This window comes from Pseudomonas gebzensis, from assembly GCF_034427815.1.
In the GTDB taxonomy this organism is placed as follows: Bacteria; Pseudomonadota; Gammaproteobacteria; order Pseudomonadales; family Pseudomonadaceae; genus Aquipseudomonas.
The window spans coordinates 1-57671 of record NZ_JAXQNS010000002.1 but is presented as its reverse complement, the minus strand read 5'-3'; the positions used below and the strand labels follow the sequence as shown (position 1 = coordinate 57671).

Here is a 57671-nt window from a genome sequence, read left to right as displayed (position 1 = left end):
GCGCAGGCCCAGGACAGCGAACGACCCGCGTTGGAACTGGACAACATCGTGGTGCAGAGCGACAAGCTCGAACAGACCCGCGATCAGCTCCCGGCGAGCCTTTCGGTGATCGATGCCAGAACGCTGCAAAGTGCGCCGCTGGACTCGCTCGAGCAACTGGTGCGACGCACCCCCGGTTTCACCTTCCAGCCCTTCGGCCAGTCCGGTACGCAGTTGCCGGTGGTGCGCGGTCTGACCTCCAACGCGACGGCGTTTTCCAACTCGCTGCTGATGCTGGTAGACGGCGTGCCGGTGCTGCGCGGACAAGGCTTCGACACCGATCTGGTCGGCGTCGACCAGGTGGAGATCCTGCGCGGGCCGCAGTCGGCGCTCTACGGGCGCAATGCCGAAGCCGGGGTGCTCAGCGTCTCCACGCGCCAGCCGGGCGCCGCCGATTACGCCCGCCTGGAAACGGGCCTGGCCAGCCGCAACCAGCAGGCCTACAGCGCCGACCTCAGCACGGCCTTGGTCGAGGACACGCTGTACGCAGGCTTCGCCGGACAGTTCACGCGTCAGGACGGCTACCTGGACGACAATTTCGCCGGTGGCACGGCCGATGATCGCGAGCGCCAGAGCGGTCGCCTGAGCCTGCACTGGACGCCCGACGAACTCACCGACGCGACCCTGCGCTACAGCCGGATGAAATACCGCGACGAGGCCTCGCAATGGGGCAGCCGCACAGGCCCCGACCGGGCAGTCAACTCAGGCCTGGCCGGGCGCAACCATTCCAGTGGGGAGACCTGGTCGCTGGACGTACGCCGCAGCCTGGAGGGGGATCTGCAACTGCGCTCGATCACCGCACGCAGCGTGTTCGACGATCGCCTGCGCCAGGACACCGATTTCCAGCCGCTCGACCTCATGCACCTGGCCCGCGACTACCACTTCGAGACCCTCAGCCAGGAACTGCGCCTGAGCGGCAGCCATGAGCAGAGCCGCTGGCTACTGGGCCTGTATGCCGACCGCGAGGACCACGACCTCGGCTACGAACAGAAACTGCCCTTGGGCCTGAGCCGCACCCAGACAGGCCTGGGCGGCAACACCGCGGCGGTGTTCGGGCAGTGGCTACAACCTCTCTCCGAGGCCTGGTCGCTGACCGTGGGCGGGCGCTATGAAAATGCCCGCGCCTGGATCGACCCGGCCAGCACCGCCAGCCAGTCCGACAGCTGGACGCATTTCACGCCCAAGGTGGCGCTGCAATACGCCTTGACCGACGACGCCCACACCTACCTCAGTTATACCCAGGGCATGCGCGCGGGCGGCTTCAATGCCTTTGCCAGTGGCGCCGGCAACCCGGCCTACGACCCGGAAAAGGTCAGCAGCTACGAGTTCGGCGTCAAAGGCCTGGGTGCCGACCAGCGCCTGCGCTATTCGGCGGCGCTGTATCGCATGCAGGTGCGCGACATGCAGGTCCAGCAGTTGATCCAGCAAGGGCTGGTGTACATCACCAACGCGGCGTCGGCGACCTCCACCGGCCTCGACCTTGACCTGGAATACCTGCTGGACGAGCGCTGGACCCTCAGCGCCGCCGTGGGCCTGAACCGCACCCGTTTCGAGCGCTTGCGCGAAGGCGCCAACGATTACCAAGGTCAGCGCAATCCGTTCGCGCCGGATCTCACCGGGCATCTGGGCCTGCGTTACGACGCCGATGCCGGCTGGTACGCGCAAGGGGCGGTCAGCGCGGTGGGCAAGGTCTACCTGGACGCCGCCAACACCTACCGCCGCCCCGGTTACGGGCTGGTGGACCTGAGCAGTGGCTACCGGTTCGGCCATTACACCGTCAGCACGTACGTGAACAATCTGCTGGACCAGCGCTACGACGCCGCCGGCCTGCTCTACGGTGCGGTGACCGTCTACAGCCCGCCGCGTGAGGTCGGCGTGCGCCTGAGCTTCGAGCTGTGACGGGGTGGAGGGATAAGGCGAAGTCAATGAACGCGTGGCTGGCGGGTAGCAAAAGCCTCGCTAGGCGCTCAGCCAGCGTTGCCAGCAGGTGAGGCCGCCACGCTCGATGCAGATGTCGATCGAAAGACCGCGCCGCAGTACCCGACGCGCTCGTCCCGTACCGCTACGCGCTCAGGCTGCATTGACAATGCGCGGGGCCGAGCGCGCTCGATGCAGTTGCCCGTCGCAGGCCGACGCCCTACGCTGCAGCACCCGATGCGCGCTCGTCCCGTGCCGCGTCAAGGCCTGGAACAGACCCACATGCAGATCGACGAAGAGCTGACGCTGAAGAAGCTCGAAATATTTCTCGCCTTCATGCACAGCGGCAACTTGGCCCGCGCCGCCAGCGCGCTGGACACCAGCAGTGTGAGCGTGCACCGGGCCATCCACTCCCTGGAAAACGCGTTGCGCTGCCCGCTGTTCAAGCACGAGGGGCGCACGCTGACGCCGTTGGAAAGCGCCTATGTACTGGAAGAAAAAGCACGCAAGCTGATTCAGGACACCAGCGAGATGATTCGCGCCACCCGTGAAGCGGCTGGCTTTTCCGCTGAACGCTTCAAGCTTGGCACGCTGTACTCACTGACCGTCAAGACCGTGCCGCAGCTGATCATGGGCCTGAAGCTGCGCCGCAGCGAGCTCAATATCGACCTGACCCTGGGCTCGAACGTCGACCTGATGTACCGGCTCAAGAACCTTGAACTCGACGCCATCCTGATCTCGCTCGACGAGAACACCTGCGACCCGGCCTGCGAGCAGTTGCCGCTGTTCTCGGATGACATCTTTCTCGCGGTGCCCAACGAATCGCCTTTTGCCCAGCAGCGCGAAGTGGACCTGGCCGACCTCGCCCACTCCACGTTCATCACCCTCACCCAAGGCTTTGCCACCCACCGCGATGGCGAGCGCGTGTTCCAGCAGGCTGGGTTCGAGCCGAACGTGGCCATGCAGGTGAACGACATCTTCACGCTGCTCAGCATGGTCAGCTCAGGCGTGGGTTATGCGCTGCTGCCCGGGCGCATTTCGGCGGTGTACGAAAATCGCATCCGGCTGATTCCGCTGCAGCGGCGCTACCGCCTGCAGCAGCACATCGGCGTGCTGTTCCTCAAAACCCGCGAACGCGACCCGAACCTGCTGGCGCTCGTGGCTGAATGTCGGATGTACAGCCGCCAGCACGCCCAGTGAACCAGCCCCCGGCAGGCGCAGCGCCGCGCTCTGCGGGAGCCGGCTGTCTGGCATCCAACCCCGGTCGGCGGGTAGCCGGTAGCCGGTAGCCGGTAATGGGCTTACCGTCAGCGACAGACTGGACGGGCCGCCCATCGCCCATCCTGCGGCGGCACAAGGCCAGGCGCCAGCCTCAACCCACCAGCCCACGAACGCAGAAGTACAGGATCGACGGCCCCAGCAGGCAGCCCAGCCCGGTGTGGAACGTGGCCGTCAGCGCGCCGTAGGGCACCAGCCGCCGATCCGTCGCGGCCAACCCCGCCGTCACACCGCTGACCGTGCCCGCCAGGCCGCCGAAGACCATCGCCGAGCGCGGGTTGTCCAGCGCCAGCAAGCGCGCCGAGACCGGCGTGAACACCATCACCAGAATCGCCTTGATCAACCCGGTGGCAATCGACAGCGCCATCACATCGGAACTCGCGCCCAGCGCCGCACCGGTGACCGGGCCGACGATGTAGGTCACGGCGCCAGCGCCGATGGTGGTAAGGCTCACCGCGTCGCGGTAGCCGAAGCTCCAGGCCACCGCCACGCCGACCACGAACGGCAGCACCGTGCCCAGCAGCAGCGCGACGACGCCGATCATGCCGGCCTTGCGTGCTTCGGTGGCCTGTACCTCGAACGCCGTGGCGACGATGGCGAAGTCGCGCAGCATCGCCCCGCCCATCAGGCCGATACCGGAAAACAGGGTGAGGTCTGCAAGGCCTTTCTGCCCGCCGGTGAGCGTGCCACCGACCCAGGCCAGGACCAGGCCGATGACGATGGCGATCGCCGAGCCATGCACTCGGCCGAAGGTCAGCCGCTTGGACAACAGCACCGACAGCCACATCACTGCGCCGACCACCGCGAACGCCATGATCAGGCCATTGTGTTCCAACGCGTTGAGAATCACGTCCATCTCAGCGACCCCCTGCAGGCACGGCGGCGGCATCGACTTCAGGCATTTCCTTCTCCAGCGGCTCACCCCGGTGCATGCGGCTGATCACGGCAATGGTCACACCACACACCAGCACCGCACCGACCGCGGCGAGCAGTGCCACGGGCCCGCCATGCAACGCCGTCACGACGTTCTGCTGCGCAGCCATGGCCACCACGATGGGGATGTACAGGGCGCCCCAGAAGCCGACACCGAACTCGCATTCCTTGCTCATGCCGCCATTGCGCTGCATGTACAAGCGGGCGCAGATCAGCAGGATCATGGCGATGCCGACGCCACCGACATTGGATTTGACGCCGAGCAGAACGCCCAGGAAGTCGCCGAGAATGACCCCGGCAAGGGTGCAGATGGCCAGCAAGGCCACACCGTAGATAATCATCGTTGTTGTCCTCAGGTTCAGTCGAAGTGGCTTGTTGTTGTGTTGTTCTTCGAGACGCGAGCAGATCAATCGGTGGCGTTCACCTCCCGCCGCAACAGGGCATCCAGGGTGTCGCGGCGGGTGCCTTGGCAGGCGACCACGGTGCCGGTGCCGAACACCCGCCGTGCCAGGCCGCTGAGCACCACACCGGGCGGCATTTCGACGAACAGTCGCACACCGCGCTCGTGGGCATTGCGCAGCGTGGCGTACCAGTCGACGGTGCGGCACAGGTTGAAGGCCAGGTCGTCGCGCAGTGCTTCGGGGGTATGCAACGCGCGGGCGCAGGTGCTGCTGAGGTAGCCCAGCGCGGGGCGCTTGAGCGTGACCTGGGCGAACGCTGTGTGCAGGGCGCGAGCGGGCTGATCGAGCAGCGCACAGTGCGATGGCACGCTCATGTTCAGGCGCCTGGCCGCGCTTGCGCCCAAGGCCCGTGCGCGATGAGCCAGCGCGGCCATGGCTGGGTCACTGCCGGCAACCACGTGTTGGTTGTCGGCGTTGATGTTGGCAAGAAACACCGGGGCGTGCGAAGTGCTGATCAGCTGTTCGATGGCCGTGCGGTCCAGGCCGAGAATGGCGGTCATGCCATACCCCTCGGGATACGCCTGCTGCATCAGCTCGCCGCGCTTGGCCACCAGGCGCACTGCATCGGCAAAGGACAGGACGCCGGCGATCACTGCCGCCGGATAGGCGCCGATCGACAGCCCCGTCACGTAATCCGGTGCGCGGTGGTCTTCCAGCAGCCATCGCGCCTGGGCCACGCCGGCAACCAGCAGACATAGCTGCACCGCGCGGGTGCAGGCCAGCGCCTGGGCGCTGTCGAGCGCCAGCATCGACTCGCCGAGCACATCGCTCGCCTCCTCCAGGCACGCCTGCACCACACCAGCCTGCGGTAGCTCATGGAGCATGCCGGCACGCTGGGCGCCTTGGCCGGGAAACGCGAACAGCGTACTCATGCCGGCGCCCTTTCGAACGACCACGGATCTTCGACCAGGCACGCGCCGTCGTCACGCTTGAGCAGGACCCGTTTCGAGTGGCCGGCCCAGTCGCCCAACGCCACCGCGCCTGCGGGGGTCTCCAGTTGCAGGTCGATGCGACACGCCAGTGTCGACAGGCTCTGGTAAAAGGCCCGCGCTTGAGGCCGTGTCCAGGCCGTGGGGGTGCGCAGCACCAGGTCCAGATCGCTGTCGGCATGCAACACCGCAGCGCCGCTCGCCAGCTGATAACCCGCGCCGCCGGTAGGGCCCCAGCTCAGGCCGGTGGCGTCCATCGCCGCCGTGACGGCGCGCAGTGCCAGCAGCGCCGGCGCCTCGACGCTGCCATGCACACGCAACTGCTCGGGGCAGCATCGGCGCTCGATGCACGCCAGCGGCAGCTCGGCGGCCAATCGTTGCGCCCGGCCCCTGCCGCGCACCCCGACCGCGACCCGCTCGGCAGCTGTCACAGCACGCCGCACCACCACGGGCTGGCCTGCCAGCAGCACCTGCCGCGCCCAGTCAGGGGCATCGGCAGGCAGATGCTCGGGGCGCATGCCCCACAGCAGGTCATGGGCGTTCATGGGCTCACCACTGCGCACGCAGGCGTCGGCTCAAGACCGCACGGTTCGACGCGCCGCCGCACCGGCGGCCGGGGGTAGGAGCGCATACCCGGGCACGCGTCGTGAGTGTTCATCAGCTCACCATTGCGCGCGCAGGCGCTCACGCACCTGGGTCGATGCTGCGCGATTGGCCGCGCCGAGGCGTGAACGCAGGTCGGTGCTGCTGCCGATGTCGTCAACGGCACGCACCAGCACCTCGCGCACCTTGGCCGCGTCGGCCGGCGTGGGCTGCTCGACGGCGTCGACCTCGACCCGTTCCCAGAGCAGACCCAGGGAGGCGTAGCTGGCAATGTCATAGGCCATGGGCGGCACCTTGGCCGCCAGCGCTTCGAGCTCCTCGACACTGCGCAGGGTGATGCGTGCAGCCGCCGCCTTGCCCATCGCATGCACCATCACCCCCGGATCTTCCAGGGCGATCAGCCGCTGCGCCTGATAGCCATGGGCGAGAAACGCGCCAGACATGGCTTTGCCCACCAGCAACCCAATGAGCGGATGCCCCGCCAAGCGCGCCCGGGCATAGGCCTCCACGGCGCCGGCCAGTGCCTGGTGAATGCCCAAGGCCTCTTCGCGGCGGCCGTAGGCCTGGCTCGGCACGTCGACCACTGCGACCAGCACCCGGGCCAACCCACCGGCATCGGCCTCGATGGCCTGGTCGACCGCCTGGGCCAGCCCCCAACCCTCGAGCAGACCGACTTCGCCCTGGCGCGCGCGCGGGAACGGATTCTGTGCATCCGGCACCACTGCGATGAAGCGCGCGGGACGGTTGCCCAGCTCACCGTCGACCACCTTGATCGAGGCGGGCAAGCCGGGCAGTTCATTGCCCTGGGCCAGCGCCCGCAACCATTGGTATCCTCGGCTCATTGCTGTAGCTCCTGGTAGAGGGCGCGCACCTGGGTGGCGTCCAGTTGTTCGGATTGGCTGCCGAGCTGGGCCAGCAGGGCCAGAAAATCGGCATGACGGCGGCTGCGGGGCTGCGCCGGTTCGCCCTGTGCCAACCGCTCGCTCAGCACGTGGCGCACCTGGGCGACGTCATCGGCCACGAAAGCATCGGCCAGGCCGCAGGCAAAGCGCTGCTCGCCGCCGGTCAGGCTCCAGATGAATGGCCGGTCGCGCGCGTCGTATTCCTCGATACCGGCCTCCTGCTCGATCACCTGCGGCCCGTTCAGGCCCAGGCGCGCTTCACGGGTGACGATCAGCTGGCTGCACAAGCCGGCGGCAATCGACATGCCGCCAAAACAGCCGACCGACCCCGCGATCAGGCCGATCACCGGCTGAAACTGGCGCAACGCCACAATCGCCGCATGAATCTCGGCAATCGCGGCCAGGCCCAAGTTGGCTTCCTGCAGGCGCACACCCCCGGTTTCCAGCAGCAGCACTGCCGCTGTCGGAATACCGTTGCGGTTGTCTTCGACCGCCAGTTCCAGTGCACCGGCGATCTTCGCCCCGCCCACTTCGCCCATGCTGCCGCCCTGGAACACGCCCTCGATGGCCGCGACCAGCAGCGGTTGGCCGTGAAAGGTGCCCTTGGCGATCACCACGCCATCATCGGCCTGCGCCACGATGCCCTGGGCTTGCAGCCACGGCGACATCAGGCGGTCAAACGGGCCGAGCAATTCACGCAGGCTGCCGGCATCGAGCAAGGCCCGGGCCCGCTCCCGGGCGCTGAGCTCGACGAAACTGCGGCTCTGGAGCAAGTGCGCAACGTCAGTCATGGGAAATCTCCTCCAGGCCCTGTTCCAGCCGCAGCCGGACCACGCCGGGCGTCGCGCCGAAGTCATGGATATCGATGCTCAGCGCCGGCCAGGCGTGCGCGCTGAACAGCCGCTGGAACAGTTGCTGCCAGCGTGGGCCACTGCCATTGACCGAGGTCACCACGTTGACCGCCAGCACACCGTGCTCGCCGGGTTCGAGCAACACTTCGAGGTCACCGGAGCCGACACAGCCCACCACCGCGCGACGGCGCGCCGGGGCAGTGGCGGGAAAAGTGAAAGACAAGGTTTCCATGCTCAATGGCTCCCAAGGTGGTCGAGGAACAGGCAGGCGGCCAGCAAGTCGGCGGCGCCGCCCGGTGAGGCGTTGAGGGCGTGCAGGCGGCGGTCCAGCTCACGCAGGGCGCGGCGCCCGCCGAGGGTCGCGCTGCCGCCGGCGGCCAACACGCTGCGGGCGCCGTGGTGCATGGCCTGCAGCCCTTCGGGGCCGGCCCGCCAGAGCACGCAGGTGTCGTCGAGCTGAGCCATGATTGCCAGCAGCGCGTCGAGCCGGGCGTTCTGCTCACCGCTGCCGGCGCTGCGGCTGTGGCGAAGTTGCGGCAGGCCATGGCGCACCACGCTGGGAAAGCCCAGCTGGGCTTCTTCGCGAGCGCCGCGCGCCCCGTAGCGGCGCTGCACCTGCAAACCGTGGCTGCCGGGCTGGGCGGGTGCGAAGCGGTCCTCGACCAGCGCGATCCGCCCGGCCCGTGCCGCGATCGCGCCGGCGTCAGGGTCGCCCGGTGCCAGCGCATGCGCCGCCACCAGCAGGCCCAGCGCCCAGATCGCACCGCGATGGGTATTGACCCCGCCGGTGATGGCCAGCATTGCCGCCTCTCCGTCCCGGCCGATGCGCCCCAAAGCCTCGCGCAGGGGTTGGCCAAGCGCGCCACAGGTCAGCGCGGCCTGCGCCATGTCCCTGAAGCATGGCCACAGGGCGAACGCCGAGGCGTGCATCAGGCCCAGGTGCAGGTCGCTGTGCGCGCCGCTGCCGCGACGGTCGACCAGCGCCGGCTTGGGCGACAGGTCGGCTTCATCGATCAGTGCCTCCACCGCCAGGTCGGCGAGGTGGTCAGGCAGCGCTACGGCTGCCGCAACATGCATGGATGCAGTCATCACCAGCTCCTGAACCGTGCAGGTGGCTCGTACAGGCCGCCGGACCACTCGACCAGTTCGGCGATGCTCTTGGCGGCGAGCAAGGTACGCGAGGCCTGGGTGCGCTGGATGCCGAGGTCTTCGGGCAGCGCGATCAAGCCTTCGCGGCGCATGCGGGCGGTGTCTTTGGGGTCGTGGCGCAGGCCGATGGCGGTAACGCCGGCCACGGCGGCGATCATTGCCTGCCGCTCCTGGAGGGTGCGCGCCTTGTACAGGTAGGCGATGCCTTCTTCGGTCAGCAGGTGGGTGACGTCATCGCCGTAGATCATCACGGGGGCCAGCGGCATGCCGGCCTTCTTCGCCACATCGATGGCATCGAGGCGGTCGACGAAGGTGGGTTTGCCACCCTCCTGAAAGGTTTCCACCATCTGCACCACCAGCTTGCGACCGCGCTCGAGCATCGTCACCGGCTCGGTCATGTCGAGCCAGGCCGGGGTGGCGTGGCGCCGCCCACGCGGGTCATGCCCCATGTTGGGCGCACCGCCGAAGCCGGCCAGGCGGCCGCGGGTAACGGTCGAGGAGTGGCCGTCGCCATCGACCTGCAAGGTGGCGCCGATGAACAGGTCGACGGCGTACTGCCCCGCAAGCTGGCACATCATGCGGTTGGAGCGCATCGAGCCGTCGCGGCCGGTGAAGAACACATCCGGGCGCTGGGCAATGTAGTTTTCCATGCCCAGTTCGGTGCCGAAGCAGTGCACGCTCTGCACCCAGCCGGTCTCGATGGCCGGGATCAGCGTGGGGTGCGGGTTGAGGGTCCAGTTGCGGCAGATCTTGCCTTTGAGCCCGAGCGATTCGCCGTAGGTCGGCAGAATCAGCTCGATGGCGGCGGTGTTGAAGCCGATGCCGTGGTTGAGCGATTGCACGTTGTGTTTTTCGTAGATGCCACGGATGGCCATCATCGCCATCAGCACGTGCACCGGCTTGATGTGGCGCGGGTCGCGGGTGAACAGCGGCTCGATGTAGAACGGCTTGTCGGCGACCACCACGAAATCGACCCACGACGCCGGGATGTCGACCCGCGGCAGGTCGCGCACATCGTCCACCAGCTGATTCACCTGGACGATGACGATGCCGTCGCTGAAGGCGGTCGGCTCGACCAGCGCCGGGGTGTCTTCGGTGCTGGCGCCGGTGTAGATGTTGCCGTCGCGGTCAGCCATGAACCCGGCCACCAGCGCCACGTTGGGAATCAGGTCGACCAGCAGGCGCGAATACAGCTCGATGTAGGTGTGGATGGCGCCGATTTCCAGCAGGCCGTCTTCGAGCAGTTGGCCGATGCGCAGGCTCTGCGGGCCGGCGAAGGAAAAGTCGAGTTTGCGCGCGATGCCGCGCTCGAACAGGTCCAGGTGCTCGGCGCGGCTGACGCTGGGCATGATCATGTGCAGGTCGTGCAGCTGGCCCGGGTCGGCCTTGGCGAGCGAGCGCGAGAGGAAATCCGCCTGCTTCTGGTTGTTGCCTTCGAGCACCACGCGATCACCGGGGGCGATAAGCCGCTCAAGGGCCTCGACGATGCGCTCGCTCGGCAGCACCACGCCGTCGGCCAAAGGGCGTACCTGTTCAAGCCGCCGCTGTTTTTCGCTGCGCCGGCGCGACCACTTCGCTGGGGGGGAAGGTCTTGTCGTCATGGGGGGCTCCACGGGGCCGCTGTCATGGCGCTCATTTAAGGCGGGCCGGTGGGCAGCATCAATCAACGCAAGGGGTCGATCGTTACGCTCAGGGTAATGGTCACCAGAGCATTCGGGGGCTATGGCGAAACGGCTGGCGGCAGTGCGCCGGTGGCAGGCAGCGCCGTCCTGCCCGCCTCGCTATCGCGCGCCGCCCTCGCCTACACCGCCTGCAGCAGGCGCAGGAACTCCACCCCAGGCGGTGTCATGACGTGCTCCACCCGCGTGATCACCCCGATCTGGCGCACCACCTCCGGGTGCTCGACCCTGACCTTGCTCAGGTCGCCGCGTCCTTCGTCCGCCGACTCCGGCAGCAGCGCCACACCCTGACCCTGGCGCACCAGCGCCAGCACTGTGGACATGTAATTGGCCTCCAATCCGGCGCACAGCGGCAATTGCGCGTCGGCGAACAGCCGCTCGACCAGATTGCGCACGCTGCTGTCGCGCCCGGTCAGGACCATTGGGCAGTCGGCGACCTCGGCCAGCGTCACCGACGCCCGCCCGGCCAAGAGGTGGTGAGGCGGCACGTAAAGGCACACGCGGTCCTCCAGGACCGACGTGAACGCCAGGCCCTGTGTGGGCCGGGTCTGCACGCCCAGGCCGAAGTCCACCTCGCGTTCCAGCACCAGCGTCTCGATGCGCTGCGCCACTACGTCGCGCAGCCGCACCTCGACCCCGGGAAAGCGCTGGCGAAACCGCTGCAGCACATTGGCCAACACCCCAGCGCACAGCGACGGCAGGGCCGCGATGGTCAGTACGCCCCGGCGTGACGCTGCCAGGTCGTGGGCGGAACTGACGATGTTGTCGAGGTCCAGCAGCAGCTTTTCCATCGGTAGCAGCGCCTGCTGCCCGGCAGCGGTCAGGCACAGGTGACGTGGGCTGCGTTCGAGCAAAGTGACACCGAGCCATTCTTCGAGCTGCTGGATCTGCACGGTAAGCGCCGAGGGCGAGAGGTTCAGGCGAGTCGCCGCCTTGGCGAAGTTGCCGGTCTGCACCACGGCGAGGAAGGCGCGGATGTACTGAAGTCCATTCTTCATTCTGATTTTCCGAACGTGAGCCGCTGAATATTTCAATTCACAGAGCCTAGCGCCGTTGTTATTACTCTTGCAAAACAACAACAGGGCCTTGGCTCGCAACCCGCGAATGCACAGGCCGAAGAGGAAACCTTCATGCTCGCCACCCTCGGTGTCGTCACCATCCTGTGCATGCTCGTCAGCATCATGAGCAAGCGCATCTCGCCCCTGGTCGCGCTGATCGCCCTGCCCATCATTGCCGCGTTGCTCGGCGGTTTCGGCCTGCAGACCAGCGGCTTCATCATCACCGGTATCAAGAACGTCGCCCCGGTGGTGGGCATGTTCGTGTTCGCCATCCTGTTCTTCGGGATCATGACCGACGCCGGCATGCTCGACCCGATCATCGACCGCATCCTCAAGCGCGTCGGCACGCGGCCCACGCGGATCGTGATGGGCACAGCACTGCTGGCACTGCTGGTGCACCTGGACGGCTCGGGTGCGGTGACCTTTCTGGTGACCATCCCGGCGATGCTGCCGTTGTACACCCGGCTGGGCATGGACAAGCGCATCCTGGCCTGCGTCACGGCGATGGCGGCCGGGGTCAACTTCCTGCCTTGGACCGGCCCGGTGCTGCGCTCCTCGGCCGCGTTGCATGTGCCGGTGGCCGAGCTGTTCCAGCCGCTGATTCCGGTGCAGATCGTCGGGCTGATCTTCGTCTTCACCTGCGCCTACTGTCTCGGTCGCCGTGAAGAGCGCCGCCTGGGCCTGGGCCCGAACAACCTCGATGTGCAACCGCACCAACGGGTGCTGACCGAGGCCGAGCGCGAGCTGCGAAAACCCCGGTTGTTCTGGCTCAACCTGTTACTGACGCTGCTGGTGATGGGCGTGATGATCGCCGGCATCGTAGACCCGGTGGTGATGTTCATGCTCGGCACCGTGCTCGCGCTGTGCCTGAACTACCCCAACGTGGAGGCGCAACGCCAACGCATCGACGCCCACGCCAAGACCGCGCTGACCATGGCCAGCATCCTTCTGGCCGCCGGTGTATTCACCGGCATCATGCAAGGCACCGGCATGCTCAAGGCCATGGCCGAAGTGGCCGTGGGGCAGATTCCGGCCGGGCATGGGCAACTGATCCCGGCGGTGGTGGGCTTCATCTCCATGCCCTTGAGCCTGCTGTTCGATCCGGATTCGTTCTATTTCGGCATCATGCCGGTGGTCGCCGAAGTGGGCAAAGCCCTGGGCGTGGACCCCATGCAGGTGGCGCAGGCGTCGCTGTTGGGCGTACACACCACCGGCTTCCCGGTCAGCCCGCTGACCCCCGCCACCTTCCTTCTGGTCGGCCTGTGCAAGATCGAGCTGGCCGACCACCAGCGCTTCACCATTCCCTTCCTGTTCGCGGCCTCGGTCCTGATGACCCTGACCGCCCTGGCCATTGGAGTTTTCTGAATGAAAACCATACGAATCGGCTCCGGCGCCGGCTATTCGGGCGACCGCATCGAGCCGGCCGTCGAACTTGCGCACCATGGCGAGCTGGATTACCTGGTCTTCGAATGCCTGGCCGAGCGCACCATTGCCCTGGCCCAGCAGGCACGGCTGCTCGACCCGGAGGCCGGCTACGATCCGTTGCTGGGCGAGCGCATGCGCCGGGTGCTGCCCTGTGTAGGTCAAGGCGCCGGGGGTAATCGTCGGCGTCTGCGCATCATCACCAACATGGGCGCCGCCAACCCGCTGGGCGCCGCCCGCGAAATCCGCCGCATCGCCGCCGAGCTGGGCATGGCGCATCTCAAGGTGGCCGCGCTGACCGGCGACGATGTGCTCGCCACCCTGCTGCAACAGCCGCAGCAGCGCCTGGACAACGGCCTCGCGCTGGGGGCGCTGGGCGAGCGTTTGGTCTCGGCCAACGCCTACCTCGGCGCCGACGGCATCGTGCAGGCGCTGCGGGCCGACGCCGATGTCATCGTGACCGGGCGCGTTGCCGATCCGTCGCTGTTCCTGGCGCCGCAGCTGTTCGAGTTCGGCTGGCGCGAAGAGGATTGGACGCTGCTGGGTAAAGGCACGCTGGTCGGTCATCTGCTCGAATGCGCCGGGCAGATCAGCGGCGGCTACTTCGCCGACCCTGGCGTCAAGGACGTGCCCGACCTCGCCCGCCTCGGCTTCCCGCTGGCCGAAATCGATGCCATGGGCAATGCCGTGATCAGCAAGGTGGCCGGCTCCGGCGGGCGCATCGACACCGCTACCTGCACCGAGCAGTTGCTGTACGAGGTGCATGACCCAGCCGCCTACCTCACACCCGACGTGAGCGCCGACTTCACCCAGGTGACGTTCCAGGCCACCGCCCCGGACCACGTCCGGCTACAGGGCGCGGACGGCCACGCACGCCCTGAGGCGTTGAAAGTGTCGGTTGGCTTTCTCGACGGTTGGATCGGCGAAGGGCAGATGTCCTATGGCGGCCCGGGCGCGGTCGCCCGCGCACGCCTGGCCGAAGAGATCGTGCGCACGCGTCTGCAACTGACGGGCGTGGCCTGCGACGACATCCGCACCGAACTGATCGGCGTCAGCGCCCTGCACGGGAACGATCTGGGCCAGCGCGCCGCAGGCGAACCCTGGGAGGTACGCCTGCGGGTCGCAGCGCGCTGCGCCAGCAAAAGCGATGCGGTGCGCATCGGCAACGAGGTGGAAACCCTTTACACCAACGGCCCCTACGGCGGTGGCGGCGCGAGCAAGTCGGTGCGTCAGGTTGTGGCGGTGGCGTCGCTGTTGCTGCCCCGAGACGCCGTCACGCTGCAAGTGCACCTGGAGGACATGGCATGAACACGGCAATCAAACTGCGCGAACTGGCCCACAGCCGCACTGGCGACAAGGGCGACACGTCGAACATCTCGGTGATCGCTTTCGACCGGCAGGATTACCCGCGCCTTGCCCAATGGCTGACGGTAGAGCGCGTCACGGCGCACTTTGCCGAACTGCTGGACCCGGCAGGGCCGCCCGTTCGGCGCTATGAGTTGCCGCAGCTGGAGGCGCTCAATTTTGTCCTGCCGGGCATCCTGCGCGGCGGGGTGACGCGCTCGCTGGCACTGGATGCGCATGGCAAGGCGTTGGGGGCGGCACTGCTCGATCTGGCGATCTAGATCTGGACGCACTACCGCTCAAGCGTCGAGGCCTCAATTGCGCACGAACGCCAGCCTCATCCCCAACCCCACGAACACACCCCCCACCACGCGATCCAGCCAGCGCTGCAACCTCCGATTGCTCGACAACCCACCCGCCGCACTGCCTGCCAGCAGTGCGAAGGTGACGTCGGTGGCAAAGGCCACCAGCGCGTAGGCCAGCCCCAGCACCAGGAACGAGGCGGTGTGGTGTTCGCCCCCCGGCACCACGAACTGGGGGAAGAAGGAGATGAAGAACAGCAGCACTTTCGGGTTCATCAGGGTGGTGATGAAGCCTTTGCTCAGCAAGTCGCCCAGGCGGGCGCCTCTTTTGATGCCCGCAGCGCGATCGACGTCGCCCTGCGCCTTGCCGAACGTGCCGAGAATCAGTTTCGCCCCCAGGTAGGTCAGGTACAGCACACCGACGTACTTGACGATCGAGAACATCAACGGCGACGCGGCGATCAGCGCCGTGAGCCCTACCACGCTGGCCAAGGCATGGGTGCAACTGCCCAGCGCCACGCCGGCGGCCGAAATCACGCCGGCGCGTCGCCCATTGGCCACGCTTTGCCCGATGACATAGGCCATGTCGGGGCCGGGCGTGATGGACAACAGCAGTACGGACAGCATGAACAGCGGGAGATTGTGGATATCGAGCATGATCGATCCTGAGGCGTAACCAAGGTTGCAGACGGGCCAGGCAGCTTATCACTCAGTGCGCCCATTGCAGCCCAGGGCTTCGCGTCGATCTTCTGCCCGTTGCCGCTGACAAAAAATCACCCGCTCCAGGTCTTCCCGAGCGGGTGATCGTTCAGCGAGGGCGCCGTTGCGGCTCAGCCCTCAATGCCGGTGCAGCGTCTGCCGAACCGACTTGACCTGATCGGCCGTCACCGCGCCGGCCTCATTCGACCAGCCACCGCGCAGGAAGGTGGCGAGCTCCGCCACTTCCGAATCGCTGAGCCGCTCGGCGAAGCCCGGCATCGGCAGCACCGACGGCGCACGCTCGGTCGACGGCGTTTGCGCACCGGCCAGAATCACGTTGATCAACGCGCCGGGGTGGTCGGCATTCACTACCGAAGCGCCGTTCAGACGCGGGAACACATGGGGCGCGCCTTCGCCGTTGACGAAGTGGCAGGCGTTGCAGTTGTCGACGTACAGGCGCTCGCCCAAGGTCAGGTCCTTGGCCGCGGTCAGCTTGGCCGTGGTGGCCTGGTCGCGGTCGGGCTTGGCTTGGGTCAGCTGGCGCTCCTTGCCTTCGAGCGACTTGAGGTAGACCGCCATGGCGGTCAGGTCGGCGTCGCTCATGTGCGAGGTGCTGTTGGCGACCACATCCTTCATCTCGCCGGCTACCGAAGCCGTGCTGTTACGCCCGGTGCCGAGGTAGTCGACGATCTGCTGCTGCGTCCAGTGCGGCATGCCGCGCAGCGAGGGCACGGCCCAGCCATTGAGCTCAGCGCCGGTCAGGTAACCCTTGGCCGATTCGTCCAGCCCGGTTTCCTGCAAGGTCAGCGCGCGTGGCGTGTGGCACGAACCACAGTGGCCCAGGCCCTGCACCAGGTAGGCGCCGCGCTGTTCCTGCGCGGTGGCGCCTTCGACGGCAACCAGGGGTTTGGCCTGGTCGTCGGGCAATGGCGAGAACAACGTGCGCCAGTACGCCAGCGGCCAGCGGATCGACAGCGGCCAGGGAATGTCGTTGGCCTTGTTCGGCTGCTCCACGGGCGCCACGCCTTTCATGAAGTAGGCGTAGAGCGCTTGCAGGTCCTCGTTGGAGATCTTCGCGTACGAGGGGTACGGCATGGCCGGGTACAGCGCATCGCCGTTGTGGTTGATGCCGCGGCGCATGGCCCGCTCGAAGTCGCCATAGCTCCAGTTGCCGATCCCGCGCTTGGCATCCGGGGTGATGTTGGTCGAGTAGATGGTGCCGATCGGCGAGCCGATGCCCAGGCCACCGGCGAACGGCTTGCCACCGGGCGCCGTGTGGCAGGCCACGCAGTCGCCCACGCGGGCCAGGTAAGCGCCTTTCTCCACCAGTGGCGGAGTGATGGGTTGTTCGAGCTTGGCGGTGGGGTCGCCGGAACGGTTGAGCAGGAAACTCACGCCCCAGGCGAGCAAGGCGACGACCAGGGCGATCACCAGCAAGGTGAGCAGCACGGAACGGGATTTGTTTTTCATCGTCGCGTTCCTCACGCCTGCACCAACGGGCCGGGGTTTTTCAGGTACTGCTCCTTGATGGCCTGGGCCGCGAACAGTGTGATCGCGCCGATCAGCGCGGTGGGGTTGGCCTGGAAGTTCTGTGGGAAGGCATTGCCGCCGGGCACGAAGACGTTATGCACGTCCCAGCTCTGCAGGTAGCGGTTCAGCGCACTGGTCTCGGGCGACTCGCCCATGATCGCGCCGCCCACGTTGTGGGTGGAGACATACTTGGTGATGTCCCAGTGCGAATCCATCCCTAAGTAGCTTTCGCTGTAGCTGTCGGGGGCAAGCTCTTTGGTGATGCCCTGCACGATGCCGCGCAGGTGCTGTTGCAGGCGCAGTTCGTTGGGTTTCCAGTCAAAGGTGATGCGCAGCAGCGGCTGGCCCCACGGGTCTTTGTAGGTGGGGTCGAGGTCGACGTAGTGCTCGCGGTACGACATGCAGCCGGTGGAGATACTGACCTTCATCGAATGGCCGTACCAGTCCTGCATGCCCTCCTTCCAGCCTTGGCCCCATTCCGGCGTACCGGCGGGCAATGCGGTGCCGATCGGCGTGCCGGTGGCCTGCGAGCTGTGGATCTTCGCGCCGCCGATGATGCCAAGGCCCGGGCCGTCGAAGTTGCCCGGCGAGATGTCGTTGAACATCTGCCCGGTGGCGCCGGCCGTGGCGAACGGATTGAACTGCTGATCCTTGAAGAACAGCGTGGTGCCGCCGACGCTGAGGTAGGCGTAGTTACGCCCTACCGTGCCCGTCTGCGACACCGGGTCGTACGGCTTGCCGATGCCCGAGAGGAGCATCAGGCGCACGTTGACGAACTGGAAGCCGGCCAGGATGACGATCTTGGCTGGCTGGAACACGGTGTTGCCGTCGGCATCGGCGTAGGTCACACCCTTGGCGGTCTTGCCATCGGGGTGCAGTTCGACTTTCAACACGTTGGCGTTGACCCGGTAGTCGAAGTTGTCCAGGCGCTTGAGCGCGTCCATCACCGCCGTTTGCGGCGAGGCTTTGGAGAAGTTCAGGCACGGGTACTTGCTGCAATAGCCGCAGTAGTTGCACGGCGCGATCTGGTTGCCGTAGGGGTTCTTCCAGGCCCGCGACACGTTCGCTGAGGGGTTGGGAAACGGGTGGTAGCCCAGCTTGCGCGCCGCATTGGCGAACAGCGTGTTGTTCAGCGTGTCTTCCAGTGCGGGCAGCGGGCAGGGGTTGGAGCGCGGGCCTTCAAAGGGGTCGCCGCCGTGGATGATCTGCCCGCGCAGGTTGCCGGTCTTGGCCGACAAACCGCAGATCTTGTCGAACTTGTCGAGGTACGGCTCGATCTCGTCCCAGGTGAACGGGAAGTCTTCGATCTGCATGTTGCTCGGCAGCACGCCGGGGCCATAAGCCTCTTGCGCGTAGGTCTTGAGCTTGAGGTCGGTGGGCGTGGGGCGGATCAGCACGCCGGTCCAGTGCAGGCCCGAGCCGCCCACGCCGGTGCCGGGCACGAACGCGCCCCACTGGCGGGTCGGCAGCGCAGTGCCGGTGAGGCTGTGGCGCACGGTCAGGGCCGCGTCCTTGGGCGTGGCCATGACCTTGTTGCGCAGGCCATAGGCGTACTGGTCAGCAGGCTTTGGGTAGGCAAAATCGGCGTTGCTGCGGTCTTCACCGCGCTCGAGCGCACGCACTTTCAAGCCCGCCTGGGCCAGTTCGATGCTCATCAGCGAACCGGTCCAACCGAGACCGACTACGACGACATCGACTTCATCATTGGTGATGTTTGACATGAGAAACCTTGAATGCTGGATCGCTGGGCGAAGGGTTCAACCGCGCTGGCCGGTCAGGCTGACGGGCCCGAGGGGATACGGGACGTTGTGCTGCGCGACCCATTCCAGGTAGCTGGCGCGGGCACCGGGAAAGCCGATGGCGATCCACGCCTTCATGCCCTTGTTGCCGCCGTAGATGGGGTCGGCGAGCCAGCCCTGGCGCGTGTGGTTGAGCAGTTCGCTGAAGAACAGCGTGCCTTTGAGCATGGTTTCGCCTGTGGCGGTGAAGTCGACTTCACCGCCCTGCAGCTTTTTCAGGGCCTCGTCGCGCTTACCCAGCTCGAGCAACGCGAAGTGCTCGCCGTAGGTCTTCTGGCACCAGGCGTCGAAGCCGGCAATGCCCTTCTGGTAGATCTGCTGCACGGTGTACGGCAGTTGATAACCCAAGGTGGGCGGCGCGTTCACATCGAACGGGCCCTGCAGGTACACCTCGTTACCCAGGTCACTGGCCAATTGCTGGTCGATGAAGATCGGCACGTTGGTTTCCAGCGCGCCGGGGCCGCGGCCATCGGCGGGAATCAGCCGGTCGCAGGCGGCGAGGATCAGCGTCCATTCGGCGGGGGTGAAGAAGGTCGGCTTGTAGCCTTCCAGGCTCGGCGCGGCGAGCTCGGCGGCGGCGGCGGCCGACAGGCCTTTGACCGCAATGCCCATGGCAGGCAGGGCGATCAGGGAGGACAGCAGGAACTTCCTCCGTGATGTTTGTGTGGCTGAGAGCATGCATGGCACCTATGGCTAATCACAACGAACCCAATAGCCACCCTGCCCTGTCGGGGGAGGCGCTTGCTGCCTGATCCTGGCCTGCGTCCTTCGAGACGTCTGTGGCGGCTTTGGTAGGTTTTTCTGGATTGATCAGGAAGAAACGACCTCGGCCATGCACGGGTCTTGGCCAGTGTCATGGGGGGCGGCTAGGCTCACGGAGGCGAAATGATAGCAGCCTAATTAATTTCTCATAACCCCAAATACTCTATATAGGTCAACAGACTATTTGTCGCAGGAGATTTCTGGCTGCTTGACCAGTGCTTGCATTGACACGCTCAAGCACTACGGCTCCAAGCGTATGGCCGCTTCGTTCCACCTTCAGGATCAGAGCAGCGGCGAGAAGAAATCGTTTCAAGAAATTACGCAATTTACGCTATCGGCCAGCTGATGCCGACTTCTGGCCTGTTGAAGGTAGCGGCACGCTGCCCAAAGGCGCTTTCTGCAAATCCCTATCTCAATCACTCGGCGTAGCAGTCGTCTCAACGGTACGAGCACGGGCTCAGTGTTCCACCGCGTTCAGCGCATTCATGAACGCCTCGCTCAGTGAATTCGCCTGATGAACCGCCATGAAGTCATTAGCTTGCTCGAACCGCTGAAAGGTCCTGTTGTGCAGCAGGTAGAAGCCATCGCAGTGCTCGGCGACTTCAGTGATCTGATGAGAGGAAAACACCACAGTTGCGCCCAAGGCGCAGGCATGCCGCACGGCCTGCCAAAGGTAGTACTGAAACTCAGGGTCTACGCCTGCGGTGGGCTCATCGAGAATGAACAGGTCACTCCCGGAGGTCAGCAGTGACAACGCGAGGAAACTTCTGATTTCGCCATAGCTGCATACACCTGCGGGTTTGGCCCAGATGTCCATATAGCGGATCGCTAGCCGTGGGGAAATTTGCTCCAGCATCGCCGAAATCTCATCCCGGCTCCGTACACGGTCGGCGTTCAGGCAGGCCACAAAGCGATAGGCCTCGTGCATGCGCATCGACGCTGGCAGGGTGATGATTTGCGAGAGGTAGCTGACGGAACGGGCTCGATTGTCGAAGACCTCACTGACCGTAGCGCGAAGGCCGCACAGGATGTCGAAGAAGGTAGTCTTGCGCCGATAATGCCAGTGATCGAACCTGCAGGAATCTCAAGACCGGCCTGATGGAATATCACCCGTTTCCTGTATGAAAAGTTCAGGCCCTGGATGTGCACGATGTTCATCAGTAACGCCCCCAGACCGGATGGACTCGAAAAAAACGACCGACTATTAACACTGACCCGATGAATAGTGCGGCGATGCCCAGCGCAGTCCACACATTTGTAACTCCATCAAAGAATACTGCGCACAGCGCTAAAGGGCTGTAGGACATAAGGCCTACCAAACCAGAGTCCCCATACAGAGCGCCGACGAAAGTTGAGGTGAGCATGAAAAATGAAATGATGGAGAATAACGTATTGGCGCTGGAATACTTGATCGGCAATAAGGCGATCAGTAATCCGACACTGGCGAATACCCAGTAACTGAGCAAGTAGCCGATGATGACCTGCACATACTCAGCGACGCTGAGCATACCCAGCATTGAACGTGTAACACCATAGAAAATACTGGCGTATACCAAAGCCACTCCGATATGCGTCATGACATGCGCGATCAGGAAAATCTTTATCGCCTCGGGCCGATATATGAATGATCTGACGAATCCGCTTTCCCGCCGCCCGATCAGGTACAGGCTCAGGCCAAAGAACGCATTGGTGGCGGCTAGGTAAGTGTAGAACCAGGCCGAGGTGGCAAGGTAGTCGGTTGCGGCTAGGGCGGAATCGGTTTTGGTGCGTTGCAGCATGACGTACAGCACGCAGGGGTAAATGATGGTCCATAGCACTGCCATGGGTTCGCGGGTCTGTTCTTTGATGAGCACGCAGATGACACCATGAATGCGTGTCACACTGCTGAACTCGAAAGGAGTGGTCGGCATCTCATTCTCTCTTTACTGTTCCCTGTACAACGCGCAATCAACGTGAGCCGAGAATAAATACAGGGATGGAGTAGGCGTTGTTGGTAGCGCCTCAGCGCGTAGAGAGAATCAAACCCACATAGCAACACACTCGCCAGGCATAGAAGATCGCTAATAGTCCTTGCAACAACCGGTGTCGTCAATAAAAAAATTACTATCAAGTGGCATGCTGAGAATTCACTATTTGAAACATCTCCAGTCCTAGGAAAAATCCTAGAAATCTTCCTACACAGCATTACCTTTAGTCCGCACGAAATGGACTAAGACACTCTTGCATATAACGTCCAACTCTCCCCCAAGGGTCATATATCTCACAAACTCCCAGTCTTGAAGCGAACTTGTAGGGCGTATTGAGATTTTAAAAATAACTCAGAACAGTGTAAGTGCTCGCCAGCCCCGTCGCTTGGCTGAGGACCGCTTCGCCGCCCTTTACGACTGACCGGAGCGCGGGACCGCTCGCTCCTGTACCCCCTTCTAAATCAACAGCTATGCATAGTTGTATGACAGCGAGCATGCCCGCGAATGTTGTTAACGCTAACGCAAATATTCTGATCGAACGCACTGCCTGGGCGTTCTTTCGCGAACAAGAACCGGGCGTCCACCTCGCTCCACAGGACTGGATTCTGCTCAATTGTCAGGCACAGCGCTCACCCCATCTTTTTCCTCACCAACCCCCACAAAAATCCTCATTTCGCTCCCCCCATATTCCCGGGACTATGACCCCATCCCCCGCCGCCCACCGCCGCAGCGGGCTGCACCTGGCCGGGCGCTGACTCGCCCGTTCCCTGACCCGTTCGAAGGACACCCCCATGCCCGCACAGACAACAACCCTCGACACCCTGGTGATCGGCGCCGGCCAGGCCGGGATCGCGGCCAGTGAACATTTGAGCAGCCTCGGCGTGCCGCACCTGGTGCTGGAGCGCAAGCGCATCGCCGAGGCGTGGCGCAGTGGGCGCTGGGATTCGCTGGTGGCCAACGGGCCGGTGTGGCATGACCGTTTTCCGGGGCTGGACTTCGATGAGCTCGACCCCGATGCGTTCGCCGGCAAAGACCGCGTGGCCGACTACTTCGAGGCCTATGTGGAGAAATTCAACGTGCCGGTGCGCACTGGCGTGGAGGTGAAACGCGTTACACGCAATGTCGGTAAGCCCGGCTTTCGGGTGGAAACCAGTGAAGGCGTGATCGAGGCGCAGCGCGTGGTGGTGGCCACCGGCCCCTTCCAGACTCCGGTGATTCCGCCCATCGCACCGCAGGAGGCCGGGCTGTATCAGATTCACTCAGCCGACTACTTCAACCCGCAGCAATTGCCAGACGGCGCAGTGCTGGTGGTCGGTGCCGGCTCCTCCGGCACGCAGATCGCCGATGAACTGCAACGCGCCGGCAAGCAGGTGTACCTCTCGGTGGGCGCCCACGACCGCCCGCCACGGCGCTACCGCAACCGGGACTTCTGCTGGTGGCTGGGCGTGCTCGGCGAGTGGGATGCCGAGACCCCGCGCCAGGGCCGCGAGCACGTGACCATCGCGGTGAGCGGTGCGCGCGGCGGCAATACCGTCGACTTCCGGGCGCTGGCCCATGAAGGCATGACCCTGGTCGGGCTGACGAAGTCATTCGACAACGGCGTGGTGACCTTCCAGCCGGACCTGGCCGCCAACCTGGCTGCCGGCGATGCCAACTACCTGGCTGTGCTGGACGCTGCCGACGCCTACATCGAACGCCACGGCCTGGACCTGCCCGAAGAGCCCCAAGCGCGCCACCGCTACCCGGACCCAGCCTGTGTCAGCGAGCCGATTCTCAGCTTGAATCTGCGTGAGGCCGGTATCACCAGCGTGATCTGGGCCACGGGCTATTCGGTCGACTACAGCTGGTTGCAGGTCGATGCGTTCCAGGACAACGGCAAGCCCAAGCATCAACGCGGCGTGTCCAGCGAGCCGGGTGTGTATTTCCTCGGCCTGCCGTGGCTGTCGCGGCGCGGGTCGAGCTTCATCTGGGGGGTGTGGCACGACGCCAAGCATGTCGCCGGGCACATCGCCACGCAGCGCAGCTACAGCGCCTACCGCGATGCCGGGCAGCGTCAGGCCGAGTTCCAGACGCATGCCGCCCCCCAATCTCCTCCGCCCGCCCAGGCGTTCGAGCGAAATTCACGGTAGGCGGCCGGTCCGGCGCTCCGGTCAGCCGCAATGGGCCGCAAGGCGGCCCAACCCACATGCCTCGCGACCTCAAGAGCACCGGCCCGCGCGCCTGCTCGCAACGGCCATCGACAGCCCGTCAGCGCGCAGACAGACCTACCCAGCCAAGGCTCAGTCAACCCAGCGAATTCACTTCACCAGGAACGCTTTCATGCCAACCCATACCCGCATCCGCATGTTCAACACCAAGACCACCTACCCCAACCAGTCGCTGGACAATGACCTGTGCCAGGCCGTGCGTGCCGGCAATACCGTGTACGTGCGCGGCCAGGTCGGCACCGACTTCGACGGCAACCTGGTGGGCCTGGGCGATGCTGCGGCGCAGGCCGAGCAGGCCATGAAGAACGTCAAGCAACTGCTGGAAGAAGCCGGCAGCGACCTGTCGCATATCGTCAAGACCACCACCTACCTGATCGATCCGCGCTACCGCGAGCCGGTGTACCAGGTGGTAGGCAAGTGGCTGCGCGGGGTGTTTCCGATTTCCACCGGGCTGGTGGTCTCGGCCCTCGGGCAGCCGCAGTGGCTGATGGAAATCGACGTGATCGCGGTGATTCCCGAAGCAAAGGAGTCGCGCCCATGACCTTCTCGATCATCGGCCGCTGCGCTGAAACCGGCCAACTGGGCATCGCCATCAGCTCGTCGAGCATCGCCGTCGGTGCACGCTGCCCTTGGGTGCGCGCGGGGGTCGGCGCGGTGTCGACGCAGAACGTGACCTTGCCCGCGCTCGGCCCGGAAATCCTCGACCTGCTCGAACACCAGTCGCTCAGCCCGCAACAGGCGCTGGACCACGCCTTGAACACCAACGGCTGGAGCCAGTACCGACAGGTGACGGTGATCGACGACCAAGGCCGGGTGGCGCTGTTCAGCGGGCAGCAGGCGCTGGGTCTCTTCAACGCCGTACCGGGCGAGCAATGCGCTGCGGCAGGCAACCTGCTGGCCGCGCCCGAGGTGATCCAGGCCATGGTCGATGCCTTCGAGCAGGCGCCCGGTGCATTGGCCGACCGGTTGCTGGCGGCCATGCACGCGGCGATGGCGGCCGGTGGCGAAGCGGGCCCGGTGCACTCGGCGGCGCTCAAGGTGGCGGGCGACCTGGTCTGGCCGATCATCGACCTGCGGGTGGACTGGGCCGAGCACGACCCCATCGGCCAGCTCGACGGCCTGTGGCAGGCTTACCAGCCGCAGATGCAGGACTACCTCACCCGCGCCCTCGACCCCACCGCCGCCCCGACCTACGGAGTGCCGGGTGATGAATGAACCTTGCAGCCGCGACGTGCTGGCGCAGCTGATCGGCTTCGCCACGGTGAGCCGCGACTCGAACCTGGCATTGATCGAGTTCATCGCCGAGTACCTCGCGGGGTACGGCATACAGGCCGAACGGCTGTTCAACGAAGCAGGCAACAAGGCCAACCTGTTCGCCACCCTCGGCCCGGACATCGCCGGCGGCATCGTCCTGTCGGGGCACACCGATGTGGTGCCGGTGGACGGCCAGGCCTGGACAGTGCCGCCGTTCGAGATGAGCGAGGCCAATGGGCGTTTGTACGGGCGCGGGACAGCGGACATGAAGGGCTTCATCGCCTGCGTGCTGGCCGCCGTGCCGCGCCTGCTGGCCAAGCCGCTGCGCAGTCCGGTGCACCTGGCGTTTTCCTACGATGAAGAGGTCGGTTGCCTTGGGGTGCGGCCAATGCTCGAGGCGCTCAACCAGCGCCCGCACACACCGCGGCTGTGCCTGATCGGCGAACCTACCGAACTGCAACCGGTGCTGGGCCACAAGGGCAAGCTGGCGATGCGCTGCGAGGTGCATGGGCTGGCCTGCCATTCGGCCTATGCGCCGTCGGGTGTCAATGCCATCGAATACGCCGCGAAGCTGATTGGTCGGTTGGGCACGATTGGCGAAGCGCTGGCGGCGCCCGAGCATCACGATGCGCGCTTCGACCCGCCCTACTCCACTGTGCAGACAGGCCTCATCCAGGGCGGCCGTGCGTTGAACATCGTGCCGGCCGAGTGCACCTTCGATTTCGAGGTGCGCACCCTGCCCGGCTTCGACGCGCAGCAGGTGGTGGATGATCTGCGAGCCTATGCTGATGGCGATTTATTGCCGCGCATGCAGGCGGTGAGTGTCGATACCGATATCCGTCTGCGGCCGCTCAGTGCTTACCCTGGACTGGCGACGGCGGCTGACAGCGAGGCGGCTTTGCTGCTGGCGCAGCTGTGCGGGTCGGACGCATTCTCTACGGTGGCCTTCGGCACCGAGGGCGGGCTGTTCGATGAGGCCGGGATTCCCACGGTGGTGTGCGGACCGGGGAGCATGGATCAGGGGCACAAGCCGGATGAGTTCATCACTCTGGTGCAACTTGAGGGCTGCGACGCGATGCTGGGGCGGCTGGCCGAGTACCTCCAGGACTGATCGAGCAGGTCACAAGGCTCGCAAGGCGCCCCATGACTGCCCGACAGCACGGCGCCACGTCCTCTAGCCGCCTTGACTCAACGCCGTCAACCGCTCGCGGCAGTAATCCACAAATGCCTGCGCCGGCTTGGTCAACTGCCCCTTGCGCAAGCGCGCGCTGACCAGCCCGGACGGCGTGACCGGCTCGGCGATCTCCAGCGTCACCAGGCTTTGGCCATCATAGGTGTGGCTGGAAAACGGTCGCGTCACCAGTAACGAGAATCCGAAGCCTTGCCCGACCATGCCGCGCACCATTTCGATCGATGGCGAGCCAAAGACGATGTTCGGCGTCAGCCCCAGCTCGTGGAACAGGCTGACGAAGTAGGTGCGGCTGGGCAGCACGTCAAGGAGGATCATCGGCTCGCGCACCAGGTCGCGTAGCGACACTTCGCGCTGGCCGGCATAGCGGTGGTTGGCCGGCAGCAGCACGTAGGGCTTCTGCGCCGGCATCAGCGGCTCGGTCTCGATGGTGTTGTCCAGCTCGTGTTCATAGAGGAAGACCACATCGAAGCTGCCGGCGGTGAGGCCCTGCACCAGTTCCTGCTGGTCGCCGTCGCGCAGACGGATGTCGACGCCGGGGTAGAGCTGTTTGAAACCTGCAATCAGTTGCGGCAGGTACAGCGGCGCGACGGTCTCGAAGCAGCCGATGTCGATCTGCCCGCTCATCACTTCGTTGTCGGCCAGGGCGTTCTGCTCGAACTCATGGGCAAGGCGCAGCAGCTCGCGGGCCTTGTGATAGAACCGTTTGCCGCTGGGGGTCAGCGACACGCCCTGGGCGTGATGGCGGATGAACAGCTGCACATTGAAGCTGCCTTCCAGGTTCTTGATCGCCGTGGAGATCGACGGCTGGGCGATGTACAGCTGGCGCGAGGCTTCGGCCACGCTGCCGGCTTCGACCGTGGTCACGAAATACTTCAGTTGGCGCAGGGAATAGGCAGCCACGGGCACCTCGTAGGCGGCGGCGGGCCGGGCACAGTGGCCGCGCGCGCAGGGAAATCCGACCTGCACAGTAGCGCAACCGGCACCTGGCCGGGCAATGCCTTGGCGAGCTTTTTCATAAGGCCGAAGAACATTTTTAATCGTTTTCCTGCGGCCGGGACTGGCGCACCATCGACTCACCAACCTACAAGAACAGCGCCGGGCGCCCTCTGCGACCCGCCGCCAGTTGCACCCCTTACTGCCTCTACACCATCACAATCACAAGTAATGAGGGAGTCTCCATGCGTACTCGTCACGCGTCGCTCGGCCTTGCGCTGCTCACCGCCGTCAGCCTGCCCGCCTTTGCCCAAACCCCTAGCCTGACCGTTATCTCCTTTGGTGGCGCCACCAAGGCTGCCCAGCAAGCGGCCTACTTCCAGCCGTTTGAAAAGAGCGGCGCGGGCAAGATTGTTGCCGGGGAGTACAACGGCGAACTGTCGAAGATCAAGGCCATGGTCGACGTCGGCCATGTGTCCTGGGATGTGGTCGAAGTCGAGAGCCCAGAGTTGGTGCGCGGCTGCGAATCGGGGCTGTTCGAGAAGCTCGATGCGAACATCATTGGTCAGGCCTCGACCTTCCTGCCCGGCACGGTCAGCGAGTGCGGCGTGGCCAGCTACGTGTGGTCGATGGTGCTGGCTTACAATCCGCAGAAACTCAAGCAAGGCCCGGCCTCGTGGGCCGACTTCTGGGACACCCAGCGCTTCCCCGGCAAGCGCGGTATGCGTAAGGGCGCCAAGTACACGTTGGAAGCGGCGCTGCTGGCCGACGGGGTTTCGCGTGAAGACCTGTACAAGGTGCTGGCCACCCCTGAGGGGGTGACCCGCGCGTTCAAGAAGCTCGACCAGATCAAGCCCAACATCCAATGGTGGGAAGCCGGCGCGCAACCCGCACAGTGGTTGGTGGCGGGCGACGTGGTGATGTCGGCGGCCTACAACGGGCGTATCGCCACGGCGCAGAAGGAAGGCTCGGACCTTAGCATCGTCTGGGCCGGCAGCCTGTATGACCCGGACCACTGGGCCATCGTGCGCGGCAGCAAGAACAAGGCCCTGGCCGAGAACTTCATCCGCTTTGCCAGCCAGACTGACACGCAGAAAACCTTCTCCACCCAGATCCCTTACGGGCCGATCCGCCAGGACGCTCTGGCGCAACTGCCGGCCGACGTGCAGCGGCAACTGCCCACCGCACCGGAGAACCTGGCGCAGGCGCAGTTGGTCGATGCCGAGTTCTGGGTTGACCATGGGGAAGAACTGGAAGAGCGCTTCAATGCCTGGGCGGCGCGGTAGGGTGGCAACCCACTGTTGAGTCGAACGCCGACGGCTGGCCCCACGGGCGGGTCAGCCGGAGTCGGCCTCGAAGGGCGCGGTACTGGCCTGGATAGCCCGTCCCCCCTGAGGTGCCCGCGCTGCGAGTTCCTCTTGATACCTCAAGGTCCCCTCTACGGCCGGCAGCATTTCCCGGATGCGTCCACGGGGCTCGTCCACTCGGCAAAGCCGACCGATACCGGAGCGCAGCATGTATCGGTTCGCCCATTCCAGAAACAGGGCTTTGGTACCGTCCCACGTCAGGATGTCTTTGAGCTGCTCGCCTTTGCTACCAGGGATGTGCGCACTCAGTAGCTGTTGAGCCTGCGCAGAACGGATTCCAACCCGCCCGAGGGGTGGGTTCCCGCCTGCCAACGCGAGCAGGAGCATTGGATCGATCTTGACCACGATGGCTAGCCGATACGTTGGCTGCTCAGCAGGTAACCTTCTGGAAAAATCATTTGGAAAAGGGGGGGCGGCGCTCTGCGCCGGTACTCATCTCGCCGCACTGGCATGGTCAAGCTGATCGGACAAACGTCTCTCGCAGAGCCATAGCGCAACATCTAGTCGCCGTCAGCAGCACGGTACATCAAACCGGACACTGAACAGCGGATGCAGATGCTCGGCAAGCTCCAGTTGGTCGGGCGCGAATACGTTTTCTGCCGCGGGAAAAGGCGACATACCTTGGGGTACCTGCGTGTACTCGCCAGGGGAATCTTGGGTCATCGCCTACACTCCTGTTTTAGATCATGGCCTCGAGTGCGGCTTCGAGCGCGTGCAGTTCGACCGCGATGCCGTCCCCGTAGTAGGCCACGCGCTGGGAGCAATCTACGCTGACGCTCACACCACTTCCAGTCAGTTGCCCGGGGTATTTGCGCAGCAGCAGGCTCAGGCAGTTGGGTAGCGGCCAAGTGGCCTGATCGACCGACCAGCAGGGGTCGGTGAACTGCAGCACACAGGCGCCCGTGGCGGTGTCGATCACCTCGGGCGAATGAACCCAGTGTGATGGGCCCGCCTCCCAAGGGCTGACCCGCACCTGATAACGGCCATCAGCAGAGGTCGCCAGCAGCTCGGTGGTCACCGCACGCCCCCAGAACGAGCGACCGCCGCCCCTTGCCCCAACCGACTCAACCACACCGATCCCAGAATCACCCCGCCGCCCACCAGCAACCGCCCGAGCGGCGCGCCCTGGTTCCAGATCAGCAGGTTCAGCACCAACCCCACCGGCACGTGCAGGTTGTTCATCACTGCGAGCGTTGCGCCGGGCACCAGGCATGCGCCCTTGTTCCACCAGTACAGCCCCAGTGCAGTCGGCACCAGGCCGAGGAAGGCCAGCACCTGCCACTGCACCGCGGTGCTGGGCAGGTGTGCGGCGTTGCCAAACAACAGAAAGCCCGGCAAGGCCACCAGCAGCGCGCCGATGTAGAAATAGCCAAAGCGCCGATAGTGCGGCAAGTCGCTGGGGTGGCGGGCGATGAGGTGGCGGTACAGCACCTGGCCGGCGGCGTAGGTGAAGTTGGCCAGTTGCAGGAGCAGGAAACCGATGAAGAAGTCGCCGCTGATGCTGTCGAAACGGATCACCGCCGCGCCCGCGACCGCCACGGCTGCGGCCAGCAGCGCCCATGGGTTGAAGCGTCGGTTCAGGGCATCTTCGATGAGGGTCACGTGCAGCGGGGTGAGGATGGTGAACAGCAGCACTTCCGGCACGCTCAGCACGCGGAAACTCAAATAGAGGCACACATAGGTGATGCCGTACTGCAACGCGCCGATCAGCAGCAGCGAGCGCATGAAGCGCGGCTCGACCTGGCGCCAGCGGGTCAGCGGCAGGAACACCAGGGCCGCCAGCACGACGCGGGCCAGCACGGCGAAATAACTGTCGACCTGCCCGGCCAGGTATTCGCCGATCAGGTTGAAGGAAAACGCCTGGATCAGCGCGACGATAATCAGGTAGCCCATGGTGGCCTCTCGGAATGCAAGGCGGCGACCTTAGCGGCTGGGGGGCGGGGGTTCAACTGTCGCAGGAAAAGAACGCGGTGCCTGGGCGTTTTTCGCGAACACGCTCGTTCCAGGGGAACGCGGTGACTGTAGGCGACTTTAGTCGCGATGAACCGCCCAGCCGTCCTAGGTCTGGACCACGCGTATCGCCAGGCAAAGCGCAATTGCAGCTGGCCCGAAACGACCGACCTGGCCCTCCCGGGCAACAGCCTCGGGCCCTTCTGCCGACCTAAAAAAAACCCGGCCAGGTTGGCCGGGTCACTACACCCAAAGGAGCAAAAGGGTGTCAGGTCGGGAATTCGCGGTATCAGGCCACAGCGGCAAGACGCGCCTTGGCCTGGTTCATGCCTTTCTCGTAGAAGTCGCCACTCATGTTCAGGCCTTCGGCATGAATGAACTCGACGTCGTGGATGCCGATGAACGCCATCACCTGGCGCAGGTAGGGTTCCTGGTGATCGCTGGCGCCGCCGGCGTGGATGCCGCCACGGGCAGTCAGCACGATGGCGCGCTTGCCGGTCAGCAGGCCTTGCGGGCCGGTCGGGGTGTACTTGAAGGTGATGCCGGCACGCAGCACGTGGTCGAGCCAGGCCTTCAACGTGCTGGGGATGGTGAAGTTGTACATCGGCGCTGCGAGCACCAGTACGTCGGCGGCGAGCAGCTCATCGGTGAGGATGTTGGAGCGGGTCAGCGCTTCGATTTCGGCGCCGGAACGCTCGGCCTCAGGCTTCGTCCAGCCGCCGAGCAGGTCGACGTCCAGGTGTGGCACGGGCTTGGCGGCGACGTCACGCAGGGTGATCACGTCATCGGGATGCGCGTTTTGCCACTGGTTGACGAACTCGCGGGTCAGCTGGCGAGAGGTCGAATCCTGTTGGCGGGCGCTGCTTTCAATGATCAGTACGTGGACCATGCGGGCCTCCATCGGCAAATAAGGTGATGCGATGGAGGTGAGATTATCGATTGACCGATCGATAAAACAGCGTAAAAAGTGGGTACTAACTATCGAATATCCTGTTTATTTGTCGGCACACGCCATGGTGACGCGCAGCCGCAGCACTTCCCGGTTGAAGCGTGCGGTCACGTTTGCCTGCTGTCCGGCATCGACGCTGACCCGCCGTACCCTCGGCGCTTCCGGGCCATTGCGCAGGGTTACCTTGCAGGCGGCTGCGGTTTGCCCGTAGTTGTTCAGGGTGACCGCAGCCATGTCAGGGGCGGTGTCGAAAGCAGTGAAATCGACCTTCACCCCGTCGAGTCGTTTTTCCACATCGATCGGATAGGCTGCGGCCGCCAGCGGCAGGCACAGCAGCAGTGACAGGCAGTATCTATTCATGGGCGCGCTCCTTGAAGCGCGCAGCTTAGGCCATCAGGAGAGCAAGATGAAAGCGCCCCGTGTCACCCTGGATCAGTGGCGAACCCTGCAGGCGGTGGTCGATCATGGTGGCTTCGCCCAGGCCGCCGACGCCCTGCACCGCTCGCAATCGTCGGTGAGCTATACCGTCGCCCGCATGCAGGAACAGCTCGGCGTGCCGCTGCTGCGCATCGATGGCCGCAAGGCCGTGCTCACCGAAGCTGGGGACGTGCTGCTGCGGCGCTCGCGCCACCTGGTCAAGCAGGCCAGCCAGCTCGAAGACCTGGCCCACCACATGGAGCAAGGCTGGGAAGCCGAGGTGCGCGTGGTGGTCGATGCCGCCTACCCCAGCGCGCGCCTGGTGCGCGCGCTCAGTGCCTTCATGCCGCAGAGCCGCGGCTGCCGGGTACGCCTGCGTGAAGAGGTGCTGTCGGGGGTGGAAGAGGTGCTGCACGAAGGCATCGCGGACCTTGCCATCAGCAGCTACAGCATCGGTGGTTACCTGGGCAGCGAGCTGAGCGCGGTGGAGTTCGTGGCCGTGGCCCACCCCGAACACAGCCTGCACCGCAGCGGTCGCGAGCTGACCTTCCAGGACCTGGAAAGCCAATTGCAGGTGGTGATTCGCGATTCGGGCCGGGCGCAGCCGCGCGATGTGGGCTGGCTGGGCGCCGAGCAGCGCTGGACCGTTGGCAGCCTGGGCACCGCCACCACCTTCGTCAGCAGTGGCCTGGGCTTTGCCTGGCTGCCGCGGCACATGATCGAGCGCGAGTTGCGCGATGGCGTGCTCAAGCCCCTGCCGCTGGACCAGGGCGGCAGCCGCCACCCCCTGTTCTACCTGTATTCGAGCAAGGAAAAGAGCCTGGGGCCGGCCACGCAGATTCTCATCGAGCTGCTGCGCAATTTCGACACCGCGGCGCTGGATGTGCCCTTTGCAGCGCCGGCGCAGGCGTGAAAGGCGGCGTCTTTATCAAGCGCCGGCTCGAAGGGCGCCTGCCGGGGGCAGAATCCAGAGCCCGCCGCTTGCCCGGCGCCTGGGCGACCCTGTGCAGCCCAGCCCGCCGCACTTAAAGGCCACTTCGCCCCCGCTCATGAGCATCCTGCAGCAGGCGCCCCCATGAGTGGCCCGGGCGGAACATGGCGGCAACCTCCACTGTCCGAGACGTATGACCGCGATCAACCACGCTGACACTGGCTGACCGCCACAAAGGCCAGCGGCACCAGGGAAATCGGCCGCTGATCGCTCGCGGACCTGCATGCACGGTGTCGGAAACGCCGCAGCCCACCGCGCAATAGCCTGTAGAAAGCACAGGTCGCATCACCCCGAGAGAGGATCATTTGCGTCTGCCGGGCTGGCAGTTCGTGTCGAATCCCGGCAGGCTATGCCGCCAGATCGACCCTCTTGCGCTGGGCTGCCTGACAGCGACATTTATCTCACAAGGACTTCGCGCCCATGCTGAAAAAACTACTGCTCGCCACCTGCTCCCTGGCCCTGGCCACCAGCGTCATGGCCTCCGACAAGACTCCGCACGTGCTGCTCGACACCAGCTTTGGCCCGGTGGAAATCGAGCTCAACGCCGAAAAGGCGCCGATCAGCACCAAGAACTTCCTCGGCTATGTGGACAGCGGTTTCTACAACAACACCATTTTCCACCGCGTGATCCCGGGCTTCATGGTTCAGGGCGGCGGGTTCACCGAGCAGATGCAGCAGAAAGACACCAAAGACCCCATCCGCAACGAGGCTAGCAATGGCCTGAAGAACGCTCGCGGCACCCTGTCCATGGCGCGCACGTCCAACCCGAACTCGGCCACCAGCCAGTTCTTCATCAACGTGGCCGACAACGAGTTCCTCAACCCGGGCCGTGACGCCGGCTACGCGGTGTTCGGCAAAGTGACCAAGGGCATGGAGGTGGTCGACCAGATCGTCCGCTCGCCGACCACCACCAAGAAAGGCATGGGCGACGTTCCATCCGATCCGGTGTTCATCAAGTCGGCCAAACGCATCGACTGACCGCTGGTTGCACACGGACGTGCACCCGCCTTGCGGCCGCAATGACCAGGAGTGCTGTGACCCATGCTGTACCGCCGTTTCGAGCAACTGATCGACATCTTCCGCGAGGCCCCCACCGAGGCCCCGCCGAGCAAGGTGCTGCCGTTCTACCTCTATTACATGCGCCAGGTCTGGCCGAGCTTTCTCGCCCTGCTGGTGATCGGCCTGATCGCCTCGCTGATCGAAGTGGCCATGTTCAGCTTCCTCAGTCGCATCATCGACCTGACCCAAGGCACGCCCAACGTCAACTTCTTCAGCGAGCACAGCGGCGAGCTGATCTGGATGCTGGTCGTGGTGCTGGTGGCGCGGCCGATCTTCTTCGGCCTGCATGACCTGCTGGTGCACCAGACCATCAACCCCGGCATGACCAGCCTGATCCGCTGGCAGAACCACACCTATGTGCTGCGCCAGAGCCTGAATTTCTTCCAGAACGACTTCGCCGGGCGCATCGCCCAACGCATCATGCAGACCGGTAACTCGCTGCGCGACTCGGCGGTGCAGGCGGTGGATGCGCTGTGGCATGTGCTGATCTATGCGATCACCTCGCTGGTACTGTTCGCCGAGGCCGACTGGCGGCTGATGCTGCCACTGCTGGTGTGGGTCGTCGGTTACATTGCCGCGCTGTGCTACTTCGTGCCGCGGGTCAAGGCGCGCTCGGTGGTCTCGTCGGAGGCCCGCTCCAAGCTGATGGGGCGCATCGTCGACGGCTACACCAACATCACCACGCTCAAACTGTTCGCCCACACCGACCACGAGCAGCAGTACGCCCGCGAAGCGATCCGCGAACAGACCGAGAAGACCCAGCTCGCCTCGCGGGTAGTGACCAGCATGGACGTGGCCATCACCAGCCTCAACGGGCTTTTGGTCGTCACGACCACGGGTCTGGCGCTGTGGCTCTGGTCGCACTCGCTGATCAGCGTCGGCGCCATCGCCCTGGCCACAGGCCTGGTGATTCGCATCGTCAACATGTCAGGCTGGATCATGTGGGTGGTCAACGGCATCTTCGAGAACATCGGCATGGTCCAGGACGGCCTGCAGACCATCGCTCAGCCGGTCACCGTCAGCGATCAACCCAATGCCCCCGCGTTGCAGGTCAGCCGCGGCGCGGTGCACTTCAAGCAGGTAGACTTCCATTACGGCAAGGCCAGCAACGTGATTCAGGGGCTGGAGCTGAACATTCGTCCCGGCGAGAAGATCGGCCTGATCGGGCCATCGGGGGCTGGCAAGTCGACGTTGGTCAATCTGCTGCTGCGCTTGTACGACATCCACGGTGGGCAGATTCTCATCGATGACCAGAACATCGCCGAGGTCAATCAGGCCAGCCTGCGCGCGCAGATCGGCATGATCACCCAGGACACTTCGCTGCTGCACCGTTCGATCCGCGAAAACCTGCTGTATGGCCGGCCCGAGGCCAGCGAGACCGAGATGCTCGAAGCGGTGCACCAAGCGCGGGCCGATGAGTTCATTCCAGTGTTGTCCGACGCCGAAGGCCGCATGGGCCTGGACGCCCATGTCGGCGAACGCGGGGTGAAACTGTCCGGCGGCCAGCGCCAGCGCATCGCCATTGCCCGGGTGCTGCTCAAGAACGCGCCGATCCTGATCATGGACGAGGCCACCTCGGCGCTCGACTCCGAGGTCGAAGCGGCTATTCAGGAGAGCCTGGAAACGCTGATGCAGGGCAAGACCGTGATCGCCATCGCCCACCGTCTCTCGACCATCGCGCGCATGGACCGGCTGGTGGTACTGGAAAAAGGCCGGATCGTGGAGATGGGTAGCCATGCCGAACTGCTGGCGCACAAAGGCTTGTACGCGCGGCTGTGGCAGCACCAGACGGGTGGTTTTGTAGGGGTGGATTGAACCTCGCGGGAACGGCCGACCGGCCGTTCCTACCCCGGTTTGCGGTAGGGCAATAGTGTTCGCGCTTGTTCGGCATACCCCAGCACCCCTTCCCGCTCTTCCTTTAGAAAGTTCTCCACGGCGTTGTGCAAGCCGGGATGCAACAGGTAATGCCACGACCGCGTGATCACCGGCTCGAAGCCGCGGATCAGCTTGTGCTCACCCTGAGCACCGGCGTCGAAGCGGTGGATGCCCTTCTCGATGGCGAACTCCATGCCCTGGTAGAAACAGGTCTCGAAATGCAGCCGGTCGAACTCGTCCAGGCAGCCCCAGTAACGACCGTAAAGCGTTTCATCACCCAGCAGGCTCAGGGCCATGGCCACATCGCGGCTGCCCTGGCGAGCGATGGTCACGTGAATGGCCTCGGGCATGCGCTCGGCGATCAGGCTGAAGAATTCACGGGTCAGATAAGGGGCGCGGCCGCGCACGGTGTACGTGTTGGCGTAGCAGTGGTAGATGAAGTCCCATTGCACCTGCGTCAGCTCGGAGCCTGTGAAGCGCTCGAAGGCGATGCCCTGCCCCGCCACCTGCTCGCGCTCCTTGCGCATCTGCTTGCGCTTGCGTGAGCTCAGGGTGTCGAGGAAATCCTGAAAATCCCGGTAGCCACGGTTGCGCCAGTGGAACTGGCAGCCCAGCCGCTCCAGCCAGCGGGATTGCGCGCCCATGAGCCGATCCAGGGCCGGCTCGGTGAAGTTGAGGTGGGCACTCGATAGCTGGCCTTTGTTCAGGTACTCCGGCAAAGCCTGTAGCAGCAGCTGGCCGTCCTCGGGGGTTCGGCTCATCAGCCGCGGCCCGGTCACCGGGCTGAACGGCACGGCGCCGAGCAGCTTGGGGTAATAGGCGATGCCGGCACGCTCGCAGGCCTCGGCCCAGCCGTGGTCGAACACGTATTCGCCGAACGAATGCCACTTGCGATACGCCGGCAGCAGCGCGCAGACCTCGCCGTCACGCTCCAGCACCAGGTGCTCGGCGGCCCAGCCGGTCTGCCGGCAAACGCTGGCGCTGTCTTCCAGGGCGCTGAGAAAGGCATGCCGCAGAAAGGGTTGGTCAGGCGGCACCCATGCATCCCAGGTACTCGCGGGCAGGTCGTGCAAGTGGGCAAGGCTGTGCAGGCTGATCACGGCGACTACTCATGTGGGAAATGCATGTAGGAAGTTTCAGCAGTATCACGGAACAACCCACCCTGACTCAAACCTTCAATCGCTCTCTTAACCGCAGCGCCATCATTCAGACACGATTCTGTAATACCCCCCCGCAATACTTGCGCCTGTTTTCCGGAACTCGAGAAACCTGTCTATTCAGGGCCTTTCCGGTAACTGCCAACTTTGATGGGGGTAGGCGCTTGAGCCTCCCCACACTTTCCAACGGGAGAACTGTATGCGCGTTGTTTCTACACTTACCGGAGTCAGCCTGACCGGCCTGCTGCTGGCCCTGAGCACTCCGGCCAGTGCTGCCGTCGACGCCAAGCTGCTCGAAATGCTGCGGGCCAATGGCTCGATCAATCAGGCGCAGTACAGCGAACTGCAAGCGGATCTCGCCACCGAAAACAAGGAAAAAGCCGCGCAGAAAGCCCAGGTCGAACGCGCCAGCTCCTTCGAACAGAAAGTCGCCTGGGCCGCCAAGACCCAGGTCAAGGGCGACGTGCGTCTGCGCTATGAAGACGTCAACGTCGACAACCCGATCAGCCGCAGCAACAACCAGGACCGCGAGCGCGTGCGTGCCCGCGTCGGTTTCTACAGCGAGATCAACCCGCAGGTCGACGCTGGCGTGCGCATCGCCACCGGCAGCAGCGCCGATGGCCGCTCGACCAACCAGAGCCTGGACAACTACTTCGAGAAGAAATCCCTGTGGGTCGACTTGGCCTACCTCGACTGGCACCCCACCGGTATCCCCAACCTGCACCTGGTCGGCGGCAAGATGCCTCAGCAATGGGTGAGCATGGGCGACATCATCTGGGACAGCGACCTGAACCCCGAAGGCGTGGCCGTGACCTACAAGCACAACGTCGGCAGTGCCGAAGTATTCGGCAGTGCCGGTCACTACACCCTCAAGGACAACGTCGATGGCGACGGCGTGCAGTTCAAGCACGACGCGCAGCTGTACCACGCGCAGCTGGGCACCAAGTTCGCCGCCACTGACACGCTGAAGTTCACCGTGGGCGCCAGCCTGTTCGCCTTCGACAACGACAAACCGTCCGCCTTCCTGCGCGCGTTGGGCAACACCACCGATGAATTCCAGCTGGTCGAAGGCTTTGGCCAAGTGGACTACACCGGCCTCGCCATCCCGCTGTCAGCCTACGGCCAGTACGTGAAGAACACCGAAAGCACCGACGGCAAGGACCAAGCCTGGCTGACCGGCGTAAAGACCAAGCTCGGCGCCTGGAGCCTGGACTACAACTACCGCGACGTGCAGCGTAACGGTGTGGTCAGCGCCTTCACTGACTCGGACTTCGGCAACGGCTTCACCGGCTCGCGCGGTCACAAGGTCAAGGTTGGCTACGAGATCGACAAGAACTTCTCCCTCGGCGCGGCCTACCTGATGGCCAAGACCGACTACTCCAACCTGCCCAACAGCAACGCCAGCGTCGACACGCTGCAGGTCGATCTGGAAGCGAAGTTCTAAGGTTCGTAGCACCCTCGCGGTACGACAGCGGGAAGCGCCGGTTCCATCCGGCGCTTCCCGTTTTTTTGCTGGGTTGTTTTACCGGTCGCGTGGGGTGGCTGCTGCTAGGTTTTTTTGAGTAGTGGGCTTGGGTTTTGGGGATTCAGACGAGGGACTTGGGTTGCCTGGGGTGTTCAGATAAGAAGAGCAACGGCAACGGCAACGGCAACGGCAACGGCAACGGCAACGGCAACGGCTCACACTGGGCGCTTTGGGTAGCGGTCTCGCCAGTTCTGCAGAAAGGATGAGGTCTAGGTAGGAGCCAACTGCCTTTCATGAAGGGCTGACAAAGGGCCAGATCAGGTCTACGTCGGCAGCATACGGTCTCCTATCCATAACCGCATCGCGCAAGGCAACGCGGTCCGTACAGGAGCGAGCTTGCTCGCGATGGGCGGCAACGATTACGAGAACGTCTGACGCAGCGCGGTGCCTGGGCCTTTTTCGCGAGCGAGCTCGCTCCTGCAAAAGGCTGCGGCCCGAGCCAAACGGCTGCGGCTCAAGCCAAATTGCTGCCATTCCAGCCCACTCTGTTGGTTGCGACTGCAGCCCATTCTGTAGAAGCGGCCGGTCCGGCGCTCCGGTCAGTCGCGATGGCCAGCGAAGCCGGCCCAACCAAGGCAACACCGATCAGCGGGCAAAAACCGGCAGCCCCTGCCTGAGCCTAACCGCACGCCTCCACCCGCCGAAGCGCTCAACGTTTGCGCAACAACACACTACCAATCGAATAGCCCGCACCGAACGAGCTGAGCACACCCAACGCACCCGGCTGCAGGTCATCCTGATACAGATGGAAAGCAATGACCGAGCCAGCCGAGCTGGTGTTGGCATAACGGTCAAGGATTACCGGCGCCTCGGCTTCACTCACCTCACGGCCCAGCAGCTTCTTGACGATCAGATGATTCATGCTGAGGTTGGCCTGGTGCAGCCAGAAGCGCTGCACGTCACTGGGCTGCATGCCGTTGTCACCCAGGTGCTGAGCAATCAGTTCGGCCACCATCGGACACACCTCGCGGAACACCTTGCGCCCTTCCTGCACGAACAGCTTGTCGGCATCGGCGGCGTGGTCTTCAGCTGCGCGGTTGAGGAAGCCGAAATTGTTGCGGATGTTGTTGGAGAACTGGGTCAGCAGGCGGGTGCTGACGATGTCGAACTGGTGCGGCGAGGTGGCTTGATCCTGACGCTCGATCAATACCGCCGTGGCGGCATCACCGAAGATGAAGTGGCTGTCGCGGTCACGGAAATTGAGGTGGCCGGTGCACACCTCCGGATTGACCACCAGCACCGCGCGGGCCTGACCCAGCTGCACGCTATTGGCGGCGGTCTGGATGCCGAAGGTGGCCGAGGAACAGGCCACGTTCATGTCGAAGGCAAAACCCTGAACGCCCAAGGCATCCTGGACTTCAATGGCGATGGCCGGATACGGCCGTTGCAGGTTGGAACAGGCGATGATCACGCCATCGACATCGGCGGCGGTGCGCCCGGCACGTTCGAGGGCCTGCCTGGCGGCAGCCACGGCCATCTGGCAAAGCACCGAGGGCTCGTCGTTGCTGCGCTCGGGCAGGTTTGGCTTCATGCGCTGCGGATCGAGAATCCCGGCCTTGTCCATGACATACCGGCTCTTGATGCCCGACGCCTTCTCGATGAAGGCCGCGTTGGATTCACCCCACGGCTCGACCTCGCCGCGCTCGATGGCCTCGGCCTGCTCGCGATTGGCCTGCTGCACCCAGGCGTTGAAGGATTCCACCAGTTCTTCGTTGGAAATGCTCTGGGCCGGGGTGTACAGGCCGGTGCCGCTGATTACGACGTTATGCACGGTCGTTCCTCTGATCTATGGCCGGCACCCGACGTAGGGCCGACGCGAAACACGCCAGGATGCTGGCACGGTGGTGCCAACTGTAAACCGTGATACGCCCGGGCAATCGTGATGCCGTGCACCCCAAATAAAGGTGCATCGAGTGGGCCTGTCTTGCAGTCCTGATGCTTGGCTCAGACGCCAAACACTGCAGCGCAGTGCCGATCGATTCAGTGAACAGCCACACAGTGAAACCGGGGGTATCCGTTCAAGCGAAAACTGTCCTCAGTCTGCCATAAATTGCCGGGATCAACCTTCGACCTGGGTCCATTGCTTACCCAGGCGCTTGTCGGAAATCGGCACTTTGGTGCTCAGCTGCTGAGCAAACAACGACACTCGGTATTCTTCCAGCCACCAGCGGTACTGGACCAGTTGCTCATCGCGCTTGCCCTCTTGGGCGTGCTTGTCGGCGCGGGCCTTGTACTGCGCCCACAGGCTACTCAGTTCGCCACTCCAGACGCGGTCTTTCTGCACCTGGGCGCCGAGCTTTTCCAGGCGCAGTTCAATGGCCTTGAGGTAGCGCGGTAGCTCCTTGAACCAGGCTCCTGGCGTTTCACGCACGAAACCTGGATACACCAGGTTGCTCAGTTGCTGGCGGATGTCATTGAGCGACACCGCCTGGCTGAGGTCGATCTTGCCCTTGAAGCGCTTCTGCAGCCCGTGCCAGAGCTTCAGCACGTCCAATGTCTGCCGGGCCAGGCGCTCGGCGTGCTCGGCCCAGCCGCCGCGCTTGCGCTCGGCCAGTGAGGCCAGCGCGGCGCCCTCGCGTGGCAGGTCGGTTTCACCCTCCAGAATGCAGCTGTCGAGGCTGGCCAGCAGAATGTCTTCCACCAGCGCATCCAGGCGCCCCAACTCGCGGTACAACAGCCCCAGCTCGGTCAGCCCCGGCAATTTGCCACGCAGGAACTTGGCGGGCTCGGCCAACTGCTGCAACAACAGGCGTTGCAGGGCACGCCGATGCTGGAACTGTGCTTCGGCCGAGGTCGAGAAACGGCCTTCGCGCACGGTGCCGTTGTCTTCGACCAGGGCCGGGTACACGGTCAGTGACAGCCCGGCGATCTTCTGCTGGGTGGTCTGCGCCACTTGAGCGAAGGCCTTGGCCTGCACCGGTTGCTCGGCTTTGTCGGTACGCGGCAAGGCCAGCGCCGCCTGGCTCGCCGCTGCAAAGCGGGCAGTCAGCGCGGCCAGGTCGCGGCCTTCGCCGAGGAACTTGCCCTGACCATCGACCACCTCGATGTTCATCCGCAGGTGGCCTTCGACCAGCGCCACGGACTCGGCCCAGGCCTCGTCCGAGACCCGCGCCCCGGTCATGCGCAACAGCTCCTGGCCTAGTGTCTGGGGCAAGGCGCCTTGGCCAAAGCTCAACCGCGCCAGGGCGGCCTTGACGAAATCCGGCACTGGCACAAAGTTCTTGCGCAGCGCTTTGGGCAGGTTACGCACCAGGGCCACGCACTTGGCCTCCAGCAGGCCAGGTACCAGCCACTCCAGGCGATCGCCCGGCAGGCTCGGCAACAGCGGCGCCGGGACCCGCACGGTCACACCGTCACGAGGATGGTTGGGCTCGAAGTGATAGGTCAGCGGCAGGCGCAAGTCGCCCACCTTCAGGCTGTCGGGGTATTGCGCGGCGGTGACTTCGCTGGCTTCGCGGGCCAGCACGTCCTCCTCGCGCATGATCAGCAGATCAGGCTGCTGCTGGCTGGTCATGCGGTACCAGGCGTCGAAGGTGGCGGTCTGGTGAATCTCTGCCGGCAGGCGCGCTTCGTAGAAGCCGTACAGGGTTTCCTCATCGGCGAGAATGTCGCGACGGCGGGCCTTGGCTTCGAGCTCATCGAGCTGTTCGAGCAAGCGTTTGTTCGCCGTCAGGCATTTGGCCCGGGACTGAATTTCGCCGCCCACCAAGCCTTCACGAATAAACAGCTCGCGCGAGACCACAGGATCGATCGGCCCGAAATGCACCGGCCGGCGCCCCACCACGATCAGCCCGTACAGAGTGATTTGCTCGAACGCCACCACCTGCCCGCGCTTCTTTTCCCAGTGCGGCTCGAAGTGGTTCTTCTTGATCAGGTGCCCGGCCAGTGGCTCGATCCAGTCCGGCTCGATCTTCGCCACCATGCGCGCGTACAGCTTGGTGGTTTCGACCAACTCGGCGGCCATGATCCACTGCGGACGTTTGCGACCGATTCCGGACGATGGATGCACCCAAAAGCGCCGCTGCCGCGCGCCTTGGTAATCGCCCTCTTCGGCCTTCTGCCCGATCTGGCTGAGCAGGCCGCTGAGAATCGCCTTGTGCATGCGCGCAAAATCAGCCGGGTCCTTGTTCACCGTCAGCTGCAGATCACGGCAGATCAGCGCGAGCTGGCGATGCGAATCGCGCCACTCGCGCAAGCGCAGGTAGTTGAGGAACTGTTTGCGGCACCAGGCGCGCAGCGGGCTGGCCGTCAGCGCCTGGCGCTGCTCTTCAAAGCCGCGCCACAGGTTGACCAGCGCGGCGAAGTCCGAATCGGCGTCCTTCCACTGCGCGTGCGCCTGATCGGCGGCCTGCTGACGCTCGGGCGGGCGCTCGCGCGGGTCTTGTACCGACAACGCACTGGCCACGATCAACACTTCCTGCAGGCTGCCCTGGCGCGCGCCCTCAAGCAGCATGCGGCCCAGCCGCGGGTCGATCGGCAAGCGCGCCAGTTGGCGGCCCAATGGCGTGAGCTGGTTCTCGCGGTTAACGGCTGACAGCTCTTGCAACAGGTTGAAACCGTCGGTGATGGCCTTGCCATCGGGCGGTTCGATGAACGGGAATGCGTCGATCTTGCCCAGGCGCAGGTGCAGCATCTGCAGGATCACTGCGGCCAGGTTGGTGCGCAGAATCTCGGGGTCTGTGAAGGCCGGCCGGCCGTTGAAATCCTCTTCGCTGTAGAGCCGAATGCAGATACCCGGCTCGACCCGGCCACAACGGCCTTTACGCTGGTTGGCGCTGGCCTGCGACACCGCTTCGATAGGCAGGCGCTGCACCTTGGCGCGGTAGCTGTAGCGGCTGATGCGTGCGGTGCCACAGTCGATCACGTAGCGAATGCCGGGCACCGTCAGCGAGGTTTCCGCCACGTTGGTGGCCAGCACCACGCGCCGCCCTGGGTGTGACTGGAAAATCCGCTGCTGCTCGGCTGGCGACAAGCGTGCATACAGCGGCAGAATCTCGGTGTGGCGCAGTTGCGCCTTGCGCAGCATCTCGGCGGCGTCACGAATTTCCCGCTCGCCCGGCAGGAACACCAGCACGTCGCCCGGGCCTTTGCGCTCGCCACGCTCGTGCGCGGCGATTTCGTCCAGCGCCGCGAGGATGGCTTGGTCGACGGTGAGGTCGTCGTCCAGCGCATTGCCCTCTTCGTCCTGCTCGCGGGTCAGCGGCCGGTACCAGGTGTCCACCGGAAAGGTACGCCCGGACACCTCGATGATCGGCGCGTCGTCGAAGTGCTTGGAAAAGCGCTCCAGGTCAATGGTGGCCGACGTGATGATCAGCTTCAGCTCGGGGCGCCGATGCAACAGCGTTTTCAGGTAGCCGAGCAGGAAGTCGATGTTCAGGCTGCGCTCGTGGGCTTCGTCGACGATGATCGTGTCGTAGCGTTCGAGCAGGCGGTCATGCTGGGTTTCGGCCAGCAGGATGCCGTCGGTCATCAGCTTGACCAGGGTATTGGCGTCGCTCTGGTCTTCGAAGCGCACCTGATAGCCCACCAGCCCGCCCAAGGGCGTGCCCACCTCTTCGGCGACCCGCGCGGCCACGCTGCGCGCCGCGATTCGCCGTGGCTGGGTGTGGGCGATCTGGCCATGCCGACCGCGTCCCAGTTCCAGACAGATCTTTGGCAGCTGAGTGGTCTTGCCGGAACCGGTTTCGCCGGCAATCACCAGCACCTGGTGCTCGGCCAGCGCCTTCTTGATGTCCTCGCGCTTGGCGGCGATGGGCAGGCTGTCGTCATAACGGATGACGGGCACGCTCTGCTCGCGGGCGACGACCTGGGCACAGGAGGCCTGGACCTTCTCCACCCACTGCGCCAAGCGTGCTTCATCCGGGCGCTTGCGCAGGTCGTGCAACTGCCGACGCAAGCGGTGGCGGTCGGCAATCATGGCGTGGTCGAGGTTGTTCAGCAACTGGTCGATGGCGTGATCTGTCATGGGTCTCGGGAGGCGGCAGGCCTGGCCTGCTGGGGCATGATCGGCATTCATAAGCGCGCGATTGTCGCAGATTTATGCCTGTTCGGCACAGCGCAGGCAAGAACGGAGGGCGTGGGCGGGGTCAGCAGGTGCGGGAGGCGATAGAGCGGTTCGGCGCTCCGATCCACCCGCGCAGGTTCGAGACCTGCCAGGCGAGTGAATCGGCCGAAGGGTCGAGCGATCAGGCGCTTTTCTTCACGCCCAGTTTCTTCAGTTCCTCATCGCGCAGCTCGCGGCGCAGGATCTTGCCCACATTGGTGGTGGGCAGCGAGTCGCGGAATTCGATATGCCGCGGCACCTTGTAGCCGGTGAGGTTGGCGCGCATATGCTCCATCACCTGCTCCTTGGTGAGGGTCATGCCGGGCTTGAGCACCAGGAACACCTTGATCACCTCACCCGATTTCTCGTCCGGAATACCGATCGCAGCGCATTGCACCACCCCTGGCAAACCGGCCATGACGTCTTCGAGCTCATTGGGGTACACGTTGAAGCCTGAGACCAGGATCATGTCTTTCTTGCGATCGACGATGCGCATGTAGCCGTCGAGCTGGATCAGGGCGATGTCGCCCGTTTTCAGCCAACCCTCGCTGTCGAGGATTTCCGCAGTGGCCTCATCGCGCTGCCAGTAGCCTTTCATCACCTGCGGGCCCTTGACGCACAACTCTCCGACCTCGCCCAACGGCAGCTCGGCGCCGCTGTCATCGATGATCTTGCACAAGGTGGAAGGCACTGGAATGCCGATCGTGCCCACCTGATTGTTCTCTGCCGGATTGACCGCCGCCACCGGGCTGGTTTCGGTCATGCCGTAGCCTTCGCAGATGGCGCAGCCGGTAACGGCCTTCCAGCGCTCGGCAACGCTCAGCTGCAAGGCCATGCCGCCCGAGAGGGTGATCTTCAGCGCCGAGAAATCCAGGGCGCGGAACGCCTCGCTGTTGCACAGCGCGACGAACAGCGTGTTCAGGCCCACGAAGCCGCTGAACTTCCATTTGCGCAGCTCCTTGACCATGGCCGGCAGATCGCGCGGGTTGCTGATCAGCACGTTGTGGTTGCCGATCAGCATCATGGCCATGCAATGGAAGGTGAACGCATAGATGTGGTACAGCGGCAGCGGCGTGATGAGGATCTCGCAACCTTCCTTGAGGTTGGCCCCCATCAAGGCGCGGCATTGCAGCATGTTGGCGACCAGATTGCGGTGGGTGAGCATCGCGCCTTTGGCCACCCCAGTGGTGCCACCGGTGTATTGCAGCACGGCCACATCATTGGAGGCCGGGTTGGCCTCTACCACGGTCTGACCACGGCCCTTGGCCAGGGCGTCGTTGAAGCGCACGGCCTTGGGCAGGTGGTAGGCCGGGACCATCTTCTTCACGTACTTGATGACACTGTTGATCAGCAGGCGCTTGATCGGCGGCAGCAGGTCGGCCACTTCGGTGACGATGACGTGCTTGACCTGGGTCTTGGGCACCACTTTTTCCGCCAGGTGCGCCATGTTCGCCAGGCACACCAAGGCCTTGGCCCCGGAGTCCTTGAACTGATGCTCCATTTCCCGCGCGGTGTACAGCGGGTTGGTGTTGACCACGACCAACCCGGCGCGCAGCGCGCCGAACACGGCCACGGGGTACTGCAGAACGTTGGGCAACTGCACGGCGATGCGGTCGCCGGGTTGCAGGTCGGTGTGCTGCTGCAGCCAGGCGGCGAAATCGCCAGACAAGGCATAGAGCTCGCCGTAGGTCAGGGTCTTGCCGAGGTTGCTGAACGCGGGTTTGTCGGCAAAGCGCTGGCAGGATTGCTTGAGGACCGTCTGGATGTTGGGAAATTCTTCAGGATCGATCTCGGCCGCGATGCCGGCCGGATACTTGTCCTTCCAAAAATGTTCGATCATGGAGCCCCACTCCTTTTGCTACAGCGAAGTCTCACGCGTTCATGCGCTTATTATTGGGAAATGATGGTGGTTGACTGCAACCAGATCATCGAAAGCGCGCCGAGAGTACCAGCTTTGCAAAAGGCCGACCACATGCGATCAAGGGCCAATCGGTCATAAAAAGGACTAGGATGTCACTTTTGGTCACACCCATCCAAGGTGCTGTGCCTTGCCGGGATAGCGGCTGTGAGCCCCGAGCCAGCGCCGCTGGTGCTGACTCGAAGCCTGCGCGATCCTGGCTTCACACCAGATCGCGTAGCTCGCGCCGCAGGATCTTGCCCACCGGCGTCATGGGCAGCGACTCACGCACCACGATCTGCCGGGGCACTTTATAGGCGGTGAGGTGGGTTTTGCAGTAGGCCTTCAGGTTTTCCACATCCAGCCCACCCTCACGGGCCACCACGAACAGTTTCACCGCCTCGCCCGTACGCTCGTCGGCCACGCCGATGGCCGCACAGTTGACGACTTGCGGATGGCCCATGACCACCTCTTCCACCTCATTGGGGTACACGTTGAAGCCTGAGACGATGATCATGTCTTTCTTGCGATCGACGATGCGGGTGAAGCCGTCCGGGTCGATCACAGCGATGTCGCCGGTCTTCAGCCACCCTTCGGCATCGAGGGTGTCGGCGGTGGCCTGGGGTTGCTGCCAGTAGCCCTTCATCACCTGTGGCCCCTGGATGCACAGCTCACCTGGCGAGCCCAGCGGTTGCTCGTGACCGTCGTCGTCGATCACCTTGAACGCAGTACCGACCACCGGCATGCCGACGGTGCCCAGGCGAGCCATCTGGCCATAGGGATTGGTGCTGGCCACCGGCGAAGTTTCGGTCAGGCCATAGCCCTCGACGATGCGGCAGCCGGTGAGGCTTTCCCAGCGTTCGGCCGTGGCCTTGACCAGCGCCGTACCGCCCGAGTTGGTGACCTTCAGCGCCGAGAAATCCAGCGACTTGAAGCCGGGGTGGTCCATCAACGCCACGAACAACGTATTAAGCCCCAGCAACGCAGAGAACCGCCACTTGCCCAGCTCCTTGATGAACGCCGGAATGTCGCGAGGGTTGCTGATCAGCACGTTGTGGTTGCCCGTGACCATGATGCACATGCAATTGGCGGTGAAGGCATAGATGTGGTAAAGCGGCAGCGGCGCGATCATGACCTCGCGCCCTTCCTTGATCATCGGCTGGCCATCGGGCCCGTGCTGGGCGAAACAGGCCAGTACCTGCAGCATGTTGGCGATCAGATTGCCATGGGTGAGCATGGCGCCCTTGGCCGGGCCGGTGGTGCCGCCGGTGTATTGCAGCACAGCGATGTCGTCACGGGTTTGCGCCACCGGCGTATGCGTGGCGCTGCGCCCCTCGCGCAGCGCTTGCTTGAAGGCAACGGCCTGGGGCAGGTGGTAGGCGGGCACCTTCTTTTTCACCTTGTCGACCAGCAGGTTGATCAGCCAGCCCTTGGCAGCGGGCAGCAAATCACCCAGCTTGGCTTCGATCAGGTACTCGAGCCCGGCATCTTGATGCACCTCCTGTACCCGATCCCCGAACAGGTTCAGGTACACCAGCGCCCGCACGCCTGCATCACGAAACTGGTGACGCATTTCACGCGCGGTATACAGCGGGTTGGTATTGACTACCACCAGCCCGGCGCGCAGCGCGCCGAACACGGCGATCGGGTATTGCAGCACGTTGGGCATCTGCACCGCGATGCGATCGCCCGGCTTGAGTGTGGTGTGCTGTTGCAGCCAGGCGGCGAAGGCTGCGCTATGGCGCTCGAGGTCGGCGTAACTCAAGGTCACGCCCAGGTTGCTGTAGGCGGGGCGATCAGCGAAACGCTTGCAAGAGCGCTCGAATACCTCGACTACAGAGGCGTATGCGTCGAGGTCGAGTGTGGCGGGTACTCCTGCCGGACGTTTGTCATTCCAGAAGTCGGCGTGCATTTATTATTGTTCCTTTGCCTGGCGCTGTGCGGTCGGTAGGGCGAGGGCATGACCCTCGCGACACCCGGTTACCCGAGGGAAACCGGCATCCCATCGACGTTAGCACCTCCTACTCCCGCGGGCTGCGGCCATTAACATCGTGAATCGTATTTTCCCCGGGCAACGAATCCGCCCCCAGCGCATACACTCTGCTGGACGTCCTTCAGGAACCGCCATGCCCCACGAGGCTTTCTGGCTGCCCACCGAAACGCAGTGCCCGCTGTACGTCCACCAATGGCTGCCCACCACGCCGATCAAAGCGTGCGTGCTGCTGATCCATGGCATGGCCGAGCACGCCGGGCGCTACCAGCGCCTCGGCCAGGCGCTCAACCAAGCCGGCTACGCCCTGCTGGCCAGCGATCTGCGCGGCCACGGTCGCAGCGCCGAGTCCGGCACCCTGGGCCTGTTCGCCGAGCACGACGGTTGGCAAACCGTGCTCAACGACCTGGCTTTGCTCCACCGGCACATCGGCCAACGCTTTCCCGCTACGCCGCTGTTCATTTTTGGCCATAGCATGGGCAGCTACCTGGCGCAGGCCTATTTGATGCAGCACAGTGCCAGGCTGTGCGGGGCGGTCCTCAGCGGCTCGAACTACCAGCCAGCGGCACTGTATCGGGCCGCCGCGCTGATCGCGCGCCTGGAGACCTGGCGCCAGGGCAAGCTGGGCCAAAGCCTGCTGATCGAGCGGTTGTCGTTCGGCGCGTTCAACAAGGCGTTCAAGCCGCCCCGCACGGCCTTCGACTGGCTCAGCCGCGACGCTGAGGAAGTCGACCGCTACCTGGCCGATCCGCTCTGCGGCTTTCGCTGCCGCAACCAGCTGTGGCTCGACCTGATGCACGGCCTGGCGCAGATCAGCAGGCGCGATGCCCTGGCGCAGATCGACCGCACCTTGCCCATGCTGGTGATCGGCGGCGAATGTGATCCGGTCAGCGCTGGCAAGCGTCTCAATCACCTGGCTCACGCCCTGCGCGCCACCGGCCACCGGCAGGTGACGCTGCGCGTCTACCCCGGTGCACGGCACGAGCTGCTCAACGAAATCAATCGCGAAACGGTAACCGCCGATATACTCAATTGGCTGGAGCACGCGCAGGCCCTCGGTCGACCCGCGCGCAACGAGTGATCCACCTTTTTTGACCGCCCCGTTAAGGAACCCTGATGACCCAGGTCAGCAACACGCCCTACGAAGCCCTTGAAGTCGGCCAGACCGCCCGCTACGAGAAATCCGTCGAAGAACGTGACATCCAGTTGTTCGCCGCCATGTCGGGCGATCACAACCCTGTGCACCTGGACGCCGAGTTCGCGGCCAAGAGCATGTTCCGCGAGCGCATTGCCCACGGCATGTTCAGCGGGGCCCTGATCAGCGCGGCCGTAGCCTGCACGCTGCCAGGCCCTGGCACCATCTACCTGGGCCAGAAGATGAGTTTCCAGAAACCGGTGAAAATCGGCGACACCCTTACCGTACGCCTGGAAATTCTCGAAAAGCTGCCCAAGTTCAAGGTGCGCATTGCCACCAACGTCTACAACCAGAACGATGAGCTGGTGGTTGAGGGGGAAGCGGAAATTCTCGCGCCGCGCAAACAGCAGACCGTCGAGCTGGTCTCCCCGCCGAATTTCGTTGCCGGCTGAGCCGCATCGGCGCGCCCGCGCTCACCACGAGCAGCACGGTCGCACACAGCGCCCTCGCTGACAGCCATCTGGAGCCGCCCCTGGCGGCTATGGCACAATTGCCAGTATGACCACGCTTCCCCTCTGCTGCGACCCGATCCAATTCCACTGGCCATTGCCCCGCCCCATTCCTGGTGCGGTGCTGGCCAGTTGTGCGTTCGATCCCGCACGCCTGGCCAGCGACGACTTCCAGCGCGCCGGCATTGAGCACACCGCGCCTCTGCAACGGTCGGTGGCCAAGCGCCAGGCCGAATACCTTGCCGGTCGCGTGTGCGCCCGCGCCGCCCTGCAGCGGCTGGATGGTCGCCTCTATGTACCCGCCACGCAGGCTGACCGAGCACCGACGTGGCCTGCGGGCATTCATGGCTCGATCACCCACGGCAAGGGCTGGGCCGCTGCTGTGGTGGCCGCCGACGGCGCCTGCCAGGGCATTGGCCTGGATCAGGAAAGCCTGCTCGAGGATGACCGTGCCGAGCGCCTGGCCAGCGAAATCCTCACGCCTGCCGAACTGCAGCGCCTGGACCGCCAGTGCCTGGGCCTGACGGTGACCCTGACGTTTTCGCTCAAGGAAAGTCTGTTCAAGACCCTCTACCCGCTCACCCGGCAGCGTTTCTACTTCGAGCATGCCGAAGTGCTGGAGTGGTCAGGCGAAGGATTTGCCCGCTTGCGCCTGCTGACCGACCTGTCGGCGCGCTGGCACAACGGCGTGGAGGTCGAGGGACAATTTTGTCTTGCAAACGGTCACCTGTTGAGCCTGATCAGCGTTTGAAGCCCAGGCGAGAGGACAGGCGGTAGCAAGCAATTTATGTGCTGAAAAGCAACCGTAAAATTTCTTCGCTGCGGCACCATGACCCTCGAAATCGCCCAAAGCTGCTTGGGACAAGGCCTACAGCGAAGACCGATATTTCACTCACAAAATACCCACAAGGTTATCCACAGACCTCGCCTTGCAAACCCCCCGATACCGCATTATCTTGTATCGCAATTCACGCGAACCACTACATGTTGGGTTTCGCAGCAAATCGCAAACACAAGTCCAGACACGATTTCAAATGATTTTTCGGTCTGAACTTCAAGTGATTTCAGCAGACAAATCGCTCCTGCAGAGGTGATCGACGCAGCCCGCCAGGGCACTGGTCGGTCATAGGTGCCACGGCAGCGCCTGGCATCAGACGGCAACGGGTTACGGGCATTCCCGCAACCTTTGACTTCGGCCAGGGAGCGGCATTTGTTTGCCCCTAATTCCTGAGTCTGTCCCGAAGTCGGCACGCCCGAACGGGTCGATGCGCGCGCCGCATTGGCTTTTTGGGTAGCACGAGAACGTGGACAGAAACGGTGGGCGCCCATTAAGGCGCCCGAACACTATAGAAACTGTGGAGACACCCACCGATGCAAACCGACACAACTCGCGAGAACCCGCAGACCACGCAGCCCCACGGCGCCGATTCCAATCAGGATCTGGCTGCCACTGCGCCTGGCCAACTGCGCGTGATCAAGCGTAACGGCACCGTCGTCGCCTATACCGATGACAAGATCACCGTTGCCATCACCAAGGCGTTCCTCGCAGTTGAAGGTGGCACCGCTGCTGCCTCGTCGCGCATCCACGACACCGTCGCGCGCCTGACCGAGCAGGTCACTGCCACCTTCAAGCGTCGTATGCCATCGGGCGGCACCATCCACATCGAAGAAATCCAGGACCAGGTCGAACTGGCCCTGATGCGGGCCGGCGAGCAGAAAGTCGCCCGCGACTACGTGATCTACCGCGACCAACGCGCCAAAGAGCGCGCCACCCGCGCCACCGCAGAAACCGTAGTCGAGGCTCACCCGACCATTCGCATTACCCTGGCCGACGGCAGCAAGGCGCCGTTGGACATGGCTCGCCTGAACACCATCATCAGCGAAGCCTGCGAAGGCCTGGCCGAAGTCGACGGCGAGCTGATCCAGCGCGAAACCCTGAAAAACCTGTACGACGGCGTGGCCCTCAAGGACGTCAACACTGCCCTGGTGATGACCGCCCGTACCCTGGTCGAGCGCGAGCCGAACTACTCGTTCGTTACCGCCCGCCTGCTGATGGACACCCTGCGCGCCGAAGGCCTGGGCTTCCTTGAGGTGGCCGACAGTGCTACCCACCACGAGATGGCCGAGCTGTACGCCAAGGCCCTGCCGGCCTACGTTGCCAAAGGCGTGGAATTCGAGCTGCTCAACCCGGCCCTGAAAGACTTCGACCTGGAACGCCTGGGCCAGGCCATCGATCACGAGCGTGACCAGCAGTTCACCTACCTCGGCCTGCAGACCCTCTACGACCGCTACTTCATCCACAAGGATGGCGTGCGTTTCGAGCTGCCGCAGGTGTTCTTCATGCGTGTGGCCATGGGCCTGGCATTGGAAGAGCGAGACAAAGAAGCCCGTGCGATCGAGTTCTACAACCTGCTGTCGTCCTTCGACTACATGGCCTCGACGCCGACCCTGTTCAACGCCGGCACCCTGCGCCCGCAACTGTCGAGCTGCTACCTGACCACCGTGCCGGATGACCTGTCGGGCATCTATCACGCGATCCACGACAACGCCATGCTGTCGAAATTCGCCGGTGGCCTGGGCAACGACTGGACCCCGGTGCGCGCGCTGGGCTCCTACATCAAGGGCACCAACGGTAAATCCCAAGGCGTCGTACCCTTCCTGAAAGTGGTCAACGACACCGCCGTTGCCGTCAACCAGGGCGGCAAGCGCAAGGGCGCAGTCTGCGCCTACCTGGAAACCTGGCACCTGGACATCGAAGAGTTCATCGAGCTGCGCAAGAACACCGGTGACGATCGCCGTCGTACCCACGACATGAACACCGCCAACTGGATTCCTGACCTGTTCATGAAGCGCGTCTTCGACGACGGCCAGTGGACCCTGTTCTCGCCCAACGAAGTGCCTGACCTGCACGACCTGACCGGCAAGGCTTTCGAAGAGCGCTACGAGTATTACGAAGCCCTGACCGAGTACAACAAGATCAAGGTATTCAAGACCATCCAGGCCAAAGACCTGTGGCGCAAGATGCTGTCGATGCTGTTCGAAACCGGTCACCCATGGCTGACCTTCAAGGACCCGTGCAACCTGCGCTCGCCGCAGCAGCACGTAGGCGTGGTACACAGCTCCAACCTGTGCACCGAGATCACCTTGAACACCAACAAAGACGAGATCGCAGTCTGCAACCTGGGCTCTATCAACCTGCCGAACCACATCACCGACGGCAAGCTCGACACCGCCAAGCTGCAACGCACCGTGAACACGGCCGTGCGCATGCTCGATAACGTGATCGACATCAACTACTACTCGGTGCCGCAAGCGCGCAACTCTAACTTCAAGCACCGCCCGGTAGGCCTGGGCATCATGGGCTTCCAGGACGCGCTGTACCTGCAGCACATCGCCTACGGCTCCGACGCTGCCGTCGAGTTCGCCGACAAGTCGATGGAAGCGGTCAGCTACTTCGCCATCCAGGCCTCTTGCGACCTGGCCGACGAGCGCGGCGCCTACGAGACGTTCCAGGGTTCGCTGTGGTCCAAAGGCATCCTGCCGCTGGACTCGCAACAGATCCTGATCGAAGCACGTGGCGCCAAGTACATCGACGTCAACCTCGAAGAATCGCTGGATTGGGCGCCGGTCCGTGCCCGCGTACAGAAAGGTATTCGCAACTCGAACATCATGGCCATCGCGCCGACCGCGACCATCGCCAACATCACCGGCGTGTCGCAGTCCATCGAGCCGACCTACCAGAACCTGTACGTGAAATCGAACCTGTCGGGCGAATTCACCGTGATCAACCCGTACCTGGTCCGTGACCTGAAGGCCCGCGGCCTGTGGGACGCGGTGATGATCAACGACCTCAAGTACTACGACGGCTCGGTGCAGCAGATCGAGCGCATTCCGCAAGAGCTCAAAGACCTCTACGCCACCGCGTTCGAAGTCGACACCAAGTGGATCGTCGATGCCGCCAGCCGTCGCCAGAAGTGGATCGACCAGGCCCAATCGTTGAACCTGTACATCGCCGGCGCCTCGGGCAAGAAGCTCGATGTGACCTACCGCATGGCCTGGTACCGTGGCTTGAAGACCACCTACTACCTCCGTGCCCTGGCCGCGACCAGCACCGAGAAGTCGACCATCAACACCGGCAAGCTCAACGCCGTGTCCAGCGGCGGCGACAGCGCCCCAGCCCAGGCAGCCGGCCCCGCGCCCGTGCCAAAGGCTTGCGCGATCGACGAGCCGGATTGCGAGGCTTGCCAATAAGGCCAGACACCGCGCTGTGAACGTGGTCCATGCAGAAACGGCATCAGCCGCGACACACACGCTCCATGTAGGAGCGGCTATTGCCGCGATGGGCTGCACAGCAGCCCCAACCGCAGCAGCCGCCCCTCTCAGGCACCCCCTGAGACTGATACCTGGCCAGCGGCACCGCCCCTCGCGGCAGCGCTGCACCAACGCTACCCGATACAACAAACCGAGGCCCTAGACGCCTCGGTCGCCCCACACCGGGCTTACCTGATTTGCGTGCACTGCATTACCCCGACAAAGGGTCAGGAACCGCATCCCCTTTCAACGGCCCTCTCTGCACAGGGCCCTCAAGCAGGAGCATTCACCATGCTGAGCTGGGACGAATTCGATAAAGAAGACGGCGAAGCCGTCGCCAAGACCGCCACGCCGGCCCAGGCCGCCGCGACCGCGAACCTCGACCGCCTCGACAGCGCCGGTGACGCCGCCGCTCAAGAAGCCCGCGCCGCTACCGCGACCGACTCCGACGCCGTCAAGCGCGCCAAGGCCTCGCTGAACGACCTCGACATCGCTGAAGGCCTGGCCGAGCTCGAAGGCTCCGCCGCCCGCGTCGCGGTCGATGAAAAGCGCATGATCAACTGCCGCGCCGACCTCAACCAGTTGGTGCCCTTCAAGTACGACTGGGCCTGGCAGAAGTACCTCGACGGCTGCGCCAACCACTGGATGCCGCAAGAGGTCAACATGACCGCCGACATCGCCCTGTGGAAAAGCCAGGACGGCCTGACCGAAGACGAACGCCGCATCGTCATGCGCAACCTCGGCTTCTTCTCCACCGCCGACTCGCTGGTTGCCAACAACCTGGCCCTGGCCGTGTACCGCCTGATCACCAACCCGGAATGCCGCCAGTACATCCTGCGCCAGGCTTTCGAAGAGGCGATCCACACCCACGCGTACCAGTACTGCATCGAGTCGCTGGGCATGGATGAAGGCGAGATCTTCAACATGTACCACGAGATCCCCTCAGTCGCGAAAAAAGCCGCCTGGGGCCTGAAGTACACCCGCGCCATCTCCGACCCGGAATTCAACACCGGCACCCCGGAAAACGACAAAGAGTTGCTGCGCAACCTGATCGGCTACTACTGCGTACTGGAAGGCATCTTCTTCTACTGCGGCTTCACCCAGATCCTCTCGATGGGCCGCCGCAACAAGATGACCGGCGTCGCCGAGCAGTTCCAGTACATCCTGCGTGACGAGTCGATGCACCTGAACTTCGGTATCGACGTGATCAACCAGATCAAGATCGAGAACCCGCACCTGTGGGACTCGGCCATGAAAGACGAAGCCACGCAGATGATTCTGCAGGGCACTCAACTGGAAATCGAATACGCCCGCGATACCATGCCGCGCGGTGTACTGGGCATGAACGCGGCGATGATGGAGGATTACCTCAAGTTCATCGCCAACCGTCGTCTGACGCAGATCGGCTTGAAGGAAGAGTACCCAGGGACGACCAACCCGTTCCCATGGATGAGCGAGATCATGGACTTGAAGAAAGAGAAGAACTTCTTCGAGACGCGGGTGATCGAGTATCAGACCGGTGGGGCGTTGAGCTGGGATTGATCGTTCGAGCTTGATCTGAAAAGGCTGCCATTTTTGGCGGCCTTTTTTGTTGCTCAGGTCTTGTTGCGAGGGATTGGTTGATAGCAGTAGCCTGATCGACTTCGGCAGCCTCCTCCACGCAAGTCATTGTCTGGCGTCAAGCATCGAGAGAATGTCGCCGGGCGCTTAAGAACGCCTACATAGCGGTACTCCGTTCCCGTTAGCAGCGGCTCTCCGATTCAGGAAGGCCTGATATGGACAACCCATCCACTGGGATGCTCTTCACCCGCCACAATCGCCCCCTCCACACCCTCTGGCTCGACGCCCAAGCCTGGTTCTGTGCCCACGAACTGGGCCGTATGGCCGGCCGATTCTTCGATGAGCGCTGCATTCGCAAACTCGATCCTGATCAGCATCGCGTCATACAGCTGTTTCGCTATGGTCAGTGCAGCAAGACCACGATGGTCAGCGAGTCAGGCGCCTACACGCTACTTGCGCATCACTACATTCCCGAAAATCGCAGCCTCCGTCGCTGGCTCACCCACGAGGTAGTCGAGACGCTGCGTAGTCAGACGCTCGATAACGCTGGGCACTCGCCTCGCCTTGATTCGATGACCTGGCCGGGCGGTGATATGACGAGCTTGTTGTACTGGCGTAGTGAACCCTGGATGCGCATCAGAGACATGCCTAGGCTCATGGCCGTTGAAGACCGAGCAGGGTTTTCAAGCCAGTCAACTATGCGTTGGCTAGCACGTGCGTGTCAGGCGCTGAGATTTTCAACAACTGTGGGTCGATGAGCCGTACGACTCAAATCACCTCAGGATCGGGTCGCGAAGCGGCCCGATTGTATGCAGGACTGCTAGCTGGGATGAGGCGAGACGGTCCATCCCGTCAGTCTTTCAAAACCGGATGTGAAGCTTGATCTGATCGCGGAACGGGTGTGGGCTAGGCAGAGCCTTCATGATGCTGTGAAAAAGGGAATTGAACGCTCATGAGGTGCGTTTTCGAGTGTGCGTAAGAGCTGCTATAGTCACTCTTATCACTCATAAGACGTGTTTAAGCAGGCCTTAAAATGACTGTATTTCCCCTAGCTTGTTCCGACAGGCTAATGAAAATAGGCCTTCTGGCCAAAACCAGGCGCTTGGAACGCAAAATTCGCCAGAAAGACCTCTCCGCGCAATGCGGCTTATCCGTTACCACACTGGCCAAAATAGAGGCTGGCGCACCGACTGTGGAGATGCGCAGCTACATGATTGCGCTGTGGTACCTCGGTTTACTCAATGAGATATTCCAAGATGTGCCCATGTCCTCCCCCGCATCATTTGCCACTGAACATAGGGTGCGGCTTAGAAAAGTGACCGAAGAAGACTTTTGATCAGAAGCGGTGAAACTTGTAATGTCTAGGCACAGGCTGGCCCTTCTGCTGCCTCCAAATCCGGTGCAAAGCGCACTACAGTCACCCAATGAATATTCTCGCCTGATAAGACAGGACGCCAGATGACATCCCTACATCAAACACCTCTTAGCGACGAGACCCTCGAAAACCTGGAAAATCAGATTCCGGCAATGGCCGCTGCGGCGACTCGGCTTGCGTATTTTCAAGCGCTAGCGGCTGGACATACAGTGGTCACAATCGAGCAAAACCGTTTTATCGCCACGCACGCGGATGGGCGCGTTGAAGTGCTGGCGGAGGCCAAGCCGAGCATGAAGGTGACGATGGGCCAGCGCTTCGGCGTGCGGAAATTCAATGGGCGCGCCTAAGCTA

The 57671-nt window shown here is 63.8% G+C and carries 50 protein-coding genes (1 of these 50 running past the window's edge); 22 read left to right on the top strand and 28 right to left on the bottom strand.

Annotation, left to right across the window (positions count from 1 at the left end):
- Both SJI00_RS04305 and SJI00_RS04300 read left to right on the top strand, forming a co-directional pair.
- A protein-coding gene (locus tag SJI00_RS04305; protein ID WP_322460517.1) for a TonB-dependent receptor crosses the window boundary here: on the top strand, positions 1 to 1938 show its 3' portion. It extends 57 nt beyond the left edge of the window; only the last 1938 of its 1995 coding nucleotides appear in the window; its start codon lies off the left edge, out of view; its stop codon occupies positions 1936 to 1938.
- Between the two features lie 300 nt (positions 1939 to 2238).
- On the top strand, positions 2239 to 3156 hold the full coding sequence (locus tag SJI00_RS04300; protein ID WP_322460977.1) for a LysR family transcriptional regulator: 918 nt from the start codon (positions 2239 to 2241) through the stop codon (positions 3154 to 3156).
- A 172-nt stretch (positions 3157 to 3328) separates the two neighbouring features.
- Here the strand turns inward: SJI00_RS04300 and madM are convergent, their stop codons facing one another.
- The 10 genes from madM to SJI00_RS04250 form a co-directional block, all read right to left on the bottom strand.
- Positions 3329 to 4090, bottom strand: coding sequence for a malonate transporter subunit MadM (gene madM / locus SJI00_RS04295; RefSeq protein ID WP_322460516.1), 762 nt, complete (start codon positions 4088 to 4090; stop codon positions 3329 to 3331).
- Between the two features lies 1 nt (position 4091).
- Entirely contained in the window at positions 4092 to 4508 is a 417-nt protein-coding gene (gene madL / locus SJI00_RS04290) for a malonate transporter subunit MadL (protein WP_322460515.1), read from the bottom strand.
- Positions 4509 to 4573: 65 nt separating this feature from the next.
- Entirely contained in the window at positions 4574 to 5500 is a 927-nt protein-coding gene (gene mdcH / locus SJI00_RS04285) for a malonate decarboxylase subunit epsilon (protein ID WP_322460514.1), read from the bottom strand.
- Positions 5497 to 6102, bottom strand: a complete 606-nt coding sequence (locus SJI00_RS04280) for a malonate decarboxylase holo-ACP synthase (protein WP_322460513.1) — start codon at positions 6100 to 6102, stop codon at positions 5497 to 5499. The genes mdcH and SJI00_RS04280 overlap by 4 nt, the downstream gene beginning before the upstream one ends.
- A 117-nt stretch (positions 6103 to 6219) precedes the next feature.
- Positions 6220 to 7002, bottom strand: a complete 783-nt coding sequence (gene mdcE, locus SJI00_RS04275) for a biotin-independent malonate decarboxylase subunit gamma (protein WP_322460512.1) — start codon at positions 7000 to 7002, stop codon at positions 6220 to 6222.
- Positions 6999 to 7853, bottom strand: a complete 855-nt coding sequence (locus tag SJI00_RS04270; RefSeq protein ID WP_322460511.1) for a biotin-independent malonate decarboxylase subunit beta — start codon at positions 7851 to 7853, stop codon at positions 6999 to 7001. The genes mdcE and SJI00_RS04270 overlap by 4 nt, the downstream gene beginning before the upstream one ends.
- Positions 7846 to 8145: a malonate decarboxylase subunit delta gene (locus tag SJI00_RS04265; protein ID WP_322460510.1), complete on the bottom strand. Its 300-nt coding sequence runs from the start codon at positions 8143 to 8145 to the stop codon at positions 7846 to 7848. Before SJI00_RS04265 ends, SJI00_RS04270 begins: the two co-directional genes overlap by 8 nt.
- Before the next feature lie 2 nt (positions 8146 to 8147).
- Complete coding sequence (locus tag SJI00_RS04260) at positions 8148 to 9002, bottom strand: triphosphoribosyl-dephospho-CoA synthase (protein WP_322460509.1); 855 nt, start codon at positions 9000 to 9002, stop codon at positions 8148 to 8150.
- Positions 9002 to 10663, bottom strand: a complete 1662-nt coding sequence (gene mdcA, locus SJI00_RS04255; protein WP_322460508.1) for a malonate decarboxylase subunit alpha — start codon at positions 10661 to 10663, stop codon at positions 9002 to 9004. Before mdcA ends, SJI00_RS04260 begins: the two co-directional genes overlap by 1 nt.
- Positions 10664 to 10863: 200 nt before the next feature.
- A complete protein-coding gene (locus SJI00_RS04250; RefSeq protein WP_322460507.1) occupies positions 10864 to 11739 on the bottom strand; it encodes a LysR family transcriptional regulator in 876 nt (291 codons plus the stop codon).
- Between the two features lie 132 nt (positions 11740 to 11871).
- Here SJI00_RS04250 and SJI00_RS04245 point away from each other — a divergent pair, with 132 nt between their 5' ends.
- The 3 genes from SJI00_RS04245 to SJI00_RS04235 are packed head-to-tail and all read left to right on the top strand — an operon-like array spanning position 11872 to position 14846.
- Positions 11872 to 13164 (top strand): CitMHS family transporter, encoded by a 1293-nt coding sequence (locus SJI00_RS04245; RefSeq protein WP_322460506.1) that lies wholly within the window; start codon positions 11872 to 11874, stop codon positions 13162 to 13164.
- Positions 13165 to 14529: an acyclic terpene utilization AtuA family protein gene (locus tag SJI00_RS04240; protein ID WP_322460505.1), complete on the top strand. Its 1365-nt coding sequence runs from the start codon at positions 13165 to 13167 to the stop codon at positions 14527 to 14529.
- Positions 14526 to 14846 (top strand): AtuA-related protein, encoded by a 321-nt coding sequence (locus tag SJI00_RS04235; protein WP_322460504.1) that lies wholly within the window; start codon positions 14526 to 14528, stop codon positions 14844 to 14846. The genes SJI00_RS04240 and SJI00_RS04235 overlap by 4 nt, the downstream gene beginning before the upstream one ends.
- Positions 14847 to 14879: 33 nt before the next feature.
- Here the strand turns inward: SJI00_RS04235 and SJI00_RS04230 are convergent, their stop codons facing one another.
- The 6 genes from SJI00_RS04230 to SJI00_RS04205 all read right to left on the bottom strand — a co-directional run bounded on the left by SJI00_RS04230 (position 14880) and on the right by SJI00_RS04205 (position 21567).
- Positions 14880 to 15524: a LysE family translocator gene (locus SJI00_RS04230; protein ID WP_322460503.1), complete on the bottom strand. Its 645-nt coding sequence runs from the start codon at positions 15522 to 15524 to the stop codon at positions 14880 to 14882.
- Positions 15525 to 15704: 180 nt separating this feature from the next.
- Complete coding sequence (locus tag SJI00_RS04225; protein ID WP_322460502.1) at positions 15705 to 17036, bottom strand: cytochrome c; 1332 nt, start codon at positions 17034 to 17036, stop codon at positions 15705 to 15707.
- Between the two features lie 11 nt (positions 17037 to 17047).
- Positions 17048 to 18817, bottom strand: a complete 1770-nt coding sequence (locus SJI00_RS04220; protein ID WP_322460501.1) for a GMC family oxidoreductase — start codon at positions 18815 to 18817, stop codon at positions 17048 to 17050.
- Positions 18818 to 18853: 36 nt separating this feature from the next.
- The gene (locus SJI00_RS04215) at positions 18854 to 19573 is read right to left on the bottom strand and encodes a gluconate 2-dehydrogenase subunit 3 family protein (protein ID WP_322460500.1); all 720 of its coding nucleotides are present in this window, start codon (positions 19571 to 19573) and stop codon (positions 18854 to 18856) included.
- Between the two features lie 541 nt (positions 19574 to 20114).
- Positions 20115 to 20585 carry an AAA family ATPase gene (locus tag SJI00_RS04210; RefSeq protein ID WP_322460499.1) on the bottom strand — a complete coding sequence of 157 codons (471 nt, stop codon included), beginning with the start codon at positions 20583 to 20585 and terminating at the stop codon, positions 20115 to 20117.
- A 229-nt stretch (positions 20586 to 20814) separates the two neighbouring features.
- A complete protein-coding gene (locus tag SJI00_RS04205) occupies positions 20815 to 21567 on the bottom strand; it encodes a hypothetical protein (RefSeq protein WP_322460498.1) in 753 nt (250 codons plus the stop codon).
- 848 nt (positions 21568 to 22415) lie between these two features.
- Between SJI00_RS04205 and SJI00_RS04200 the strand changes: the two genes are divergently transcribed.
- From SJI00_RS04200 to argE, 4 genes are all read left to right on the top strand, one after another.
- Entirely contained in the window at positions 22416 to 23753 is a 1338-nt protein-coding gene (locus tag SJI00_RS04200; protein WP_322460497.1) for a flavin-containing monooxygenase, read from the top strand.
- A 190-nt stretch (positions 23754 to 23943) separates the two neighbouring features.
- Complete coding sequence (locus SJI00_RS04195) at positions 23944 to 24372, top strand: RidA family protein (RefSeq protein ID WP_322460496.1); 429 nt, start codon at positions 23944 to 23946, stop codon at positions 24370 to 24372.
- Positions 24369 to 25046 carry a DUF1028 domain-containing protein gene (locus tag SJI00_RS04190; protein ID WP_322460495.1) on the top strand — a complete coding sequence of 226 codons (678 nt, stop codon included), beginning with the start codon at positions 24369 to 24371 and terminating at the stop codon, positions 25044 to 25046. The genes SJI00_RS04195 and SJI00_RS04190 overlap by 4 nt, the downstream gene beginning before the upstream one ends.
- Positions 25039 to 26196 (top strand): acetylornithine deacetylase, encoded by a 1158-nt coding sequence (gene argE / locus SJI00_RS04185; protein ID WP_322460494.1) that lies wholly within the window; start codon positions 25039 to 25041, stop codon positions 26194 to 26196. Before SJI00_RS04190 ends, argE begins: the two co-directional genes overlap by 8 nt.
- Before the next feature lie 63 nt (positions 26197 to 26259).
- Here the strand turns inward: argE and SJI00_RS04180 are convergent, their stop codons facing one another.
- Positions 26260 to 27177, bottom strand: a complete 918-nt coding sequence (locus tag SJI00_RS04180; protein ID WP_322460493.1) for a LysR family transcriptional regulator — start codon at positions 27175 to 27177, stop codon at positions 26260 to 26262.
- Between the two features lie 278 nt (positions 27178 to 27455).
- Here SJI00_RS04180 and SJI00_RS04175 point away from each other — a divergent pair, with 278 nt between their 5' ends.
- Positions 27456 to 28496: an ABC transporter substrate-binding protein gene (locus SJI00_RS04175; protein WP_322460492.1), complete on the top strand. Its 1041-nt coding sequence runs from the start codon at positions 27456 to 27458 to the stop codon at positions 28494 to 28496.
- A gap of 431 nt (positions 28497 to 28927) precedes the next feature.
- On the opposite strand, the gene SJI00_RS04170 is transcribed toward SJI00_RS04175, so the two are convergent.
- The 6 genes from SJI00_RS04170 to SJI00_RS04145 form a co-directional block, all read right to left on the bottom strand.
- Positions 28928 to 29029 carry a hypothetical protein gene (locus tag SJI00_RS04170; RefSeq protein ID WP_322460976.1) on the bottom strand — a complete coding sequence of 34 codons (102 nt, stop codon included), beginning with the start codon at positions 29027 to 29029 and terminating at the stop codon, positions 28928 to 28930.
- Positions 29030 to 29087: 58 nt separating this feature from the next.
- Complete coding sequence (locus SJI00_RS04165) at positions 29088 to 29240, bottom strand: hypothetical protein (protein ID WP_322460491.1); 153 nt, start codon at positions 29238 to 29240, stop codon at positions 29088 to 29090.
- A gap of 16 nt (positions 29241 to 29256) precedes the next feature.
- Positions 29257 to 29595: a hypothetical protein gene (locus SJI00_RS04160; protein WP_322460490.1), complete on the bottom strand. Its 339-nt coding sequence runs from the start codon at positions 29593 to 29595 to the stop codon at positions 29257 to 29259.
- Positions 29592 to 30470 carry a carboxylate/amino acid/amine transporter gene (locus SJI00_RS04155; protein WP_322460489.1) on the bottom strand — a complete coding sequence of 293 codons (879 nt, stop codon included), beginning with the start codon at positions 30468 to 30470 and terminating at the stop codon, positions 29592 to 29594. The genes SJI00_RS04160 and SJI00_RS04155 overlap by 4 nt, the downstream gene beginning before the upstream one ends.
- A 346-nt stretch (positions 30471 to 30816) precedes the next feature.
- Positions 30817 to 31416: an FMN-dependent NADH-azoreductase gene (locus SJI00_RS04150; RefSeq protein WP_322460488.1), complete on the bottom strand. Its 600-nt coding sequence runs from the start codon at positions 31414 to 31416 to the stop codon at positions 30817 to 30819.
- Positions 31417 to 31521: 105 nt separating this feature from the next.
- Positions 31522 to 31836, bottom strand: a complete 315-nt coding sequence (locus tag SJI00_RS04145; protein WP_322460487.1) for a 3-phosphoglycerate kinase — start codon at positions 31834 to 31836, stop codon at positions 31522 to 31524.
- Between the two features lie 46 nt (positions 31837 to 31882).
- Here SJI00_RS04145 and SJI00_RS04140 point away from each other — a divergent pair, with 46 nt between their 5' ends.
- The 3 genes from SJI00_RS04140 (at position 31883) to SJI00_RS04130 (ending at position 35758) form a co-directional block, all read left to right on the top strand.
- Positions 31883 to 32806: a LysR family transcriptional regulator gene (locus tag SJI00_RS04140; RefSeq protein WP_322460486.1), complete on the top strand. Its 924-nt coding sequence runs from the start codon at positions 31883 to 31885 to the stop codon at positions 32804 to 32806.
- Between the two features lie 498 nt (positions 32807 to 33304).
- Positions 33305 to 33862, top strand: coding sequence for a peptidylprolyl isomerase (locus SJI00_RS04135; RefSeq protein WP_322460485.1), 558 nt, complete (start codon positions 33305 to 33307; stop codon positions 33860 to 33862).
- A 63-nt stretch (positions 33863 to 33925) separates the two neighbouring features.
- Complete coding sequence (locus SJI00_RS04130; RefSeq protein WP_322460484.1) at positions 33926 to 35758, top strand: ABC transporter ATP-binding protein; 1833 nt, start codon at positions 33926 to 33928, stop codon at positions 35756 to 35758.
- Positions 35759 to 35787: 29 nt separating this feature from the next.
- Here the strand turns inward: SJI00_RS04130 and SJI00_RS04125 are convergent, their stop codons facing one another.
- Complete coding sequence (locus tag SJI00_RS04125; protein WP_322460483.1) at positions 35788 to 36918, bottom strand: GNAT family N-acetyltransferase; 1131 nt, start codon at positions 36916 to 36918, stop codon at positions 35788 to 35790.
- A 256-nt stretch (positions 36919 to 37174) separates the two neighbouring features.
- Here SJI00_RS04125 and SJI00_RS04120 point away from each other — a divergent pair, with 256 nt between their 5' ends.
- A complete protein-coding gene (locus SJI00_RS04120; RefSeq protein WP_322460482.1) occupies positions 37175 to 38419 on the top strand; it encodes a putative porin in 1245 nt (414 codons plus the stop codon).
- Positions 38420 to 39149: 730 nt separating this feature from the next.
- Here the strand turns inward: SJI00_RS04120 and SJI00_RS04115 are convergent.
- The 4 genes from SJI00_RS04115 to fadD2 all read right to left on the bottom strand — a co-directional run bounded on the left by SJI00_RS04115 (position 39150) and on the right by fadD2 (position 48352).
- On the bottom strand, positions 39150 to 40271 hold the full coding sequence (locus SJI00_RS04115; RefSeq protein WP_322460481.1) for a beta-ketoacyl-ACP synthase III: 1122 nt from the start codon (positions 40269 to 40271) through the stop codon (positions 39150 to 39152).
- 288 nt (positions 40272 to 40559) lie between these two features.
- The gene (gene hrpA, locus SJI00_RS04110; protein WP_322460480.1) at positions 40560 to 44465 is read right to left on the bottom strand and encodes an ATP-dependent RNA helicase HrpA; all 3906 of its coding nucleotides are present in this window, start codon (positions 44463 to 44465) and stop codon (positions 40560 to 40562) included.
- A gap of 220 nt (positions 44466 to 44685) precedes the next feature.
- Entirely contained in the window at positions 44686 to 46383 is a 1698-nt protein-coding gene (fadD1, locus tag SJI00_RS04105; RefSeq protein WP_322460479.1) for a long-chain-fatty-acid--CoA ligase FadD1, read from the bottom strand.
- A 280-nt stretch (positions 46384 to 46663) separates the two neighbouring features.
- Positions 46664 to 48352 (bottom strand): long-chain-fatty-acid--CoA ligase FadD2, encoded by a 1689-nt coding sequence (gene fadD2 / locus SJI00_RS04100; protein WP_322460478.1) that lies wholly within the window; start codon positions 48350 to 48352, stop codon positions 46664 to 46666.
- Positions 48353 to 48566: 214 nt separating this feature from the next.
- Between fadD2 and SJI00_RS04095 the strand changes: the two genes are divergently transcribed.
- The 8 genes from SJI00_RS04095 to SJI00_RS04060 all read left to right on the top strand — a co-directional run bounded on the left by SJI00_RS04095 (position 48567) and on the right by SJI00_RS04060 (position 57667).
- Entirely contained in the window at positions 48567 to 49511 is a 945-nt protein-coding gene (locus tag SJI00_RS04095) for an alpha/beta hydrolase (protein ID WP_322460477.1), read from the top strand.
- 35 nt (positions 49512 to 49546) lie between these two features.
- Positions 49547 to 50017, top strand: a complete 471-nt coding sequence (locus SJI00_RS04090) for a MaoC family dehydratase (RefSeq protein WP_312936237.1) — start codon at positions 49547 to 49549, stop codon at positions 50015 to 50017.
- Positions 50018 to 50123: 106 nt separating this feature from the next.
- Positions 50124 to 50825, top strand: coding sequence for a 4'-phosphopantetheinyl transferase family protein (locus tag SJI00_RS04085; RefSeq protein ID WP_322460476.1), 702 nt, complete (start codon positions 50124 to 50126; stop codon positions 50823 to 50825).
- A 620-nt stretch (positions 50826 to 51445) separates the two neighbouring features.
- Complete coding sequence (locus SJI00_RS04080; protein ID WP_322460475.1) at positions 51446 to 54325, top strand: ribonucleoside-diphosphate reductase subunit alpha; 2880 nt, start codon at positions 51446 to 51448, stop codon at positions 54323 to 54325.
- A gap of 351 nt (positions 54326 to 54676) precedes the next feature.
- Entirely contained in the window at positions 54677 to 55927 is a 1251-nt protein-coding gene (locus SJI00_RS04075) for a ribonucleotide-diphosphate reductase subunit beta (RefSeq protein ID WP_322460474.1), read from the top strand.
- 233 nt (positions 55928 to 56160) lie between these two features.
- Positions 56161 to 56703, top strand: coding sequence for a BRO-N domain-containing protein (locus SJI00_RS04070; protein WP_322460473.1), 543 nt, complete (start codon positions 56161 to 56163; stop codon positions 56701 to 56703).
- Between the two features lie 275 nt (positions 56704 to 56978).
- Complete coding sequence (locus SJI00_RS04065; protein WP_322460472.1) at positions 56979 to 57281, top strand: helix-turn-helix domain-containing protein; 303 nt, start codon at positions 56979 to 56981, stop codon at positions 57279 to 57281.
- Between the two features lie 122 nt (positions 57282 to 57403).
- Complete coding sequence (locus SJI00_RS04060; protein ID WP_322460471.1) at positions 57404 to 57667, top strand: hypothetical protein; 264 nt, start codon at positions 57404 to 57406, stop codon at positions 57665 to 57667.
- The last annotated feature ends 4 nt before the right edge of the window (positions 57668 to 57671 follow it).

Bases quoted from the DNA above. Each gene is read 5' to 3' on its own strand.
- SJI00_RS04300 (WP_322460977.1), top strand. From the start codon at position 2,239: ATGCAGATCGACGAAGAGCTGACGCTGAAGAAGCTCGAAATATTTCTC.
- madM (WP_322460516.1), bottom strand. From the start codon at position 4,090: ATGGACGTGATTCTCAACGCGTTGGAACACAATGGCCTGATCATGGCG.
- madL (WP_322460515.1), bottom strand. From the start codon at position 4,508: ATGATTATCTACGGTGTGGCCTTGCTGGCCATCTGCACCCTTGCCGGG.
- mdcH (WP_322460514.1), bottom strand. From the start codon at position 5,500: ATGAGTACGCTGTTCGCGTTTCCCGGCCAAGGCGCCCAGCGTGCCGGC.
- SJI00_RS04280 (WP_322460513.1), bottom strand. From the start codon at position 6,102: ATGAACGCCCATGACCTGCTGTGGGGCATGCGCCCCGAGCATCTGCCT.
- mdcE (WP_322460512.1), bottom strand. From the start codon at position 7,002: ATGAGCCGAGGATACCAATGGTTGCGGGCGCTGGCCCAGGGCAATGAA.
- SJI00_RS04270 (WP_322460511.1), bottom strand. From the start codon at position 7,853: ATGACTGACGTTGCGCACTTGCTCCAGAGCCGCAGTTTCGTCGAGCTC.
- SJI00_RS04265 (WP_322460510.1), bottom strand. From the start codon at position 8,145: ATGGAAACCTTGTCTTTCACTTTTCCCGCCACTGCCCCGGCGCGCCGT.
- SJI00_RS04260 (WP_322460509.1), bottom strand. From the start codon at position 9,002: ATGACTGCATCCATGCATGTTGCGGCAGCCGTAGCGCTGCCTGACCAC.
- mdcA (WP_322460508.1), bottom strand. From the start codon at position 10,663: ATGACGACAAGACCTTCCCCCCCAGCGAAGTGGTCGCGCCGGCGCAGC.
- SJI00_RS04250 (WP_322460507.1), bottom strand. From the start codon at position 11,739: ATGAAGAATGGACTTCAGTACATCCGCGCCTTCCTCGCCGTGGTGCAG.
- SJI00_RS04245 (WP_322460506.1), top strand. From the start codon at position 11,872: ATGCTCGCCACCCTCGGTGTCGTCACCATCCTGTGCATGCTCGTCAGC.
- SJI00_RS04240 (WP_322460505.1), top strand. From the start codon at position 13,165: ATGAAAACCATACGAATCGGCTCCGGCGCCGGCTATTCGGGCGACCGC.
- SJI00_RS04235 (WP_322460504.1), top strand. From the start codon at position 14,526: ATGAACACGGCAATCAAACTGCGCGAACTGGCCCACAGCCGCACTGGC.
- SJI00_RS04230 (WP_322460503.1), bottom strand. From the start codon at position 15,524: ATGCTCGATATCCACAATCTCCCGCTGTTCATGCTGTCCGTACTGCTG.
- SJI00_RS04225 (WP_322460502.1), bottom strand. From the start codon at position 17,036: ATGAAAAACAAATCCCGTTCCGTGCTGCTCACCTTGCTGGTGATCGCC.
- SJI00_RS04220 (WP_322460501.1), bottom strand. From the start codon at position 18,817: ATGTCAAACATCACCAATGATGAAGTCGATGTCGTCGTAGTCGGTCTC.
- SJI00_RS04215 (WP_322460500.1), bottom strand. From the start codon at position 19,573: ATGCTCTCAGCCACACAAACATCACGGAGGAAGTTCCTGCTGTCCTCC.
- SJI00_RS04210 (WP_322460499.1), bottom strand. From the start codon at position 20,585: ATGCACGAGGCCTATCGCTTTGTGGCCTGCCTGAACGCCGACCGTGTA.
- SJI00_RS04205 (WP_322460498.1), bottom strand. From the start codon at position 21,567: ATGCCGACCACTCCTTTCGAGTTCAGCAGTGTGACACGCATTCATGGT.
- SJI00_RS04200 (WP_322460497.1), top strand. From the start codon at position 22,416: ATGCCCGCACAGACAACAACCCTCGACACCCTGGTGATCGGCGCCGGC.
- SJI00_RS04195 (WP_322460496.1), top strand. From the start codon at position 23,944: ATGCCAACCCATACCCGCATCCGCATGTTCAACACCAAGACCACCTAC.
- SJI00_RS04190 (WP_322460495.1), top strand. From the start codon at position 24,369: ATGACCTTCTCGATCATCGGCCGCTGCGCTGAAACCGGCCAACTGGGC.
- argE (WP_322460494.1), top strand. From the start codon at position 25,039: ATGAATGAACCTTGCAGCCGCGACGTGCTGGCGCAGCTGATCGGCTTC.
- SJI00_RS04175 (WP_322460492.1), top strand. From the start codon at position 27,456: ATGCGTACTCGTCACGCGTCGCTCGGCCTTGCGCTGCTCACCGCCGTC.
- SJI00_RS04170 (WP_322460976.1), bottom strand. From the start codon at position 29,029: ATGCCAGTGCGGCGAGATGAGTACCGGCGCAGAGCGCCGCCCCCCCTT.
- SJI00_RS04165 (WP_322460491.1), bottom strand. From the start codon at position 29,240: ATGACCCAAGATTCCCCTGGCGAGTACACGCAGGTACCCCAAGGTATG.
- SJI00_RS04155 (WP_322460489.1), bottom strand. From the start codon at position 30,470: ATGGGCTACCTGATTATCGTCGCGCTGATCCAGGCGTTTTCCTTCAAC.
- SJI00_RS04150 (WP_322460488.1), bottom strand. From the start codon at position 31,416: ATGGTCCACGTACTGATCATTGAAAGCAGCGCCCGCCAACAGGATTCG.
- SJI00_RS04145 (WP_322460487.1), bottom strand. From the start codon at position 31,836: ATGAATAGATACTGCCTGTCACTGCTGCTGTGCCTGCCGCTGGCGGCC.
- SJI00_RS04140 (WP_322460486.1), top strand. From the start codon at position 31,883: ATGAAAGCGCCCCGTGTCACCCTGGATCAGTGGCGAACCCTGCAGGCG.
- SJI00_RS04135 (WP_322460485.1), top strand. From the start codon at position 33,305: ATGCTGAAAAAACTACTGCTCGCCACCTGCTCCCTGGCCCTGGCCACC.
- SJI00_RS04130 (WP_322460484.1), top strand. From the start codon at position 33,926: ATGCTGTACCGCCGTTTCGAGCAACTGATCGACATCTTCCGCGAGGCC.
- SJI00_RS04120 (WP_322460482.1), top strand. From the start codon at position 37,175: ATGCGCGTTGTTTCTACACTTACCGGAGTCAGCCTGACCGGCCTGCTG.
- hrpA (WP_322460480.1), bottom strand. From the start codon at position 44,465: ATGACAGATCACGCCATCGACCAGTTGCTGAACAACCTCGACCACGCC.
- fadD1 (WP_322460479.1), bottom strand. From the start codon at position 46,383: ATGATCGAACATTTTTGGAAGGACAAGTATCCGGCCGGCATCGCGGCC.
- fadD2 (WP_322460478.1), bottom strand. From the start codon at position 48,352: ATGCACGCCGACTTCTGGAATGACAAACGTCCGGCAGGAGTACCCGCC.
- SJI00_RS04095 (WP_322460477.1), top strand. From the start codon at position 48,567: ATGCCCCACGAGGCTTTCTGGCTGCCCACCGAAACGCAGTGCCCGCTG.
- SJI00_RS04090 (WP_312936237.1), top strand. From the start codon at position 49,547: ATGACCCAGGTCAGCAACACGCCCTACGAAGCCCTTGAAGTCGGCCAG.
- SJI00_RS04085 (WP_322460476.1), top strand. From the start codon at position 50,124: ATGACCACGCTTCCCCTCTGCTGCGACCCGATCCAATTCCACTGGCCA.
- SJI00_RS04080 (WP_322460475.1), top strand. From the start codon at position 51,446: ATGCAAACCGACACAACTCGCGAGAACCCGCAGACCACGCAGCCCCAC.
- SJI00_RS04075 (WP_322460474.1), top strand. From the start codon at position 54,677: ATGCTGAGCTGGGACGAATTCGATAAAGAAGACGGCGAAGCCGTCGCC.
- SJI00_RS04070 (WP_322460473.1), top strand. From the start codon at position 56,161: ATGGACAACCCATCCACTGGGATGCTCTTCACCCGCCACAATCGCCCC.
- SJI00_RS04065 (WP_322460472.1), top strand. From the start codon at position 56,979: ATGACTGTATTTCCCCTAGCTTGTTCCGACAGGCTAATGAAAATAGGC.
- SJI00_RS04060 (WP_322460471.1), top strand. From the start codon at position 57,404: ATGACATCCCTACATCAAACACCTCTTAGCGACGAGACCCTCGAAAAC.